General features: G+C 71.6%; 54 protein-coding genes (1 of these 54 running past the window's edge). 43 read left to right on the forward strand and 11 right to left on the reverse strand.

Features of this window, described 5'->3' with window-relative positions; all coding sequences use genetic code 11:
• From AB0447_RS19275 to AB0447_RS19300, 6 genes are all read left to right on the forward strand, one after another.
• Positions 1–224 (forward strand): 2-oxo acid dehydrogenase subunit E2 (locus AB0447_RS19275; RefSeq protein ID WP_366477887.1); only part of this gene is annotated, 224 nt, incomplete at its 5' end.
• 197 nt (positions 225–421) lie between these two features.
• Complete coding sequence (locus tag AB0447_RS19280; protein WP_366477888.1) at positions 422–1,000, forward strand: hypothetical protein; 579 nt, start codon at positions 422–424, stop codon at positions 998–1,000.
• Positions 1,000–5,580 carry a putative T7SS-secreted protein gene (locus tag AB0447_RS19285; RefSeq protein ID WP_366477889.1) on the forward strand — a complete coding sequence of 1,527 codons (4,581 nt, stop codon included), beginning with the start codon at positions 1,000–1,002 and terminating at the stop codon, positions 5,578–5,580. Before AB0447_RS19280 ends, AB0447_RS19285 begins: the two co-directional genes overlap by 1 nt.
• A gap of 6 nt (positions 5,581–5,586) precedes the next feature.
• A complete protein-coding gene (locus AB0447_RS19290) occupies positions 5,587–5,916 on the forward strand; it encodes a hypothetical protein (RefSeq protein ID WP_366477890.1) in 330 nt (109 codons plus the stop codon).
• 402 nt (positions 5,917–6,318) lie between these two features.
• Positions 6,319–7,161 carry a helix-turn-helix domain-containing protein gene (locus AB0447_RS19295; protein ID WP_366477891.1) on the forward strand — a complete coding sequence of 281 codons (843 nt, stop codon included), beginning with the start codon at positions 6,319–6,321 and terminating at the stop codon, positions 7,159–7,161.
• A gap of 49 nt (positions 7,162–7,210) precedes the next feature.
• Positions 7,211–7,978: a hypothetical protein gene (locus AB0447_RS19300; RefSeq protein WP_366477892.1), complete on the forward strand. Its 768-nt coding sequence runs from the start codon at positions 7,211–7,213 to the stop codon at positions 7,976–7,978.
• Here the strand turns inward: AB0447_RS19300 and AB0447_RS19305 are convergent.
• Positions 7,975–8,388, reverse strand: a complete 414-nt coding sequence (locus AB0447_RS19305; protein ID WP_366477893.1) for a PPOX class F420-dependent oxidoreductase — start codon at positions 8,386–8,388, stop codon at positions 7,975–7,977. The genes AB0447_RS19300 and AB0447_RS19305 overlap by 4 nt on opposite strands.
• A 229-nt stretch (positions 8,389–8,617) precedes the next feature.
• Between AB0447_RS19305 and AB0447_RS19310 the strand changes: the two genes are divergently transcribed.
• A complete protein-coding gene (locus tag AB0447_RS19310; RefSeq protein ID WP_366477894.1) occupies positions 8,618–10,639 on the forward strand; it encodes a C1 family peptidase in 2,022 nt (673 codons plus the stop codon).
• Between the two features lie 186 nt (positions 10,640–10,825).
• On the opposite strand, the gene AB0447_RS19315 is transcribed toward AB0447_RS19310, so the two are convergent.
• Positions 10,826–11,800, reverse strand: a complete 975-nt coding sequence (locus AB0447_RS19315) for a D-alanyl-D-alanine carboxypeptidase (RefSeq protein WP_366477895.1) — start codon at positions 11,798–11,800, stop codon at positions 10,826–10,828.
• A gap of 117 nt (positions 11,801–11,917) precedes the next feature.
• Positions 11,918–13,120 carry a DUF418 domain-containing protein gene (locus tag AB0447_RS19320; protein WP_366477896.1) on the reverse strand — a complete coding sequence of 401 codons (1,203 nt, stop codon included), beginning with the start codon at positions 13,118–13,120 and terminating at the stop codon, positions 11,918–11,920.
• A 253-nt stretch (positions 13,121–13,373) separates the two neighbouring features.
• Between AB0447_RS19320 and AB0447_RS19325 the strand changes: the two genes are divergently transcribed.
• From AB0447_RS19325 to nusB, 4 genes are all read left to right on the forward strand, one after another.
• A complete protein-coding gene (locus tag AB0447_RS19325) occupies positions 13,374–14,030 on the forward strand; it encodes a GntR family transcriptional regulator (RefSeq protein WP_366477897.1) in 657 nt (218 codons plus the stop codon).
• A 452-nt stretch (positions 14,031–14,482) separates the two neighbouring features.
• Positions 14,483–15,589 (forward strand): aminopeptidase P family protein, encoded by a 1,107-nt coding sequence (locus tag AB0447_RS19330; RefSeq protein WP_366477898.1) that lies wholly within the window; start codon positions 14,483–14,485, stop codon positions 15,587–15,589.
• A gap of 50 nt (positions 15,590–15,639) precedes the next feature.
• Positions 15,640–16,206, forward strand: a complete 567-nt coding sequence (efp, locus tag AB0447_RS19335) for an elongation factor P (RefSeq protein WP_366477899.1) — start codon at positions 15,640–15,642, stop codon at positions 16,204–16,206.
• A gap of 2 nt (positions 16,207–16,208) precedes the next feature.
• Positions 16,209–16,640 (forward strand): transcription antitermination factor NusB, encoded by a 432-nt coding sequence (gene nusB, locus AB0447_RS19340; protein ID WP_366477900.1) that lies wholly within the window; start codon positions 16,209–16,211, stop codon positions 16,638–16,640.
• An 81-nt stretch (positions 16,641–16,721) separates the two neighbouring features.
• On the opposite strand, the gene bldD is transcribed toward nusB, so the two are convergent.
• The gene (gene bldD / locus AB0447_RS19345; RefSeq protein ID WP_226733476.1) at positions 16,722–17,222 is read right to left on the reverse strand and encodes a transcriptional regulator BldD; all 501 of its coding nucleotides are present in this window, start codon (positions 17,220–17,222) and stop codon (positions 16,722–16,724) included.
• A 247-nt stretch (positions 17,223–17,469) separates the two neighbouring features.
• On the opposite strand from bldD, the gene pyrR reads away from it, so the two are divergent.
• The 16 genes from pyrR to AB0447_RS19425 all read left to right on the forward strand — a co-directional run bounded on the left by pyrR (position 17,470) and on the right by AB0447_RS19425 (position 38,239).
• Positions 17,470–18,057: a bifunctional pyr operon transcriptional regulator/uracil phosphoribosyltransferase PyrR gene (pyrR, locus tag AB0447_RS19350; protein ID WP_366477901.1), complete on the forward strand. Its 588-nt coding sequence runs from the start codon at positions 17,470–17,472 to the stop codon at positions 18,055–18,057.
• A 104-nt stretch (positions 18,058–18,161) separates the two neighbouring features.
• On the forward strand, positions 18,162–19,154 hold the full coding sequence (locus AB0447_RS19355; protein WP_366477902.1) for an aspartate carbamoyltransferase catalytic subunit: 993 nt from the start codon (positions 18,162–18,164) through the stop codon (positions 19,152–19,154).
• Between the two features lie 2 nt (positions 19,155–19,156).
• A complete protein-coding gene (locus AB0447_RS19360) occupies positions 19,157–20,443 on the forward strand; it encodes a dihydroorotase (RefSeq protein ID WP_366477903.1) in 1,287 nt (428 codons plus the stop codon).
• Positions 20,440–21,030, forward strand: coding sequence for a hypothetical protein (locus AB0447_RS19365; protein WP_366477904.1), 591 nt, complete (start codon positions 20,440–20,442; stop codon positions 21,028–21,030). Before AB0447_RS19360 ends, AB0447_RS19365 begins: the two co-directional genes overlap by 4 nt.
• Complete coding sequence (gene carA / locus AB0447_RS19370; protein WP_366477905.1) at positions 21,027–22,175, forward strand: glutamine-hydrolyzing carbamoyl-phosphate synthase small subunit; 1,149 nt, start codon at positions 21,027–21,029, stop codon at positions 22,173–22,175. Before AB0447_RS19365 ends, carA begins: the two co-directional genes overlap by 4 nt.
• Positions 22,168–25,476, forward strand: coding sequence for a carbamoyl-phosphate synthase large subunit (carB, locus tag AB0447_RS19375; protein ID WP_366477906.1), 3,309 nt, complete (start codon positions 22,168–22,170; stop codon positions 25,474–25,476). Before carA ends, carB begins: the two co-directional genes overlap by 8 nt.
• Before the next feature lie 88 nt (positions 25,477–25,564).
• A complete protein-coding gene (locus AB0447_RS19380) occupies positions 25,565–26,674 on the forward strand; it encodes a quinone-dependent dihydroorotate dehydrogenase (protein ID WP_366477907.1) in 1,110 nt (369 codons plus the stop codon).
• Between the two features lie 53 nt (positions 26,675–26,727).
• Positions 26,728–27,561, forward strand: coding sequence for an orotidine-5'-phosphate decarboxylase (pyrF, locus tag AB0447_RS19385; protein WP_366478000.1), 834 nt, complete (start codon positions 26,728–26,730; stop codon positions 27,559–27,561).
• Between the two features lie 280 nt (positions 27,562–27,841).
• Positions 27,842–28,165 (forward strand): integration host factor, encoded by a 324-nt coding sequence (locus AB0447_RS19390; RefSeq protein WP_016638838.1) that lies wholly within the window; start codon positions 27,842–27,844, stop codon positions 28,163–28,165.
• Between the two features lie 61 nt (positions 28,166–28,226).
• Positions 28,227–28,790: a guanylate kinase gene (gene gmk, locus AB0447_RS19395; protein WP_366477908.1), complete on the forward strand. Its 564-nt coding sequence runs from the start codon at positions 28,227–28,229 to the stop codon at positions 28,788–28,790.
• 40 nt (positions 28,791–28,830) lie between these two features.
• Positions 28,831–29,103, forward strand: a complete 273-nt coding sequence (gene rpoZ, locus AB0447_RS19400; RefSeq protein ID WP_004948662.1) for a DNA-directed RNA polymerase subunit omega — start codon at positions 28,831–28,833, stop codon at positions 29,101–29,103.
• Between the two features lie 58 nt (positions 29,104–29,161).
• On the forward strand, positions 29,162–30,406 hold the full coding sequence (gene coaBC, locus AB0447_RS19405; protein WP_366477909.1) for a bifunctional phosphopantothenoylcysteine decarboxylase/phosphopantothenate--cysteine ligase CoaBC: 1,245 nt from the start codon (positions 29,162–29,164) through the stop codon (positions 30,404–30,406).
• A gap of 205 nt (positions 30,407–30,611) precedes the next feature.
• Entirely contained in the window at positions 30,612–31,820 is a 1,209-nt protein-coding gene (gene metK, locus AB0447_RS19410) for a methionine adenosyltransferase (RefSeq protein WP_366477910.1), read from the forward strand.
• Positions 31,821–31,917: 97 nt separating this feature from the next.
• Positions 31,918–34,050, forward strand: a complete 2,133-nt coding sequence (locus AB0447_RS19415; protein ID WP_366477911.1) for a primosomal protein N' — start codon at positions 31,918–31,920, stop codon at positions 34,048–34,050.
• A 177-nt stretch (positions 34,051–34,227) separates the two neighbouring features.
• Positions 34,228–37,800, forward strand: coding sequence for a trypsin-like peptidase domain-containing protein (locus AB0447_RS19420; RefSeq protein WP_366477912.1), 3,573 nt, complete (start codon positions 34,228–34,230; stop codon positions 37,798–37,800).
• Positions 37,793–38,239, forward strand: a complete 447-nt coding sequence (locus tag AB0447_RS19425) for a CU044_2847 family protein (protein WP_366477913.1) — start codon at positions 37,793–37,795, stop codon at positions 38,237–38,239. Before AB0447_RS19420 ends, AB0447_RS19425 begins: the two co-directional genes overlap by 8 nt.
• Positions 38,240–38,308: 69 nt before the next feature.
• On the opposite strand, the gene AB0447_RS19430 is transcribed toward AB0447_RS19425, so the two are convergent.
• On the reverse strand, positions 38,309–38,815 hold the full coding sequence (locus AB0447_RS19430; protein ID WP_366477914.1) for a hypothetical protein: 507 nt from the start codon (positions 38,813–38,815) through the stop codon (positions 38,309–38,311).
• Between the two features lie 246 nt (positions 38,816–39,061).
• On the opposite strand from AB0447_RS19430, the gene fmt reads away from it, so the two are divergent.
• Positions 39,062–39,991, forward strand: coding sequence for a methionyl-tRNA formyltransferase (gene fmt / locus AB0447_RS19435; protein WP_366477915.1), 930 nt, complete (start codon positions 39,062–39,064; stop codon positions 39,989–39,991).
• A 119-nt stretch (positions 39,992–40,110) separates the two neighbouring features.
• Positions 40,111–41,556: a transcription antitermination factor NusB gene (locus tag AB0447_RS19440; protein WP_366477916.1), complete on the forward strand. Its 1,446-nt coding sequence runs from the start codon at positions 40,111–40,113 to the stop codon at positions 41,554–41,556.
• Between the two features lie 7 nt (positions 41,557–41,563).
• Here AB0447_RS19440 and AB0447_RS19445 read toward each other — a convergent pair whose 3' ends face one another.
• Positions 41,564–42,490, reverse strand: a complete 927-nt coding sequence (locus tag AB0447_RS19445; protein WP_366477917.1) for a DMT family transporter — start codon at positions 42,488–42,490, stop codon at positions 41,564–41,566.
• A gap of 132 nt (positions 42,491–42,622) precedes the next feature.
• Here AB0447_RS19445 and rpe point away from each other — a divergent pair, with 132 nt between their 5' ends.
• The 4 genes from rpe to AB0447_RS19465 all read left to right on the forward strand — a co-directional run bounded on the left by rpe (position 42,623) and on the right by AB0447_RS19465 (position 45,393).
• On the forward strand, positions 42,623–43,309 hold the full coding sequence (gene rpe, locus AB0447_RS19450) for a ribulose-phosphate 3-epimerase (protein WP_366477918.1): 687 nt from the start codon (positions 42,623–42,625) through the stop codon (positions 43,307–43,309).
• 200 nt (positions 43,310–43,509) lie between these two features.
• On the forward strand, positions 43,510–44,523 hold the full coding sequence (locus tag AB0447_RS19455) for a sugar-binding domain-containing protein (RefSeq protein ID WP_366478001.1): 1,014 nt from the start codon (positions 43,510–43,512) through the stop codon (positions 44,521–44,523).
• Between the two features lie 79 nt (positions 44,524–44,602).
• Entirely contained in the window at positions 44,603–45,025 is a 423-nt protein-coding gene (locus AB0447_RS19460; RefSeq protein WP_366477919.1) for a ribonuclease domain-containing protein, read from the forward strand.
• Positions 45,022–45,393 carry a barstar family protein gene (locus tag AB0447_RS19465; protein ID WP_366477920.1) on the forward strand — a complete coding sequence of 124 codons (372 nt, stop codon included), beginning with the start codon at positions 45,022–45,024 and terminating at the stop codon, positions 45,391–45,393. The genes AB0447_RS19460 and AB0447_RS19465 overlap by 4 nt, the downstream gene beginning before the upstream one ends.
• A 109-nt stretch (positions 45,394–45,502) precedes the next feature.
• Here AB0447_RS19465 and AB0447_RS19470 read toward each other — a convergent pair whose 3' ends face one another.
• From AB0447_RS19470 to AB0447_RS19490, 5 genes are all read right to left on the reverse strand, one after another.
• A complete protein-coding gene (locus AB0447_RS19470) occupies positions 45,503–45,967 on the reverse strand; it encodes a group II truncated hemoglobin (RefSeq protein ID WP_366477921.1) in 465 nt (154 codons plus the stop codon).
• Entirely contained in the window at positions 45,964–46,293 is a 330-nt protein-coding gene (locus AB0447_RS19475) for an antibiotic biosynthesis monooxygenase family protein (protein ID WP_366477922.1), read from the reverse strand. Before AB0447_RS19475 ends, AB0447_RS19470 begins: the two co-directional genes overlap by 4 nt.
• 86 nt (positions 46,294–46,379) lie before the next feature.
• On the reverse strand, positions 46,380–46,901 hold the full coding sequence (locus tag AB0447_RS19480) for a hypothetical protein (RefSeq protein ID WP_366477923.1): 522 nt from the start codon (positions 46,899–46,901) through the stop codon (positions 46,380–46,382).
• Positions 46,902–46,961: 60 nt separating this feature from the next.
• Positions 46,962–48,677, reverse strand: a complete 1,716-nt coding sequence (locus AB0447_RS19485) for an FAD-dependent oxidoreductase (RefSeq protein WP_366477924.1) — start codon at positions 48,675–48,677, stop codon at positions 46,962–46,964.
• The gene (locus tag AB0447_RS19490; protein ID WP_366477925.1) at positions 48,674–48,940 is read right to left on the reverse strand and encodes a UBP-type zinc finger domain-containing protein; all 267 of its coding nucleotides are present in this window, start codon (positions 48,938–48,940) and stop codon (positions 48,674–48,676) included. The genes AB0447_RS19485 and AB0447_RS19490 overlap by 4 nt, the downstream gene beginning before the upstream one ends.
• Before the next feature lie 269 nt (positions 48,941–49,209).
• On the opposite strand from AB0447_RS19490, the gene AB0447_RS19495 reads away from it, so the two are divergent.
• The 10 genes in view from AB0447_RS19495 to AB0447_RS19540 are tightly spaced (at most 36 nt apart) and all read left to right on the forward strand, a layout consistent with a single transcriptional unit that may run on beyond the window.
• On the forward strand, positions 49,210–50,034 hold the full coding sequence (locus AB0447_RS19495) for a type 1 glutamine amidotransferase domain-containing protein (protein ID WP_366478002.1): 825 nt from the start codon (positions 49,210–49,212) through the stop codon (positions 50,032–50,034).
• Positions 50,035–50,051: 17 nt separating this feature from the next.
• Positions 50,052–51,707, forward strand: coding sequence for a thiamine pyrophosphate-binding protein (locus AB0447_RS19500; protein WP_366477926.1), 1,656 nt, complete (start codon positions 50,052–50,054; stop codon positions 51,705–51,707).
• A gap of 29 nt (positions 51,708–51,736) precedes the next feature.
• Entirely contained in the window at positions 51,737–52,174 is a 438-nt protein-coding gene (locus AB0447_RS19505; protein WP_366477927.1) for a nuclear transport factor 2 family protein, read from the forward strand.
• A 19-nt stretch (positions 52,175–52,193) separates the two neighbouring features.
• Positions 52,194–52,649 carry a nuclear transport factor 2 family protein gene (locus AB0447_RS19510; protein WP_366477928.1) on the forward strand — a complete coding sequence of 152 codons (456 nt, stop codon included), beginning with the start codon at positions 52,194–52,196 and terminating at the stop codon, positions 52,647–52,649.
• Between the two features lie 11 nt (positions 52,650–52,660).
• A complete protein-coding gene (locus AB0447_RS19515; RefSeq protein WP_366477929.1) occupies positions 52,661–53,032 on the forward strand; it encodes a nuclear transport factor 2 family protein in 372 nt (123 codons plus the stop codon).
• A 15-nt stretch (positions 53,033–53,047) separates the two neighbouring features.
• Entirely contained in the window at positions 53,048–54,661 is a 1,614-nt protein-coding gene (locus tag AB0447_RS19520; protein WP_366477930.1) for a GMC oxidoreductase, read from the forward strand.
• Positions 54,654–55,265: a DJ-1/PfpI family protein gene (locus AB0447_RS19525; RefSeq protein WP_366477931.1), complete on the forward strand. Its 612-nt coding sequence runs from the start codon at positions 54,654–54,656 to the stop codon at positions 55,263–55,265. The genes AB0447_RS19520 and AB0447_RS19525 overlap by 8 nt, the downstream gene beginning before the upstream one ends.
• Entirely contained in the window at positions 55,265–55,702 is a 438-nt protein-coding gene (locus tag AB0447_RS19530; protein ID WP_366477932.1) for a VOC family protein, read from the forward strand. Before AB0447_RS19525 ends, AB0447_RS19530 begins: the two co-directional genes overlap by 1 nt.
• A 1-nt stretch (position 55,703) precedes the next feature.
• Positions 55,704–57,524 carry an AGE family epimerase/isomerase gene (locus tag AB0447_RS19535; protein ID WP_366477933.1) on the forward strand — a complete coding sequence of 607 codons (1,821 nt, stop codon included), beginning with the start codon at positions 55,704–55,706 and terminating at the stop codon, positions 57,522–57,524.
• 36 nt (positions 57,525–57,560) lie between these two features.
• Positions 57,561–57,671, forward strand: the 5' end (the start) of a protein-coding gene (locus AB0447_RS19540; protein ID WP_366477934.1) for an STAS domain-containing protein. It continues 264 nt past the right edge of the window; 111 of the gene's 375 nt are visible here — the first part of the coding sequence; the start codon lies at positions 57,561–57,563; its stop codon lies beyond the right edge, outside the window.

Below are 57,671 nucleotides of genomic sequence, written 5' to 3' on the forward strand. Positions count from 1 at the left end.
ACACCGGCACCCCCATCCTCAACCCCGGCGAATCCGCGATCCTCGCCGTCGGCGCGATCAAGCTCCAGCCCTGGGTCCACAAGGGCAAGGTCAAAGCCCGCCAGGTCACCACCCTCGCCCTCTCCTTCGACCACCGCCTCATCGACGGCGAACTCGGCTCCAAGTTCCTCGCCGACATCGCAGCCGTCCTGGAGAACCCCAAACGCCTCACCACCTGGGCGTAAAACCGCCACGTGAACGACCGGTTCCCGTAAGGGGACCGGTCGTTCGCTTGTTCGCCAACGCATCGCATGAGTACCGTGTCCGCCAGCGGGGGTGTCGACCGCCCCCGGGACGGGGGTCCACACATGCAACTTCCGTACGACACATACGCGTTACCGCACTGCGAGAGCGGGCGCGGCTGCGGCAGCGGTGACCGGGTATGAGCGGCGACGACGAGCTCCTCATCTCCCCGCAGGCGGTCAAGAGCATCCAGGACGGCCTGCGAGCGGCCATCGCCGAGCTGCGCGAAGCGGGCGCGGAACAAGGCGGTGCTTCCATGGGCGCCGGGTTCAGCGACCTCGCCATGACCGGCATGGAAGCCGGACATCCCGGCCTCGCCACCGATTTCGAGGACTTCTGCGAGCGGTGGGAGTGGGGCGTACGCGCCCTCGTCCAGGACGCCAGCGGTCTCGCCGCCCGCCTCGGCATCGCGGCCGGCACCCTCTGGGAGGAGGACCAGTACCGGCACGGCGCCATGAAGGTGCTCGTCAACTCCCTCTACGGCAACCCGCACGCGAGCGAAGACGACATCGAGAAGAAGCCGTGGGGCGAGTTCGCCCGGCCGCCGTGGGAGGTCTACCGCCCGGACTACAGCGGGGAGTCCTTCGACAAGGCGTGGGACGACATGGGGAAGACCTGGGAGGACGCCGGCGACAAACTGACGAGCTCCGGGAAGATCGGCTCCATCAACGACCTCATCGAGCAGATGGACCGGGCGAACGGGGACGGTGAGCGCTGATGGGCTGGGGCGACTTCATACCCGACTCCGTCGAGGACTGGGCCGAGGACCGTGCCGAGGACGTCGGCGATTTCGTCGAATGGGCCGGGAACAAGACTGCCGGCATTGCCGAGAAGGCCGGCCTGGACGACGCGGGCGACTGGATCCGCGACAAGAGCCGTTCGGCCGCCAACACCCTGGGCGCCGATGTCGCCGAGCTCGAACTCGGGCAGACCGAGGACCCGAAGAAGCTCGTCTACGGCAGCGTCTCCAAGATTCGCTCCCAGGCGTCCCACCTGAAGGACTTCCAGAAGTCCTTCACCAACGTCGGCAACGGGCTCAAGGCCCTTCAGGGCGACGGCCTGAAGGGCAAGTCCGCGGACTCCTTCCGGGAGGCGGTTGCCAAGGAACCGCCCAAGTGGTTCAAGGCCGCCGACGCCTTCGGCAAGGCGGCGGACGCGGTCACGCGGTTCGCGGAGACCGTGGAATGGGCGCAGGGCCAGGCCAAGGAGGCGCTCGCCGAGTACCAGGCGGCCCGGAAGGCCTCGCAGGACGCCGTCGACGCGCACAACAAGAACGTCGACACCTACAACGACGCCCTCAAGGCGAAGCAGGACCCACTGCCGCCCCGGCCCGGGACCTTCACCGACCCGGGCAAGGCCAAGGCCGCCGCCGCCCAGGACAAGCTCGACTCGGCGCGCAGGCAGCGCAACGACATGGCAGAGACGGCCCGTACGGCCATCCGCGCGGCCCGCGACGCGGCCCCTCCCAAGCCCTCGTACGGGGAGCAGCTCAAGGACGGGGCCCAGTACTTCGACATCGCCAAGGAGCACCTCGCCGGCGGCCTCATCAAGGGCACGGCCGGCCTGCTCAACTTCGCCCGCTCCATCAACCCGACGGACCCGTACAACCTCACGCACCCAGCCGAGTACCTGACCAACCTCAACTCGACGGTCTCCGGGCTGGTCACGGCGGTCAACGACCCCCTCGGCACGGGCAAGAACATGCTCGACCAGTTCATGAAGGACCCGAACGAGGGCATCGGGAAGCTTCTCCCGGAACTGATCGGAACCAAGGGCTTGGGAGCGGCCAAGAAGGCCGGGACGATCGCCAAGACCGTGGACGACTTACCGGGCGACGGCCGTACCTCGCTCGACAAGAACGGCCCGGATAAGTCGGACAAGACCGACGGGAACAAGACCAGCCAGGGCACCGACCCGGTCGACCTGGCCACCGGCCGGATGTACCTCCCGCAGACCGACATCGTCCTTCCCGGAACCCTCCCGCTGGTCTTCACCCGCCGCGCCGAATCGGGGTACACGGCGGGCCGCTGGTTCGGCCCGTCCTGGTCCTCCACGGTCGACCAGCACCTGGAGATCGACGCCGAAGGCATCGTGTTCGTGGCGGAGGACGGCCTCCTCCTCTCCTACCCCCACCCGGCCCCCGGCCTCCCCGTCCTCCCGGTGACCGGCCCGCGCCGCCCGCTCGCGCGCACCCCGGACGGCGACTACACCCTCACCGACCCGGACACCGGCCACACCCGCCGCTTCACCCCCGAGGGCCGCATCGAGTCCCTCACGGACCGCAACGGCAACAGCATCACCTTCGAGCACGACGAGCACGGCACCCCCCTCGCCCTCACCCACAGCGGCGGTTACCAGCTCCGCCTGGACACCGCGGACGGCCGTATCATCGCCCTCCACCTGACGGGCGGCCCGCGGATCCTCGCGTACGCCTACACGGACGGAAACCTGACCTCGGTCACCAACTCCTCCGGCCTCCCCCTCCGCCTCACGTACGACGACCGCTGCCGCATCACGTCCTGGACGGACACCAACGGCAGCCGCTACGACTACGCCTACGACGAGCGCGACCGCTGCATCGCGGAGGGCGGCGCTGCCGGTCACCTGGCCCTCACCATCGACTACGACGGCACCGACCCCGCCACGGGCCACCGCATCACCACGGTCACCACATCGGCAGGCCACATCCGTCGCTACCTGATCGACCGCCGCTACCGCGTCCTCGCGGAAACGGACCCCCTGGGCGCGACGACCCGCTTCACGTACGACCGCCACGGCCGCCTGCTCACCCGGACCGACCCGCTGGGCCACACCACCGCCTGCTCCTACGACGAGGAGGGCCGCCTGATCTCGGTGGTCCGCCCGGACGGGCGGACGACGAGGGCGGAGTACGACGACCTCGGCCTGCCGGTGAAAGTGACCGCGACGGACGGCACGGTCGTCCGCCAGACGTTCGACGAGCGCGGCAACCGCATCTCGCTGACCACGTCGGACGGCGCCACCACTCGGTTCGCCTACGACGACCGCGGACACCTGGCCTCGGTGACCGATCCGCTCGGCGCGGTCACGCGCATGGTGTGCGACGCGGCCGGACTCCGCCTATCGGTCACGAACCCGCTGGGGGCCGTTTCTTCCTGCACCCGGGACGCCTTCGGACGACCGGTCACCCTGACCGACGCACTGGGGCGCACCACCCACCTGACCTGGAGCGCGGAGGGCCGCCTGGTCGGCCGCGTCCACCCGGACGGTACGGGGGAATCCTGGACGTACGACGGCGAAGGCAACTGCATCACCCACACCGATCCGGTCGGCGGGGTCACCGTCTCCGAGTACGGCGACTTCGACCTCCCCACCGCCCGCACCACCCCGGACGGAACCCGCCACGAGTTCACCCACGACACCGAACTCCGGCTGACAGGGATCACCAACCCCCAGGGTCTGGCCTGGACCTACACCTACGATCCGGCGGGCCGCCTCATCGCCGAGACGGACTTCGACGCCCGTACCCGCACGTACGAGTACGACGCCGCAGGCCGCCTCACCGCACGCACCAACGCGCTCGGCCTGACCACCACGTACGAGCACAACTCCCTGGGCCAGGTCACGCGCAAGACCGCGGCCGAGGGCATCACCTCGTTCGAGTACGACACCACGGACCAACTCGCCCTCGCGCGGTCTCCGTTCGCGACGATCACGTGGCTTCGGGACCGCCACGGCCGTCTCCTTTCCGAAACGGTCGACGGCCGTAGGCTCACGTACACGTACGACGCCCTGGGCCGCCGTACGGGCCGCACCACTCCGTCCGGCGCGCACTCGGCCTGGACGTACGACGCGGCCGGCCACCGAGCCGCCCTCACCACCTCCGGCCGCACCCTCACCTTCGACCGCGATGCGGCAGGCCAGGAACTCACCCGTACGTTCACGGACGCCCTGACCCTCACCCACACATACGACGAGACGGGCCGCCTCACCACCCAGCACCTCACCGGCCAGGACGGCCGCACCCTTCAACGCCGCGGCTACGCCTACCGCGCGGACGGGGCCCTCACGGAGCTGGACGACCTGCTGTCCGGACACCGCACCTTCACCCTGGACGCCGCGGCGCGCGTCACGGCCGTCGAGGCACCGACCTGGTCGGAGCAGTACGCGTACGACTCGGCCGGCAACCAGACCGCCGCGGCGTGGCCCACTACCCACCCGGGCGCAGAGTCCCAGGGCCCCCGCACCTACGCCGGCACCCGACTCACCGCCGCCGGCTCGGTCCGTTACGAACACGACGCGCAGGGCCGTGTCACCCTCCGCCAGAAGACCCGCATCTCCCGGAAGCCGGACACGTGGCGTTATGCCTGGGACGCGGAAGACCGCCTCTCGGAGGTGGTGACGCCGGACGGCACGACCTGGCGCTACACCTACGACCCGCTGGGCCGCCGCACCGCGAAACAACGCCTCGCGACCGACGGCTCGGTCGTGGAAGCGGTCCACTTCACCTGGGACGGCACGACCCTCTGCGAACAGATCACGGACGGGGTCACGCTCACTTGGACCCACGACGGCCTGCACCCGCTCACCCAGACCGAGTCGAACGGCGTGGACGAGCGCTTCTTCGCCATCGTCACCGACCTGATCGGCACCCCGAAGGAACTGGTCGCCGAAGACGGCACGATCGCCTGGCACACGCGCTCCACCCTCTGGGGCACCACCACGTGGAACCGCGATGCGACGGCCTACACCCCGCTCCGCTTCCCGGGCCAGTACTACGACCCCGAAACGGGCCTCCACCACAACTACTTCCGCACCTACGACCCGGAAACGGCCCGCTACCTCACCCCGGACCCCCTGGGCCTCGCCCCGGCCCCCAATCCGGCGACATACGTCGGCAACCCCCACACCTGGTCCGACCCGCTCGGCCTGGCGCCGTATCCGCCGCGCCTCAAGGACGGTGGTTGGGACTTGAGGGGGCACGATCCCCTGAGCATCGTGCCCAAGCATGCCAATATGCGTATCCTCACGCCTGACCCGAATGGTGGGGCGCAGAAGGGCGTGGAATATCACTGGTACGACAAGCAAACCGGAAACGTTGTGCGCCTGAGGGTCCACGATGCCGACGGCACCGCTCCTCCTGGATCGAATGCCGCAAACGGGGATGTCTATCGAATATCCATAGGTGGTCGGTACCAGGATGAGGCGGGGAATCTCTACCACCGCAACGTGCACAAGGATCAAAGTCCGCACTTCGATCCCGAGGCCGCGAACCGGACGCACATTCCTTGGCCCAGTGCGTACCCCCTCCCGTACTGAATCGGAGTGTCGACCATGTCGTTGCAGCCCGCGCACCTTCTGCAGTTGCTCCGGAAACTGGTGGCGGATGATCCGTCGCAAAGGGCACTAGGTGCGGACGAGTCCACGGACTGGCCCAACAGCTATGCACCCGTTGACGGTCGAATTCTGGCCGGGGTGCTCGCGATCTGTGCCGCCTGCGAAAGCGATCCGACCGCACTTGAGGCTCAGCTCAACGCGATCATCCAGCTGGGTGGATTGGCCGACGAGGAATCCGTCTCCTATCTGAAGGTGCTGGAAGGCGCGGACCTTCCTGACGGCCTTGCGGATTACGTCCACGACATCCTGCATGAATAGGGATCGGGGTGGTGTCGCGCCGACCCCTGGATCGCTCCGTGTGGACGTAGGGCCGGGGCCGCGGTGTGGGTTTTCGCGGTTCGGTCGGCTGGGCGGTCAAGTAAGCCAAGGACGGGGGGAAATGACCTCCGCCAGACCCCTCCAGCCTCCCGGACGAGGCCGTCGCCCACATGGGTGAATTGGGCCAACTGGGCTGGATTCGGCAGGGGTTGGCTGGCATATGCTCGGCGCGACCGACCCCAGACATGCGTCGGCCCCCGGCGGGACTAGCGATCCCGGCGAGGGCCTGGCCAGCAAGGAAGTAGACGCTTCCCGATGGATGTTTCAAAGCCTAGCGTGCTCGCGCGCGCCTCGTCCCGTCTTCGCGACGAGACCCCCCGATCCGGTGTCATTCACGTCAAGGTGAGGCACACGAGTCGCTTCACCGTCGTCGGAAACCACCTCGCCCAGCACCCCGCACTGTCGCTCATGGCGGTGGGGCTCGCGCTCCACATCCAGTCGCTGCCCAGCGGGGCCCGCATCGGCATCAGGGATCTGGCCGCCCGGTTCCCCGACAGCGAGTACCGGATCGCCCGTGCGCTGCGGGAGCTGGAGGCGCACGGGTACCTGGAGCGGAGCCGGGTGCGGCTGGCCGACGGGCGGGTGGTGACCCGGACCGTGTCCTATAACCGGCCGGGGTCCTCGCCCGATCCGGATCGGGATCCCGATTCCGGCCTCGATTCCGGCTGCGGACCTGGGTCCAGCCCCGGTCACGGCCCCGGTCCCGAGGGCGAGCTGCCTCCGCCACCGCCGCCCAAGGGGACAGGAGCGGCAGTCGGAGGTGCCGGGCCGCGGTCGGCCGGCGGGCTGCCGCGGCCGGGCGGACCGCACAATCCGGCCCGGCGGCGGGCCGCCGAGGAGGTGTTGGCCAGGTTGCGGCGCAGTGATCCCCGGCTGTTGCTCGGCGCCCGGGACGTCGAGCGGCTCGCGCCCGGCGTCGAGGCCTGGTTCGAGCGGGGCGCCACCGCCGACGCCGTGACCGCGGCCCTCACCGCGAACTTGCCGCCCCAGCCCCGCAACCCCGCCGGCCTGATCGCCCACCGCCTCACCGCCCAGCTCCCGCCCGCCCTGGCCCCCACACCCCGCGCCGCACCCTTCGTACCGCCCGACCCCTTCCAGACCTGCGACCACTGCGACCGGGCCTTCCGCGGGCCCGCCCCAGGCCACTGCAACGACTGCCGCACCGACGAGGCCGAAGCCGCCTGAGGCGCGGCCCGGGCACCGTCTAGGCTGCCGCCCGGAAGGGGGGCGCGGTATGACGATCGCCGAGTTGCAGGTGTACTCCGTCGAGGAGGCCGACGTGTCCGGCGGGGTGTGCATCGTGCGCTGTGTCGGTGGGGTCGCGCGGACCGGGCAGGTGTATGCCGCCGCCGGTGCCAGGGCCGTGCTGCGGCGGATCGAGTGGTACGGGCGGGACGTGAAGGCCCTTGATGCCGCTCATTCCGCGAAGGTGCACCTGAGCGGTGCGATCGTGCCGCTGCTCGGCCGGTTCCAGGTGATCAGTTCCATTCCCGTGGGCGCGCTGAGCCTGGCGGACGCCGAGTTCTGGCTGGCAGACGGTGCCCCGCCGGCCGAGGAGCAGGACCTGCACACCCTTCGCGCCCTGGGCAGCGGAAGAATGCAGGACGAGCGGCTGCCGGAGGCCGAACGGATCCGCTGGGCCCGGATCCAGCTCGCCGCCATCGAGCGGATGGGCCTGGCCCCTTTGGTGGCGGCGATCGATTCGGCGCAGGTGCGGGCCTACCTGATCCGGTACCTCGGCCCCGGGACGGGCACCGGCGACGGGCTGCGGGACCCGGTCGGGCTGTGCCGCTTCGTGCTGGACCGGATCGGCATCGGCCCGGACGAGGCGCTCCGGGACGGACGGGTCTGGAGGGACCTGGAGCCGGAGCGGATCCTGCGCCTGCGGCGCCTGAAGCTCCTGACGGCCTCGCTGGACGCGGCCCGGCCGCACCTCGCCGACGGGGATCGGCTGGGTGCGGCCGTGGACGCGTGGCTCCGGGTCCGCAAGGAACTCCCTTAGGCGTGCGCCGCGTTGCCGAGGACCCGGCGCGGGGTGATCCGTACGACCACCCGGACCTGCTCCGGCGGCGCGTCCAGGTACTCCTTGCCGGCGCCCGGGCCCTCGTACTCCTCGGCGATCCGGACGGCGACGGCCCGCCCGATGTCCTCGGTGACCGTGGCCTCGCCGCGTATCTCCGTGTAGAGGAAGGGGTTGGTGAGGTCGAAGACGGTCAGGCTGACGCGCGGATCCCGGACGATGTTCCGTTCCTTGCGCCGGCCCTGCTCCGTGGAGACCAGGACGTCCTGGCCGTCCCGGCTGACCCAGACGACCGAAGTCTGCGGGCTGCCATCGGGGTTGAGGGTCGACAGTACGGCCGGGTGCGGGGCGTCCAGCAGCTTCCGTACGGCATCGTTCAGGGCAACGGTCATGTCTGCGACCCTAGGCGGCGCTCCCGGGGTGCGTCGACCGTCTTGATCCCGCTGCCGCCGACTACCCGAAGTCGCTCCACCCCGAAGGCCCCTGCCACAGCCCGCCGGTGACGTTGCACCACGCTCCCGGTCCGGCCCGCCCGGACGGCCGGATGCCCCCCTTGACGGACCGTCCGGGCGGATGGACGCTCACGGCTTGGCATCCGTACGGTTCAAGGGGGGAGCCGGTATGCCGGAGGAGTACGACAGGCCTGTCCAGCTCGCGGGGGAGCTGCGGGCACAGCTGCTGGAGCACGGGGCGACCTGGTCCGTCAGCGAGCGGCTGGGCGACGACGACCCGGTGCCGCGCGCACCGCTCGGACTGGACCCCGGCGGACCGCTCACCACGGCCGCCCGGGCCGGAGCCGTCGATCTGCGGGGGCTGATCGGACGGGAGAGCGGCAACCCGCACCTCACCCGGCGGCGGGCCGCCCACGGGCTGCTCCCGGACCGGAAGGCGCAGGCCACCGCACCCCGGCCCGCCACCGTCGACTGGCGGCAGCGCTGGGGGTGGCCGTGGATCACCCGGGTCAGGGACCAGGGCCCGTGCAAGTCCGGCTGGGCCTTCGCCGCGGCCGGGCTGGTCGAGTCGATGGCCCGGATCGAGCACCACGTGTGGGCGGAGCGCGCCGAGGGCGATCTGCACGACGGGATGCGGGCCACCTGCGGTCAGCTGGGCACCCCGGAGGAGGCCCTCGACTGGATCAGGGACAACGGCGGCATCGCCGACCCGGGCTGCCATCCGCCCGCGGCGCCCCCGGCCGGGCTGCCCGCCGAGCGGCTCGACGCCTGGCGGTTCGCGTACCCGCCCAGCTGGGACCGGTCCGGCCGGACCGTCCGGATCAACGGCTACGTCCGGCTCGGCGACGTGGAGCAGCAGAAGGTCTGGCTGGACACCGTCGGCCCGCTGACCGCCTGTTTCGACGTGTACGAGGACTTCTTCGGGCTCGGCGCCGGCGTGTACCGGCGGACCACCGACCGCCGGGTCGGCGGGCACAGCGTGCTGATCGTCGGCTACGACGACGCAGCCGGCTGCTGGATCTTCCGCAACTCCTGGGGGACCGGCCGGCACGTCGGCGGGTTCGGCCGGATCGGCTACGGGGAGGCCCGCATCGACCACTGGGCCAAGTGCGGCCTGTACGACACCAACATCGACCCGTGGAGCAAGCGGCGGCTGCACGCCGGCAACGTCTACGAGAGCGGCAACGGGCGCGCGCACCGCAACTTCGAGCTGCTCCTCACCGACGGGGACGGCCTCACCGGCGGGAGCGGTCCTATCGGTGGGGGCGGTCCTATCGGTGGGGGCGGCCTCACCGACGGGGGCGGTCTCGCTGGTGGGGGCGGTCTCGCCGACCGGGGCGGTCTCGCCGGCGGGGGTGGCCGGCTCCGGCACTGGTGGCGGAGCGGCGACCCGCCGCACCGCTGGTTCCGCGGCGAAGCCTTCGGCAGCGACGCCTCCGGCCGGCCCGCCTTCACCGGCACCACGTACAACCGGAACATGGAGTCCCTGCACGTGACGCCCGGCGGGCGGCTGCGGCACTGGTACTTCGAGCAGTCCGCCCGCACCTGGCGCGACGGCGGCCTCTTCGGGGCGGACGGGGACGCGGCGGCCGGGTCCACGCCCGCCTTCATCCAGAGCGACTACGGAAAGCCGGGCAACTTCGAGGTGGTGGTGCGGACCGCCGACGGACGGCTGCGCCACTGGTGGCGGATCAACGGATCGCCCTGGTCGTGGAACGACGGAGGCTGCTTCGCCTCCGGCATCGCGCACTACGGGCCCGCCCTGGTGCAGACCCGGGCCCGGCGGCTCGACGCGGTGGCCACGCGTACGGACGGCCGGATGCAGCGGTGGTGGCGGGACGACGCGGCGGGGTTCGTCTGGCGGCCGGGGGAGATCTTCGGCAGCGGGATCGGCTCGGCGCCCTGCCTGATCGAGGCGCAGTACGACGCCCGGGACGAGGACACGGCCGGGAACTACGAGCTGTGCGTGGTCGCCGAGGACGGGCGGATCGAGCACTGGTGGCGGGGGAACGCGAGCGGCTCGGCCTGGATCCGGAGCGCGGTGTTCGGCGCGGAGGCGCTGGCCGTGACCGGGATGCTGCAGGGCAGCTTCGGCTTCCGGCTGGAAGTGTTCGTGCTGCGCGCCGACCGGCGGGTGCAGCACTGGTGGCGCGACGAGAGCGGCTGGCAGGCGGGGCCGGTGATCGCCTGAGCGGAGGGGAGGGGAGGGGAGCGGAGCGGCTCGCGGGGCGCGGCGTGATCCGCCGGGCCTGGGCGAGCCCTTCGGGGAGCCCTTCCGCTGCGTGCGCCGGGACACCCGGTAGGCGAGCCGTGCCCGGTGTCCCGGCGGTGAGCCGTGCCCGGGGTGCCGGGCACGGCTCGCCGTGGGCGGCCGCGACTAGTCGCGGTTCGCGCCCGGCGGGAGCTCGCGGAGCTCGGGGCCGGAGCGCATGCTGCTCGGCACCGGGCCGAGGCTGTAGTTCATGATCTTCTTGGCGTCGTCGTACCGGGCGGTGGTCGAGGCCGAGCCCAGCACGGCGCCGATCACGGTCTTGCCGTTGCGGGTGGCCGCGAAGACCAGGCAGGGGCCGGCCGGGGTGTTGGTGCCGGTCTTGATGCCGATGGCGCCGGGGTAGGCGCCGATCAGCTGGTTGCTGTTCGGCCAGGTGTAGTAGCGCAGGCGGCCGGTGGCGGCGGTGGCGGTCGCCTTCATCTCCGACCGCGCCACGAGCTTGCGGAACTCGGTGTTGTTCATCGCGGCCCGGGCGAGCTTCGAGAGGTCGCGCGGGGTCGTGTAGTTGTTGGCGCTGTTGTTCGGCGAGTTGCCGTCGAACGAGTCGAACTTGGTGTTCGTCAGGCCCAGCGCCTTCGCCTTCAGGTTCATCTGGTTGATGAAGTCGGCCTTGCGGGCGGCCCGGGTGGTGCCCTTGCCGTAGGCGTCGGCGAGCGCGTAGGCGGCGTCGCAGCCCGACGGACCCATCATCGCGTTCAGCATGCCGTACGTCGTGAGCTTGTCGCCGACGTACAGGTACGCGCTGCTCGCGCCGACCTGGGCGACGTACTCCGGGTACGCCTTGTTGACCGTGAGCTTGCGGCTGAGGTCCAGGTTCGGCGTGCTGAGCACCACGTACGCCGACATGATCTTGGTGGTGCTGGCCATCGGGCGGCGCGTGTCGGCGGCCTTGGCGAACTGGCCGACGCCGCTCGCGTTGTCCAGCAGGAAAGCGCCCTTGGCGGTGACCGTCGGCCAGCCGGGCGGGTTGGCGGCGGACGCGGTGCTCACAAGCGGGGAGGCCGTCAGCAGGGCGCCGGTGACGCCGGCCACGAGCACGGCGCGGCGGGCCCGCGAGAAGCCTTGTGTGCCGAATTTCAAGAGGGATCCCCCGAGTTCGCGAAGAACGGATCTGTGTGGTGCCCGCGTGGAGATGCGGGTACCGGACAAGAGACGCTCGGCGGGGCCGTACGGATGTACGGGATCCGAGGATCGTTGCTATTCCGCAATCTGAGCGGCGGCGGATTCGTGCTCGCGCTGCGGTTCCGGCTCCCGTGAGTGCGGTCGGCGCCGCGGGGTGAGGATGCGGTGCTGTACGGATTCCAGCGGGCCGCGCGGGAAGCGGCGCAGCCAGAGCCAGGAGCCGGCCACGAGGACCGCGCAGACGGCCGCCCACAGTCCCATCACCCACCACGGCCCGGCGTCGGCCGGGATCCGGCTCGCCAGGCCCAGCCCGAGCCCGTAGCAGGCCAGCATGCAGAGCAGGTTCTGGAGCACGTAGGAGGAGAGGGCGGTGCGGCCCACGGAGGACAGCCCGGTGGTGAGCGCGGCCGGCACCGGCAGCCGGTCCAGGGCCCAGCCGATCAGCCCGAGGTAGCCGAGGGCGACCAGCGGGGCGGCGGCGTAGCGGCCCAGCACGAACCAGTCGGGCCCGCCGAGGGCGGTGGCCAGGTTGAGGGGCAGTCCGAGGCCGAGGCCCCAGCAGGCCAGCCGGGCCCGCAGCCGCCGGCCGCCGGCGTCCGGGGCGAAGGCACCCGCGCGGTAAAGGCGCACGCCGAGGAGGAAGAGGAACACCAGCAGGCCGAAGGAGAAGACCGGCTCGATGCGCAGGGCCAGGGCGTTGTCGATCCGGAAGCCGATCTGCTCGGCCCAGCTGCCCCCGGCGTAGAGGTCCACGGCTCGGGCGGAGACGGCCGGGGCGGCGTCCGGATCGGCGAGCTGGGCCAGGGTGAACAGGGCGACCAGCGTGAGGTGCCAGCCCGCCGCGATCCACAGGGCCACCCGGCGCACCCGCTCGGAGCGAGCCAGCAGCCAGGCCACCAGCAGGGCGGTGACGGCGTAGCCCATCAGCACGTCCCAGGCGAAGACCAGCAGGAAGTGGACGGTGCCTTCGAGGAAGAGGAAGGCGGCCCGCCGCCAGTACCCGCCGGGCCAGGGGCGGCCGCGGCGCGCGGCCGACTCGTACTGGATGGCCAGCCCGACGCCGAACAGCACGGTGAGCAGCGCCAGGAACTTGCCGTCGGCGAGGAAGCGGAAGAGGAACTCGGGGTTCACCCGGTCCGGCATGTCCAGGCCGCCCTGGAGGACCGCCCACTCCGATCCGGGGGTGGCGAAGATCCAGACGTTGGTCATCAGGGTGCCGAGGATGGCCGCCCCGCGCAGGACGTCGAGCAGCGGGATACGGCGTGCGGTGTCAGCCATGCCTTCAGCGTCCCGGCGGGGAGGGGCCGATACCTCGTGCGGTCGGAGGAAAGGGGGGTACATCCTTCGATGCAGTGGTGCGGGGTGCGGGGTGCGGGGTGCCGGTGCCGGGTGCGGGCGCGGGTGCGGGTCCGGGGCCGGTGCCGGGTCCGCGGCCGGGGTCGGGGTCGGGGGTCCTCGGTTCGGGCCGGGGCCGGCGTCCGCATGGTGGACGGGGCATCGGTTGCACGCCACATGTATCTATGCTGCGTCCATGCCGATGCCCGCAGCAGTGAAGCAGCCACCCGCCGCCGACCGTGTCTACCACCACGTCAAGCAGGGGGTACTGGACCGCCACTACGCGGGTGGCACCCTCCTCACCGAGGGCGAGCTCGCCGAGGCCGTCGGGGTCTCGCGGACCCCGGTGCGCGAGGCGCTGCTGCGGCTGGAGACCGAAGGGCTGATCAAGCTCTACCCGAAGAAGGGCGCGCTGGTGCTCGCCGTGTCCGCCCAGGAGATCGCGGACGTGGTCGAAACCCGGCGCCTGGTCGAGGAGTTCACGGTCCGCCGGGCCGTCCCGGCACCGCCCGCACTGCTGGCCCGGCTGGCGGAACTGCTGGAGGAGCAGCGCCGGCACGCGGAGGGCGGAGACCTCGGCGCGATGATGGCCGCCGACCGCTGCTTCCACGCGGAGATCGTCCGGCACGCGGGGAACCAGATCCTGGCCCGGCTCTACGACCAGCTGCGCGACCGGCAGTTGCGGATGGGCGTGGCCCTGCTGCACGCCCACCCCGACCGGATCGCCCGGTCCCTCGCCGAGCACGCGGAGATCCTGGACGCGCTGCAGTGCGGGGACGAGGAGGCTGCGGCGGGCGCCGTCCGCGGGCACATCGGGCGGGTCGAGGCGCTGGTCCGCGGGGCGGAGCGATGAGCGGGCCGCCGCCGCCCGCGGATCCCGCCGGCCCGGGCGACGCGCCGGGCGGGGCGTCCGGCTCCGCTGCCGCTGCCGCTGCCGCTGCCGACGGCGGGGCGTCCGGCTCCGCTGCGGGCGGGGCTGGAATCGGCGCCCCGGCCGGACCGGCCGGCGTCACAGCCGTGCCGCAGGTCGTGGCCGGGTGCGGCGCCGTTGCCGGGGGCCAGCCCCCGGACCCCCGCGCCTCAAACGCCGGCGGGGCTGGAATCGGCGCCACAGCGGGCCCGCGGCCGGGCGGGTTCGGCGCTGTTGCCGGGGGCCAGCCCCCGGACCCCCGCGCCTCAAACGCCGGCGGGGCTGGGTGGGCCTCAGACGTCGGTGGGGATGGGGGGTGGCGGGGCGGATTCGCGGGGGCCACGGGCGGACGCGCTCGGCGCGCCGAGCGGGCGGTGCGCTCATAGGCTCGAGGCATGTCAGACGTGTACGCCGCCCGCAGAGCCACGCTTCGCGACCGCTGCGCCGCCGCAGGCAATGGCGCCGCTCTGGTCACGCGTCCGGCCAATGTCCGCTACCTCGCCGGGGCCAGCCCGCGCGGGGCGGTGCTGCTGCTCGGGCCGGCCGAGGACGTGCTGTTCAGCGCCGACGCGCCCACCGGGGAGCCGGACGAGGGACGGCTCGACGACCGGCTGCGGGTCTCCGTGCTGCCCACCCCCGGCGGGGACCCCGCCGTGGCCGCGGCCGACCTCGCCGCGTCCGCCCGGGCGGAAACCCTGGCCGTCGAGGAACACCACCTCACCGTCGGCCGGCACCGCGCCCTCCGCTCCGTCGCGCCCGCCCTGCGCCTCACCGACCTCGGCACCGCCGTCGAGCAACAGCGCCTCGTCAAGGACGAGGAGGAGATCGCCTGCCTGCGGATCGCCGCCGAGATCGCCGATCAGGCCCTCGGGGAGCTGCTGGAGTCGATCCTGGTCGGCCGGACCGAACGGCACCTCGCCCTGGAGCTGGAGCGGCGGCTCGTCGACCACGGGGCCGACGGGCCCGCCTTCCCGACGTCCGTGGGCACCGGCCCGCACTCCGGCCGCTCCCGGCACCGGCCCTCGGACCGCCGGGTGGAGGAGGGCGACTTCCTCTCCGTCTGCCTCGGGGCGAACTACCGCGGCTACCGGTGCGAGATCGGCCGTACCTTCGTGATCGGCACCACTCCCGCCGACTGGCAGATCGAGCTGTACGACCTGGTGTTCGCCGCCCAGCGGGCCGGCCGCGAGGCCCTGCTGCCCGGTGCCGCCTACCGTGATGTCGATCATGCGGCGCGGTCCGTCCTGGACTCCGCGGGGCATGGAGAGGCCCTCTCGCCGCGGACGGGACACGGTGTGGGACTCGAAATCGACGAGGACCCGCAGCTTGCACCTACGGCCATGGGTAAACTGGACGCTTGCGTGCCGGTCACCGTCGAACCGGGGGTCCACCTCCCGGGCCGGGGCGGAGTCCGGATCGATGACACGCTCGTCGTACGCCCCGAGGCGGACGGCGGACCCGAGCTACTCACCATTACGACCAAGGAGCTGCTCGCGCTCTAGCTCTGCTGTGCGCGCGCCCGTGGTCAATCAGTCCAGGAGATTCCGCAACCGTGGCTTCCACGAACGACCTCAAGAACGGCATGGTGCTCAAGCTCGACGGGGGCCAGCTCTGGTCCGTCGTCGAGTTCCAGCACGTCAAGCCCGGCAAGGGCCCGGCCTTCGTGCGCACCAAGCTCAAGAACGTGCTCTCCGGCAAGGTCGTCGACAAGACCTTCAACGCGGGTGTGAAGGTCGACACGGCCACCATCGACCGCCGCGACATGCAGTTCTCCTACATGGACGGCGAGTACTTCGTCTTCATGGACATGGAGACCTACGACCAGCTGCACGTCGACAAGAAGGCCGTCGGCGACGCCGCCAACTTCCTGATCGAGGGCTTCACCGCCTCCGTGGCCCGCCACGAGGGCGCGGTGCTGTACGTCGAGCTCCCGGCCGCCGTCGAGCTGACCATCCAGCACACCGACCCGGGCGTCCAGGGCGACCGCTCCACCGGCGGCACCAAGCCGGCCACCCTGGAGACCGGCCACGAGATCCAGGTCCCGCTCTTCGTCACCACCGGCGAGAAGGTCAAGGTCGACACCCGCACCAGCGACTACCTCGGCCGGGTGAGCAGCTAACCGTGGCCGCTCGGAGCAACGCGCGCAAGCGCGCTTTCCAGATCCTCTTCGAGGCCGACCAGCGCGATGTTCCCGTGCGCGAGGTCCTCGCGGACTGGATCCGCCACTCGCGGAGCGACACCCGGCAGCCGCCCGTCACCGAGTTCACCATGACCCTCGTCGAGGGTTACGCCGAACGGGTGAACCGGATCGACGATCTGATCGCCACCTACGCCGTGGACTGGGATCTCGACCGGATGCCGGTCGCCGACCGCAACATCGTGCGGCTCGGCGCCTACGAGCTGATCTGGGTCGACGAGACCCCGGACGCCGTGGCCATCGACGAGGCCGTGCAGCTCGCCAAGGAGTTCTCCACGGACGACTCCCCGGCGTTCGTGAACGGCCTCCTGGGCCGGTTCAAGGACCTCAAGCCGAGTCTTCGCCGCAGCGAGTGACAGCAGGCAGCCGAAAGGGCCCGCAGCGCTGATGCGCTGCGGGCCCTTCCTGTACCGCGTATACGTTTCTGCAGGTCTGGCTCAGATCTCCTCGTGCGCCACCGCACGGCGGGCGTCCGCGTCCAGCACGCCCCAGCTGATCAGCTGCTCGGTCAGCACGGAGGGGGACTGGTCGTAGATGACCGCCAGCGTGCGCAGGTCGTCCTGGCGGATCGACAGCACCTTGCCGTTGTAGTCGCCGCGCTGGCTCTGGATGGTGGCCGCGTAGCGCTGCAGCGGGCCGGCCTTCTCGGCGGGCACGTGGGCCAGGCGCTCAAGGTCCAGACGCAGCTTCGGCGGCGGCTCGGCCGCACCGCCGGGAGTGGTGCCCGGCAGCAGTTCCTGCACCGGCACCCCGTAGAAGTCCGCCAGCTCGGCAAGGCGCTGGACGGTCACGGCGCGGTCCCCGCGCTCGTAGGAACCGACCACCACGGCCTTCCACCGGCCCTGGGACTTCTCCTCGACACCGTGGAGGGAGAGGCCCTGCTGGGTGCGGATGGCGCGGAGCTTGGCCCCGAGCTGTTTGGCGTATTCGCTGGACATAACGCTCCCGGACGCTGTGACGCTGTGACGACATGGACGCTGTGACGACATTGACCACGTGCGGCTCCGCCGCGCGGCTGGTAACTCACTGTGAGGTTACGCAGCGTTACTTGGCCGCGTCAAGCCGAATGGGTTCCCCAGCCCCCCGAGAGGGACCTCCCCCGAGCCCTGGTACCGTTGCTTCCGTACATCCGTACACGACGTCCTTTAAGAACCGTCCCGTGAGGCGGAGAAGGAGGTCCTTTTCATGGACGCTCAGGCTGCACAGATCCACCCCGATGCGGCGCGCCCCGTTCTGGAGGCGCAGGACATCGCGCGGGTTCTGACCCGCATCGCCCACGAGATCGTCGAACGCGCCAAGGGCGCCGACGACGTGGTGCTCCTCGGCATTCCGACCCGCGGTGTCTTCCTCGCCCGCCGGCTCGCCGCCAAGCTCGAAGAGATCACCGGCAGCAAGGTCCCGGTCGGCTCCCTCGACATCACCATGTACCGCGACGACCTGCGGATGAAGCCCGCCCGCGCGATCGGCCGCACCGAGATCCCCGGTGACGACATCGACGGCCGGCTCGTGGTCCTCGTCGACGACGTGCTCTTCTCCGGCCGCACCATCCGCGCCGCCCTGGACGCCCTCGGCGCCCTCGGCCGCCCCCGTGCCGTGCAGCTCGCGGTCCTGGTCGACCGCGGCCACCGCGAACTGCCGATCCGCGCCGACTACGTCGGCAAGAACCTCCCCACGTCGCTGCGGGAGGCCGTCAAGGTCCAGCTCCAGGAGGAGGACGGCCGCGATGCCGTACTGCTCGGCCAGCGGACCGACCGGGCAGCCGGGCAGCAGTAAGCCCGACCGAGTGACAGGCCCGGTGGACCGGGTCTGCCGCCGCGCCCTGCCCTGCCCGCATCTCCAGCCACCCGCTGAACCTCCACGACCTACGGAGCACCCAGATGAAGCGTCACCTCATCTCGGCCGCCGACCTCACCCGCGACGACGCCGTCCTCATCCTCGACACCGCCGAGGAGATGGCCCGGGTCGCGGACCGGCCGATCAAGAAGCTGCCCACCCTGCGCGGCCGCACGATCTGCAACCTCTTCTTCGAGGACTCGACCCGCACCCGGATCTCGTTCGAGGCCGCCGAGAAGCGTCTCTCCGCCGACGTCATCAACTTCGCCGCCAAGGGCTCCAGCGTCTCCAAGGGCGAATCCCTCAAGGACACCGCGCAGACCCTGGAGGCCATGGGCGTCGACGCCGTGGTCATCCGGCACGGCGCCTCCGGCGCCCCCTACCGGCTGGCGAACTCCGGCTGGATCGACGCCCCGGTGATCAACGCCGGCGACGGCACCCACCAGCACCCCACCCAGGCCCTGCTCGACGCCTTCACCATGCGCCGCCGCCTGGTCGGCCGGGACGCAGGCCTCGGCAAGGGCCTCGACGGCCGCCGCATCACCCTCGTCGGCGACGTCCTGCACAGCCGGGTCGCCCGCTCCAACGTGGACCTGCTGCACACCCTCGGCGCCGAGGTCACCCTGGTGGCCCCGCCCACCCTGGTCCCGGTCGGCGTCGAGACCTGGCCCTGCGAGGTCTCGTACAGCCTCGACGAGGTGCTGCCGAAGTCCGACGCGGTGATGATGCTGCGTGTGCAGCGCGAACGGATGAACGCCGCCTTCTTCCCGACCGAGCGGGAGTACTCCCGCCGGTACGGCCTGGACGCCGTGCGCATGGCGAAGATGCCGGAGCACGCCATCGTGATGCACCCCGGCCCCATGGTCCGCGGCATGGAGATCACCGCCGAGGTCGCCGACTCCGACCGCTGCACGGTCGTCGAGCAGGTCGCCAACGGCGTCTCCGTCCGGATGGCCGTCCTCTACCTGCTGCTCGGCGGCTCCGAGCCCGCCGTCACCACCACCCCCGCCGCCGCGCGCACCGAGGAGAACAAGTAACCATGAGCAAGATCCTTATCCGTGGCGCGAAGGTACTGGGCGGCGAGCCGCAGGACGTCCTGATCGACGGCGAGACCATCGCGGAGGTCGGCACCGGCCTGTCCGCCGAGGGCGCCACCGTCATCGAGGCCGAGGGCCAGGTCCTCCTCCCCGGCCTCGTCGACCTGCACACCCACCTCCGCGAGCCGGGCCGCGAGGACTCCGAGACCGTCCTCACCGGCACCCGCGCCGCCGCCACCGGCGGCTACACCGCCGTCTTCGCCATGGCGAACACCTTCCCCGTCGCCGACACCGCCGGCGTGGTCGAGCAGGTCTGGCGGCTCGGCAAGGAGTCCGGCTACTGCGACGTGCAGCCCATCGGCGCCGTCACCGTCGGGCTGGAGGGCAAGAAGCTCTCCGAGCTCGGCGCCATGCACGAGTCCGCCGCCAAGGTCACCGTCTTCTCCGACGACGGCAAGTGCGTCGACGACGCCGTGATCATGCGCCGCGCCCTGGAGTACGTGAAGGCCTTCGGCGGCGTCGTCGCCCAGCACGCCCAGGAGCCCCGCCTCACCGAGGGCGCCCAGATGAACGAGGGCATCGTCTCCGCCGAGCTCGGCCTCGGCGGCTGGCCGGCCGTCGCCGAGGAGTCGATCATCGCCCGCGACGTGCTCCTCGCCGAGCACGTCGGCTCCCGCGTGCACATCTGCCACCTCTCCACCGCCGGCTCCGTCGAGATCGTCCGCTGGGCCAAGTCCCGCGGCATCGACGTCACCGCCGAGGTCACCCCGCACCACCTCCTCCTCACCGACGAGCTGGTCCGCTCGTACAACCCGGTCTACAAGGTCAACCCGCCGCTGCGCACCGAGCGCGACGTCATGGCCCTGCGCGAGGCGCTCGCCGACGGCACCATCGACATCGTCGCCACCGACCACGCCCCGCACCCGCACGAGGACAAGGACTGCGAGTGGGCCGCCGCCGCCATGGGCATGGTGGGCCTGGAGACCGCGCTGTCCGTGGTCCAGCAGACGATGGTGGAGACCGGACTGCTCGACTGGGCGGGGGTCGCGGACCGCATGTCCGCCGCTCCCGCGCGCATCGGCAGCCTGCCGAACCACGGCCGACCCGTCTCGGCAGGTGAACCCGCGAACCTGACGCTGGTCGATACCTCGTACCGTGGTGTCGTGGACCCCGCACACTTCGCCTCCCGCAGCCGCAACACGCCTTACGAGGGCCGTGAGCTGCCGGGTCGCGTCACTCACACCTTCCTGCGGGGCCGGGCAACGGTCGTGGACGGGAAACTGGCGTGACACCTGCAGTAATCCATCTGGCCGCCGAGGCCGCCGAACGGAAGTCGGCGGAGGTGACGGACTGGGGCGCGCGGATCGCGTGGATCATCGGTCTGGTCGTCTTCATCGCATTCGTGTACTGGCTGATGCGGCAGGGCTGGAAATGGCGGGGGGCCCTGCAGAACGATCTGCCGGAGCTGCCCGCCGCCCCCGGCGGACTCCCCGAGCACCGGCTGGCCCTGACCGGCCGGTACCACGGGTCGACCACGGCCGGGCAGTGGCTCGACCGGATCGTCGCGCACGGTCTGGGCGTCCGCAGCCGGGTCGAACTGACGCTCACCGACGTCGGCCTCGATGTGGTCCGTCCGGGCGCCACCGATTTCTTCGTACCGGCCGCGCAGCTGCGCGGCGCCCGCCTCGACAAGGGAATCGCGGGCAAGGTACTCACCGAGGGCGGTCTGCTCGTCGTCACATGGGCGCACGGCGACAAGCTGATCGACTCCGGATTCCGCTCCGACCGCGCGGCCGAGCACGCCGCCTGGGTCGAAGCGGTCAACACCCTCACTCCACAGAACCAATCCATCACGACGGAAGGCGCCGAACGATGACGACCTCCACCAGGGGAGCCGCGAAAGCTCCCGCCGTACTCGTCCTGGAGGACGGCCGCATCTTCCGCGGACGCGCCTACGGGGCCGTGGGGGAGACCTTCGGCGAGGCCGTGTTCTCCACCGGCATGACCGGCTACCAGGAGACCCTCACCGACCCGTCGTACCACCGCCAGGTCGTGGTGATGACCGCCCCGCACGTCGGCAACACCGGCGTCAACGACGAGGACCCCGAGTCCTCCCGTATCTGGGTGAGCGGCTACGTCGTGCGCGACCCCGCCCGCATCCCGTCCAACTGGCGCTCGCAGCGCTCCCTGGACGAAGAGCTCGCCAAGCAGGGCGTCGTCGGCATCTGCGGCATCGACACCCGGGCCCTGACCCGCCACCTGCGCGAGCGCGGCGCCATGCGCGTCGGCATCTTCTCCGGCCAGGCCTGGACCGGCGTCCGCGACGAGGCCCTGCTCGCCAAGGTGCAGGCCTCCCCGCAGATGAAGGGCGCCAACCTGTCCGCCGAGGTCGCCACCAAGGAGGCGTACGTCGTCCCCGCGATCGGCGAGAAGAAGTTCACCGTCGCCGCCGTGGACCTCGGCATCAAGGGCATGACCCCGCACCGGATGGCCGAGCGCGGCATCGAGGTGCACGTGCTGCCCGCCACCGCAGGCGTCGAGGACATCCAGGCGGTCAACCCCGACGGCGTGTTCTTCTCCAACGGCCCGGGCGACCCGGCCACCGCCGACCACGCCGTCTCCGTCATGCAGGGCGTGCTGGAGCGCAAGATCCCGCTCTTCGGCATCTGCTTCGGCAACCAGATCCTCGGCCGCGCGCTCGGCTTCGGCACCTACAAGCTGAAGTACGGCCACCGCGGCATCAACCAGCCGGTCCAGGACCGCACCACCGGCAAGGTCGAGATCACCGCGCACAACCACGGCTTCGCCGTCGACGCGCCCCTCGACAAGGTCTCCGAGACCCCCTACGGCCGCGCCGAGGTCTCCCACGTCTGCCTCAACGACAACGTGGTGGAGGGCCTCCAGCTGCTCGACCAGCCGGCCTTCAGCGTCCAGTACCACCCCGAAGCAGCCGCGGGCCCGCACGACGCCGCGTACCTCTTCGACCGCTTCGTATCCCTGATGGAGGCCGAGCGTGCCTAAGCGCACCGATATCCAGTCCGTCCTGGTCATCGGCTCCGGCCCGATCGTCATCGGCCAGGCCGCCGAGTTCGACTACTCCGGCACCCAGGCCTGCCGCATCCTCAAGGCCGAGGGCCTGCGGGTCATCCTGGTGAACTCCAACCCGGCGACGATCATGACCGACCCGGAGATCGCCGACGCCACGTACGTCGAGCCGATCACCCCCGAGTTCGTCGAGAAGATCATCGCCAAGGAGCGCCCCGACGCGCTCCTGCCGACCCTCGGCGGCCAGACCGCCCTGAACACCGCCATCTCCATGCACGAGCAGGGTGTGCTGGAGAAGTACGGTGTCGAGCTCATCGGCGCCAACGTCGAGGCCATCAACAAGGGCGAGGACCGCGACCTCTTCAAGGGAGTCGTCGAAGCCGTCAAGGCCAAGATCGGTTACGGCGAGTCCGCCCGCTCGGTCATCTGCCACTCGATGGACGACGTCCTCGCGGGCGTCGACACCCTCGGCGGCTACCCCGTCGTCGTCCGCCCCTCCTTCACCATGGGCGGCGCCGGCTCCGGCTTCGCCCACGACGAGGAAGAGCTGCGCCGCATCGCCGGCCAGGGCCTGACGCTCTCCCCGACCACCGAGGTGCTCCTGGAGGAGTCCATCCTCGGCTGGAAGGAGTACGAGCTGGAGCTGATGCGCGACAAGGCCGACAACGTCGTGGTCGTCTGCTCCATCGAGAACTTCGACCCGATGGGCGTGCACACCGGTGACTCGATCACCGTCGCCCCGGCGATGACCCTCACCGACCGCGAGTACCAGCGGCTCCGCGACATCGGCATCGCGATCATCCGCGAGGTCGGCGTCGACACCGGCGGCTGCAACATCCAGTTCGCGATCAACCCGGACGACGGCCGCGTCATCGTCATCGAGATGAACCCGCGCGTCTCCCGTTCCTCGGCGCTCGCGTCGAAGGCCACCGGCTTCCCGATCGCCAAGATCGCCGCCAAGCTGGCCATCGGCTACACGCTCGACGAGGTCCCCAACGACATCACCGAGAAGACCCCGGCCTCCTTCGAGCCGACCCTCGATTACGTCGTCGTCAAGGCCCCGCGCTTCGCCTTCGAGAAGTTCCCGCTGGCCGACGCCACCCTCACCACCACCATGAAGTCGGTGGGCGAGGCCATGGCCATCGGCCGCAACTTCACCGAGGCGCTGCAGAAGGCCCTGCGCTCCCTGGAGAAGAAGGGCTCGCAGTTCACCTTCGTCGGCGAGCCCGGGGACAAGGACGAACTGCTGCGCACCGCGGTCCGCCCGACCGACGGCCGCATCAACACCGTCATGCAGGCCATCCGGGCCGGCGCCACCCAGGAGGAGGTGTTCGAGGCCACCAAGATCGACCCGTGGTTCGTCGACCAGCTCTTCCTGATCAAGGAGATCGCCGACGACCTGGCCGCCGCCGAGAAGCTCCAGCCCGAGCTGCTCGCCGAGGCCAAGCGCCACGGCTTCTCCGACGCCCAGATCGCCGAGATCCGCGGCCTGCGCGAGGACGTCGTCCGCGAGGTCCGGCACGCCCTCGGTGTCCGCCCGGTCTACAAGACGGTCGACACCTGCGCCGCCGAGTTCGCCGCCAAGACCCCGTACTTCTACTCGTCCTACGACGAGGAGAGCGAGGTCGCGCCGCGCGAGAAGCCGGCCGTCATCATCCTGGGCTCCGGCCCGAACCGCATCGGCCAGGGCATCGAGTTCGACTACTCCTGCGTCCACGCCTCCTTCGCGCTCAGCGAAGCCGGCTACGAGACCGTGATGGTCAACTGCAACCCGGAGACCGTCTCCACCGACTACGACACCTCCGACCGCCTGTACTTCGAGCCGCTGACGCTCGAGGACGTGCTGGAGATCGTCCACGCCGAGTCCCTGGCCGGCCCGATCGCCGGTGTGGTCGTCCAGCTCGGCGGCCAGACCCCGCTCGGCCTCGCCCAGGCCCTCAAGGACAACGGCGTACCCGTAGTCGGCACCCCGCCGGAGGCCATCCACGCCGCCGAGGACCGCGGTGCCTTCGGCCAGGTCCTGCTCGAGGCCGGCCTGCCCGCCCCCAAGCACGGCACCGCCACCACCTTCGCCGGAGCCAAGGCCATCGCCGACGAGATCGGCTACCCGGTTCTCGTCCGCCCGTCCTACGTGCTCGGCGGCCGCGGCATGGAGATCGTCTACGACGAGGCGCGCCTGGAGGCGTACATCGCCGAGTCCACCGAGATCTCCCCGACCCGCCCCGTGCTGGTCGACCGCTTCCTCGACGACGCCATCGAGATCGACGTCGACGCCCTCTACGACGGCACCGAGCTCTACCTCGGCGGCGTCATGGAGCACATCGAGGAAGCCGGCATCCACTCCGGCGACTCGGCCTGCGCACTGCCCCCGATCACCCTCGGCGGCTTCGACATCAAGCGGCTGCGCGCCTCCACCGAGGCCATCGCCAAGGGCGTCGGCGTACGCGGCCTGATCAACATCCAGTTCGCGATGGCCGGCGACATCCTCTACGTCCTGGAGGCCAACCCGCGCGCCTCCCGGACCGTGCCCTTCACCTCGAAGGCCACCGCCGTCCCGCTCGCGAAGGCCGCCGCCCGCATCTCGCTCGGCGCCACCGTCGCCGAGCTGCGCGCCGAGGGCCTGCTGCCGAAGACCGGCGACGGCGGCACCCTGCCGATCGACGCGCCGATCTCCGTCAAGGAGGCCGTCATGCCGTGGTCGCGGTTCCGCGACATCCACGGCCGCGGCGTGGACACCGTCCTCGGCCCGGAGATGCGCTCCACCGGCGAGGTCATGGGCATCGACGCGGTCTTCGGCACGGCGTACGCCAAGTCGCAGGCCGGCGCCTACGGACCGCTGCCCACCAAGGGCCGGGCGTTCATCTCCGTCGCCAACCGCGACAAGCGCACGATGATCTTCCCGGCGCGCGAGCTGGTCGCCCACGGCTTCGAGCTGATGGCGACCTCGGGCACCGCCGAGGTGCTGCGCCGCAACGGCATCAACGCCACCGTGGTGCGCAAGCTCAGCGAGGGCGAGGGCCCGAACGGCGAGAAGACCATCGTCCAGTTGATCCACGACGGCCAGGTCGACCTGATCGTCAACACCCCGTACGGCACGGGTGGCCGCCTCGACGGCTACGAGATCCGTACGGCGGCCGTGGCGCGCGGCGTCCCGTGCCTGACCACGGTCCAGGCGCTGGCCGCCGCCGTCCAGGGCATCGACGCGCTCAACCACGGCGACGTGGGCGTCCGCTCGCTCCAGGAGCACGCGGAGCGCCTGACCGCGGCCCGCGACTAGCAGCCCGTACGAGGCAGGGGGACACCGGTTACTCAACGGGTGTCCCCCTTCTCATGACCGCACGAGGGACGTAAGGGACTCAACGACGATGTACAAGCTCTTCTTCAACCTGGTCTTCAAGCGGATGGACCCGGAGCAGGCCCACTACCTGGCCTTCCGCTGGATCCGGCTCGCCGCCCGCACCCCGGTGCTCCGCACCTTCGTCGCGGCGGCGCTGGCCCCCCGCTACGAGACCCTCCGCACCGAGGCGCTGGGCCTGCGCATGCACGGCCCGTTCGGCCTCGCCGCCGGCTTCGACAAGAACGCGGTCGCCATCGACGGCATGTCCATGCTCGGCTTCGACCACATCGAGATCGGCACCGTCACCGGGCAGGCCCAGCCCGGCAACCCCAAGAAGCGGCTGTTCCGGCTCGTCCCGGACCGGGCGCTGATCAACCGGATGGGCTTCAACAACGAGGGCTCCGAGGCCGTCGCCGAGCGGCTGGCGACCCGCAAGCCCGTCTTCCGGACCGTCGTCGGCGTCAACATCGGCAAGACCAAGGTCGTGCCCGAGGCCGAGGCCGCCTCCGACTACGTGCTGTCCACCGAACGCCTCGCCCGCCACGCCGACTACCTCGTGGTGAACGTCTCCTCGCCCAACACCCCCGGCCTGCGCAACCTCCAGGCCACCGAATCCCTGCGGCCGCTGCTCACCGCGGTCCGCGAGGCCGCCGACCGCACGGTCACCGACCGCCGGGTCCCGCTGCTCGTCAAGATCGCCCCGGATCTGGCCGACGAGGACGTGGACGCGGTCGCCGACCTGGCGCTGGAGCTGGGCCTGGACGGCATCATCGCCACCAACACCACCATCGCCCGGGAGGGCCTGGGGCTGAAGTCCTCGCCCGCCCTCGTCAAGGAGACCGGCGGGTTGTCCGGCGCGCCCGTCAAGGAGCGGTCGCTGGAGGTCCTGCGCCGCCTCTACGCCCGCGTGGGCGACCGCCTGGTGCTGGTGGGCGTCGGCGGCATCGAGAACGCCGAGGACGCCTGGCAGCGGATCCTGGCCGGCGCCACCCTGGTCCAGGGCTACAGCGCCTTCATCTACGAGGGCCCCTTCTACGCCCGAGCCGTCCACAAGGGCCTGGCCGCGCGCCTGGCCGCCAGCCCGTACGCGACCCTCGCAGAAGCGGTGGGCGCCGAAACCCGAAAGGCCGCGAAGTGACCCTGTCCCACCCGTCGCCCGACCACCGCCCCCCATCGGCGCCCTCCGGGCGGCTGGTCCCTTTCGGCACCCGCCTGCGCTCCGCGATGGACGAGCGCGGCCCGCTGTGCGTCGGCATCGACCCGCACGCCGCCCTGCTCTCCTCCTGGGGCCTGAACGACGACATCGCCGGCCTGGAGCGGTTCTCCCGCACCGTGGTCGAGGCACTGGCCGACCAGGTCGCCGTCTTCAAGCCGCAGGCCGCCTTCTTCGAACGGTTCGGCTCGCGCGGGATCGCGGTGCTGGAGCGTACGGTGGCCGACGCGCGGGCCGCGGGCACGCTGGTCGTCATGGACGCCAAGCGCGGGGACATCGGCTCGACGATGGCCGCGTACGCGGAGACCTTCCTGCGGAAGGACTCCCCGCTGTTCTCGGACGCGCTGACGGTCTCCCCGTACCTGGGCTACGGCTCGCTGAAGCCCGCGGTGGACCTGGCGCGGGAATCGGGCGCCGGCCTGTTCGTGCTGGCCCTCACCTCCAACCCGGAGGGCGCGGAGGTCCAGCGGGCGGTCCGCGAGGACGGCCGGACGATCGGCGCGACCATGCTGGCGCACCTGGCGGCGGAGAACGCGGGCGCCTCGCCCCTGGGCTCCTTCGGAGCCGTCGTGGGCGCCACGCTCGGCGACCTGTCCTCCTTCGACCTGGACATCAACGGGCCGCTGCTGGCGCCCGGCATCGGGGCGCAGGGGGCGACGGCGGCGGACCTCCCGGCGGTCTTCGGCGCGGCCGTGCGCAACGTGGTCCCGAACGTCTCGCGGGGCGTCCTGAAGCACGGTCCGGACGTCGGGTCCCTGCGGGCCTCGGCCCGCGCCTTCGCGGACGAGATCCGCGCGGCGGTCGGGGCATAGTCGCTCGTCATGGGATGCAGTCGGGCTCGCACACTGCTTGACCTGACGAAATCAGAGGTCCACGACCGGACAAAACCGGGGTAGTTTGTCTGTGATGTACGGTTCAGTGGAGGCTGACCAGGACTTTTCGTCCGTTCTCGCTGACTGGAGCGGCCCTGGCCGCTAGTCTCCGACCAGAGCGAACGAGAGCAACAGCTGTTCGTTGCGCTCGCCTGGTGTGGCGCCACCGCGTTGCCCACCGGTCCGTATCCGACAGTTCGACATCCGAGGTGACGTAGGCGTGGCTCTTCCGCCCCTTACCCCTGAACAGCGCGCAGCCGCGCTCGAAAAGGCCGCCGCGGCTCGCCGGGAGCGGGCCGAGGTCAAGAATCGACTCAAGCACTCCGGCGCCTCCCTCCACGAGGTCATCAAGCAGGGACAGGAGAACGACGTCATCGGCAAGATGAAGGTCTCCGCCCTCCTGGAGTCCCTGCCCGGCGTGGGCAAGGTCCGCGCCAAGCAGATCATGGAGCGCCTCGGCATCTCCGAGTCCCGACGTGTTCGGGGTCTCGGTTCCAACCAGATCGCCTCTCTGGAGCGCGAGTTCGGCGGCAGCGGCGCCTGAGGCGTCGCCCGAAGTTCTCCCGGCGTTCTCAGGCAGTCCCTGGAACCTGGATAATCGCTTCATGGCAGCAGAGGTTCGTCCGCGGCTGACCGTGCTCTCCGGCCCCTCAGGGGTCGGTAAGAGCACGGTCGTCGCGCATATGCGCAAGGTCCACCCGGAGGTATGGCTCTCGGTGTCGGCCACCACCCGTAAGCCGCGACCCGGTGAGCGGCACGGCGTCCACTACTTTTTCGTCACCGACGACGAGTTCGACAAGCTGATCGCCAACGGCGAGCTGCTGGAGTGGGCGGAGTTCGCGGGCAACCGCTACGGCACCCCCCGGGCGGCGGTGCTCGAACGGCTCGACAACGGTGAGCCGGTGCTGCTGGAGATCGACCTGCAGGGCGCGCGGCTGGTCCGCGAGTCCATGCCCGAGGCGCTGCTGGTCTTCCTGGCCCCGCCGGGCTGGGAGGAGCTGGTCCGCCGGCTCACCGGCCGGGGCACCGAATCGGCGGAGGTGATCGCGCGCCGGCTCGCCGCCGCCAAGATCGAGCTCGCCGCCGAATCCGAGTTCGACACCACCCTGGTCAACACCTCCGTCGAGGACGTGGCGCGTGAGCTGCTAGCCTTGATGGAAGTTGTTTGATCGTTTGTTTGATCATTTATCCATCTTCGGAAGGTAGAGCGTGTCCTCTTCCATCACCGCGCCCGAGGGCATCATCAACCCGCCGATCGACGAGCTGCTCGAGGCTACTGACTCGAAGTACAGTCTCGTGATCTACGCGGCAAAGCGCGCGCGTCAGATCAACGCGTACTACTCGCAGCTCGGTGAGGGCCTGCTCGAGTACGTCGGCCCGCTGGTGGACACCCACGTCCACGAGAAGCCGCTTTCGATCGCGCTGCGCGAGATCAACGCGGGTCTGCTGACCTCCGAGGCCATCGAGGCCCCGGCCCAGTAAGGCACGACATTCCTTCACCACAGGCCCGGCAGTGCTTCTGCCGGGCCTGTGGTGTGTCATGGGTACCGACGACAACCGATCCACGGGAGAAGCAGTGGGCAGCAAGCCGAAGGTCGTGCTGGGGGTCAGCGGCGGGATCGCCGCCTACAAGGCCTGCGAGCTGCTGCGGCGGCTGACCGAGTCCGGGCACGACGTGCGCGTGGTGCCGACCGAGTCGGCGCTGCACTTCGTCGGCGAGGCCACCTGGGCCGCCCTCTCCGGCAACCCCGCCTCCACCGAGGTCTGGGAGACCGTCCACGAGGTGCCCCACGTCCGGATCGGCCAGGGCGCCGACCTCGTCGTCGTCGCCCCCGCCACCGCCGACATGCTGGCCAAGGCCGCCCACGGCCTCGCCGACGACCTGCTGACGAACACGCTGCTCACCGCCCGCTGCCCGGTGGTCTTCGCCCCCGCCATGCACACCGAGATGTGGGAGCACCCCGCCACCCAGGAGAACGTGGCCACCCTGCGCCGGCGCGGCGCGCTGGTCATCGAGCCCGCCGTCGGCCGGCTCACCGGCAAGGACACCGGCAAGGGCCGGCTGCCCGACCCCGAGGAGATCTTCGAGGTCTGCCGCAGGGTGCTCGCGCGCGGGATCACCGAACCCGACCTGGCCGGCCGCCACGTGGTGATCAGCGCCGGCGGAACCCGCGAACCCCTCGACCCGGTCCGCTACCTCGGCAACCGGTCCTCCGGCAAGCAGGGGTACGCCCTCGCCCGCACCGCCGTGGCCCGCGGCGCCCGCGTCACCCTGATCGCGGCCAACACCGCCCTGCCCGACCCGGCCGGGGCGGACGTGGTCCGCGTAGGGACGGCCGTACAGCTGCGCGAGGCGGTGCTCAAGGCGGCGACCGACGCGGACGCCGTGGTCATGGCCGCCGCCGTGGCCGATTTCCGGCCCGCCGACTACGCCTCGGGCAAGATCAAGAAGAAGGACGGGCAGGAGCCGGCGCCGGTCGCCCTCGTACGGAACCCCGACATCCTCGCGGAGATCTCCGCCCGCCGGGCCCGCCCCGGCCAGGTCGTGGTCGGCTTCGCCGCCGAGACCGACGAGGTCCTCGCCAACGGGCGCAGCAAGCTGCTCCGCAAGGGCTGCGACCTGCTGGTGGTCAACGAGGTCGGCGAACGCAAGACGTTCGGGTCCGAAGAGAACGAAGCGGTGATCCTTGCATCCGACGGCGCAGAGACCCCTGTGCCCTACGGTCCGAAGGAAATCCTCGCCGATGTGGTCTGGGACCACGTGACGCCGCGGCTGGCGACCTGACAGGCTTGATCAACGAACCTTGTTCCGGGGCTCCGTATCGGGTCAGAATGGAGTGCCGCAGGTCACAGAGCTCCCAGAAGGCGAGACAGGTGGTCTTGCGGGGGGTGTCGCCCGATAAGCTGAACCCGGAACGAGTCCGGGCGCAGCCCCCGGTACCGCACCGCCAAATGCTCAGCCAGCAGCCGCTGCAACCCCAGGGAGCGATGTGTCCCGCCGTCTCTTCACCTCGGAGTCCGTCACCGAGGGCCACCCCGACAAGATCGCTGACCAGATCAGCGACACCATTCTCGATGCCCTGCTGCGCGAGGACCCCACGTCCCGCGTCGCCGTGGAGACCCTGATCACCACCGGTCTGGTCCACATCGCGGGCGAGGTGACCACCAAGGCCTACGCGCCGATCGCCCAGCTGGTCCGCGAGAAGATCCTCGAGATCGGCTACGACTCCTCGAAGAAGGGCTTCGACGGCGCCTCCTGCGGCGTGTCGGTGTCCATCGGCGCGCAGTCCCCGGACATCGCACAGGGCGTCGACACCGCGTACGAGACCCGAGTCGAGGGCGACGAGGACGAGCTCGACAAGCAGGGCGCCGGCGACCAGGGCCTGATGTTCGGTTACGCGACCGACGAGACCCCCGAGCTGATGCCGCTGCCGATCCACATCGCGCACCGGCTCTCCCGCCGCCTGTCCGAGGTCCGCAAGAACGGGACCATCCCGTACCTGCGCCCCGACGGCAAGACCCAGGTCACCATCGAGTACGACGGCGACAAGGCCGTCCGCCTCGACACCGTCGTCGTCTCCTCGCAGCACGCCGCGGACATCGACCTCGACTCGCTGCTCGCGCCCGACATCCGCGAGTTCGTCGTCGAGCACGTGCTGAAGGAGCTCGTCGAGGACGGCATCAAGCTGGACACCGAGGGCTACCGCCTGCTGGTCAACCCGACCGGGCGCTTCGAGATCGGCGGCCCGATGGGCGACGCCGGCCTCACCGGCCGCAAGATCATCATCGACACCTACGGCGGCATGGCCCGCCACGGTGGCGGCGCCTTCTCCGGCAAGGACCCGTCCAAGGTCGACCGTTCCGCCGCCTACGCCATGCGCTGGGTCGCCAAGAACGTCGTGGCCGCCGGCCTCGCCTCGCGCTGCGAGGTCCAGGTCGCGTACGCGATCGGCAAGGCCGAGCCGGTCGGTCTCTTCGTCGAGACCTTCGGCACCGCCAAGGTGGACGTCGCGAAGATCGAGCACGCCATCGCCGAGGTCTTCGACCTCCGCCCGGCCGCGATCATCCGCGACCTCGACCTGCTGCGCCCGATCTACGCCCAGACCGCCGCGTACGGCCACTTCGGCCGTGAGCTGCCGGACTTCACCTGGGAGCGCACCGACCGCGTGGACGCGCTGCGCGCGGCCGCCGGCCTGTAAGCAGCCGGTCAGTAAGCAGGAAGCACGACGGAGGGCCCGGACCGGGAACGGTCCGGGCCCTCCGCCGTTGTCGGTGGCGTTTGGTAAGAATGCTGCTGTGAGCAGCGAGAACGAGTCGGAGGAGCGGGCCGCGGACGGGAGTCCGGGCGGGCCGCCGGAGCAGCTCGCGCTCATCCGCGACATGGTCGCCGAAGCCAGGGCCAAGGCACCCAAGGCCAAACCGCGGACCTGGCGGGGCGCCGCCGTCGCCGCCGACCTGCCGGTCGCCCGGATCCTGGTCAACAAGGGCGTGCTCCACCTCGACCAGCTCTGGGACTACGCCGTCCCCGAGGAGCTCTCCGAGGCCGCGCAGCCCGGCGTCCGGGTCCGGGTGCGGTTCGGCGCCGGCGCGCACCACGTGCACGGCGGGCGCCGCGAGGGCGGCGGCCTGATCGACGGCTTCATCGTGGAGCGCCGGGCCGACACCGACTACCACGGCCCGCTGGCCGCCCTCGCCCACGTGGTCTCGCCCGAGGTGGTCCTCACCCCGCGGATGCTCGCGCTGGCCCGGGCCGTCGCCGACCGGTACGCGGGCAGCCTGGCCGACGTACTGCAGCTGGCCCTGCCGCCGCGCAACGCCCGCGCCGAAGCCAAGCCATCCCCGGAGCCGCTGCCGCCGCCCGCCGCCCCCGACCCGGGCGGCTGGGCCCGCTACCCGGCCGGGCCCGGCTTCCTGCGCGCCCTCGCCGAGGGCGGCAGCCCACGGGCCGTCTGGACGGCGCTGCCCGGCCCCGGCTGGGCCGACGAACTGGCCCGCGCCATCGCCGCGACCCTCGCCTCGGGGCGGGGCGCGCTCGCGGTCCTGCCCGACGGCCGGACGGCCGGCCGGGTGGACGCGGCGCTCACCGCCCTGCTCGGCGAGGGCCGGCACGCCCTCCTCACCGCCGAATCCGGCCCGGAGAAGCGGTACCGGCAGTGGCTGGCCGTCCACCGGGGGTCGGTGCGCGCGGTCATCGGCACCCGGGCCGCCATGTTCGCGCCGGTCCGGGACCTGGGCCTGGTGGCGGTCTGGGACGACGGCGACTCCAGCCACAGCGACGACAACGCGCCCTTCCCGCACGTCCGGGAAGTCCTGGAACTACGGGCGGTCGGCGACGGCTGCGGCTTCCTGGCCGGCAGCACCGGCTGCACCGTGGAGGCCGCCCAGCTGGTCGAATCCGGCTGGGCGCGGCCGCTGGTCGCCGACCGGGAGACGGTACGGGCCGCCGCGCCGCGGATCAGGACCGTCGGCGACGAACTGCTGGCCCGGGACGAGGCGGCCCGCGCGGCCCGGCTGCCCAGCCTGGCGTGGGAGACCGTACGGGAGGGCCTCAAGACCGGGCCGGTACTGGTGCAGGTGCCGCGGCGCGGCTATGTGCCCCGGCTGGCGTGCGAGCGCTGCCGGACCCCGGCCCGGTGCCGGGCCTGCGCGGGACCGCTGGAGGCGCCCGACGAGCGGGATCTGACCTGCGGCTGGTGCGGGCGGCCGGAGCCGTCCTGGCACTGCGAGGAGTGCGGGTCGTTCCGGCTGCGCGCGCAGGTGGTGGGGGCGCGGCGGACGGCCGAGGAGCTGGGCCGGGCCTTTCCCGCCGTCCCGGTCCGCACCTCCGGCCGGGACCACATTCTGGACCTGGTGCCGGACCGTCCGGCGCTGGTGGTGTCCACGCCCGGCGCCGAACCGGTCGCGGCCGGGGAGGGCTATGCGGCCGGGCTGCTGCTGGACGGGTGGGCCATGCTCGGCCGGCCCGACCTGCGGGCCGGCGAGGAGGCACTGCGCCGCTGGCTCGCGGCGGCGTCGCTGGTCCGGGCGGACGGCACGGTCGTGGTGGTGGCCGAGCCGACGCTGCGGCCGGTCCAGGCGCTGGTGCGCTGGGATCCCGTGGGGCACGCGCTGCGGGAGCTGGCGGAGCGGGCGCAGCTGGGATTCCCGCCGGTGTCGCGGATGGCGTCGGTGGCGGGGCGGGCGGAAGCGGTCGAATCCTTCCTGGCGGCGGCGGAACTCCCGCCGGACGCGGAAATCCTGGGTCCGGTGCCGCTGCCGGGCCGGCGCGGTGCCCCCTCGCCCGGGGAGCGGGCCTTGATCCGGGTCCCGCCGGGGAGCGGGGCCGCGCTGGCGGCGGCCCTGAAGTCGGCGCAGGCGGCCAGAACCGCGCGGGGGCTGCCGGCCGCCGATGCGGTACGTGTCCGGGTAGACCCCCTGGACATCGGCTGACACCGCGTTAGCCTGCTGGGGTGCGTGAGGGGGAAGCGGGCTGCACGTGCGGGTCCGGTGCCGCGCCGTTGCCGGGGGCCGGCCCCCGGACCCCTGCGCCTGGAACGCCGGCGGGGCGGGACGTGCCCCTGCCGGGTGGGCTGGTGCGGCGCCGTTGTCGGGGGAAAGGGGGCCGCTGTGGACGCGGTCAGTGCAGCGCCGAGCGACGCGGCGGTCGCGCGGATCCTGGACGCGGGGGGCGTGCCCCACGGGGCGGGGTTCCGCGCGGGGCAGCGCGAGGTGATCACCTGCGCCCATGTCGTCGCCAAGGCGCTCGGCATGCCGGACGACACCCGGGAAGCCCCGGACGGCCGGCTGTGGATCGACTTCCCGCTCGCCGCGCGCGGCACCCGGGTAGAGGCCCGGATCGGCACCTGGACCCCGGTAGGGCCCGACGGCTCCGGCGACGTCGCCGTCCTGCGGCTGCTCACCGACCCGCCGGCCCGGGTGCCCATCGCCCGGCTGGTGGAGCACGGAGCGGCCGCCGACCGGCGGGTCCGTACGTTCGGCTTCCCGGCGGGCTACGACCTCGGCGCCTGGAGCGTGGGCTGGCTGCGCGGGGCCACCGGGACGGGCTGGCTCCAGTACGACGCGGATCCGGCCAGCGAGCACCGCGTGGTTCCCGGCTTCTCCGGCGCACCCGTCTGGGACGTCGCCGAGGGCGGCGTGGTCGGCATCGTGGTCGCCGCCGACGACCGGGCCGATGTGCGCACCGGCTATCTGATCCCGACCGAGGATCTGCGCGAGAGCTGGTCGGGGCTGCTCGAGACGGCCCTGCCCGCTTGCCCGTTCCGCTCCCTGGAGCCCTTCGAGGAGCGCGACGCCCCTTTCTTCCACGGCCGCGCGGAACCCGCCCGCCGGATCGCCGACCTGCTGGGCCACGCCCCGGTGACCAACCTCGTCGGGCCTTCCGGCTGCGGCAAGTCCTCCCTGCTGTTCGCGGGGGTGCTGCCGCTGCTGCGCGGGCGGCCGGGGCTGGAGGTCGTGGTCTTCCGCCCCGGGCGGCTGGGCCGCTCCCCGCTGGAGGCGCTCGCGCTGGCCCTGCTGCCGCTGCTGGAGCCCGACCTGACCGAGACCGCCCGGCTGGCCGAGTTACCGGCGCTGGCCGGGTTGTTGGCGGAGGGCCGGATCGCCGATGTCGTCGAGCGGCTGCTCGGCCGGCAGGGCAAGGACCGGCTCCTGGTGGTCGTCGACCAGTTCGAGGAGGCCCTCACCGGGACCGAGCGGGCCGATGTCGACGCGCTCGCCGCCGCGCTGGCGTACAGCCTGCACCCGGGCTCCCGGCTCAGGATCGTCACCACCCTGCGCGCCGACTTCCTCACCCCGGTCCTCGGCCACCCGGGGCTGGCCCCGCTGTTCGCCGGCGACCGGCTGTTCACGGTCGGAGCGATGTCGGACGAGGAACTGCGGGAGGCCGTGGTCCGCCCGCCGGAGGCCAGTGGGGTCTCCTACGAGCCCGGCCTGGTCGACCGCCTCCTGGACGACGTAGGGACCGATCCGGGCCGGCTGCCGCTGCTGGAGTTCACCCTGACCAGGCTGTGGGAGCGGCAGCGGCACGGCCGGATCGGCCACGCCGCGTACGAGTCCCTGGGCCGGGTCCACGACGCCCTGGTCACCCACGCCGAACAGATCTGGACGGGCGCCCTCAGCGAAACCGAACAGCGCGCCGCCCGGGCCCTGCTGGTCCAGCTCGTCCACCCGGGCGACGGCGGCACCGCCCCCACCCGGCGCACCCTGGCCCGCTCCGAACTCCGCCCCGAGCAGTGGCGGCTGGCCCAGCGTCTGATGACCACCCGCCTGGTCGTGCCGGGCGAGGACTACCACAGGGACGGGGGCCCGCCCGAGGAGACCGTGGAACTGGCCCACGAGACCCTGCTGACCCAGTGGGGCAGGCTGCGCGCGTACTTCGAGCAGGACCGGGAGTTCCGGACGTGGCAGGAGGGCATCCGGCGCGCCATCGCCGTGTGGTCCGCCGACGCGCGGCCCGCGCGACGCCTGCTGCGCGGCCAGGAACTGCGGGACGCGCGCAAGTGGCGCACCGGCCGGCCGGGCGAGCTGCGGCCCTCCGAGGAGGCGTTCATCGCGGCGAGCGAGCGGGGGCGGCGCCGGCGGGCGACCGTGGCCACCGCCCTGGTCGCGGTGCTGGCGCTGCTGGGCGGTGGGGGTTTCCTGGTGTGGCAGACCGGCGTCAACGAGGACAAGGCGGGGCAGGCGGCGGAGGTGCTGCTCCAGCAGTCGCGGGATGCGGAGGCCGACATGGGCGGCGACGGCGCGTACACGGCCCTGCTGCTGGCGCTCCGCGCCTACCGGACGGACGACAGCGGGCAGACCCGCGCCCGGCTCGGCGAGCTCCACGCACGCTACGGATTCGCCGACGTGCTCGCGCCGCGCCACGGCATCCAGGAGGGGGCGCTGCTGGGTCTGACGGGGCGGTCCGGGCAGTTCGCCACCGGTGCCGGCGGCCGGGTGACCGCCGCGCGGTCGGCCGCCGGCGAGGTGCTGGTGCTGCGCCGGGATGGCGCGGGGCTGCGCAGGACGGGCACCGGCCGCCAAGCGGACGTGGTGGCGGTCAGCCCGGACGGGACGGTGCTGGCCATGACCCGGTCCATGCTCGCGTCGTTGCCCACCGCGGCGCCCTCCGAGCCCGCGGACCTGCGCGGCCTTCCGGTGGAGCTGTATGACGTACAGGGCGGGACGTTCCGGGAACTGGAGCGGCCTGCGGAGGGCGACCTGGTCAGGGACACGGACCTCGACCTCGGGCTCTCGGAGGTCCCCGGGCTCGGTGTGGACCTGCCGGACATCGCGCTGCCGGACATCCCCGGCTTCGACCGGCTGCCGACGACGTACGAGCGCTTCGCCTTCACCCCCGACTCCACCGTGCTGGTGGCGAAGACGGGTCCGGCGAACAAGGTGGGGCGCCTGGTGTTGTGGAACGTGGCCGACGGACGGATCAGGAAGACCATGCCGGGCCTGCCCGAGCTGGTGGACGAGATGTGGCCGAGTGCCGGCGGCGACCAGCTCCTCACGCTGAAAGAGGGGATGGACCTGTCCATCACCCTGAAGGTGTGGGATCTGCGCGGCAAGGCTCCGGCGGTGAGCCGGGAGACGCGGTTCAAACCCCCGGCGTCCGGCATGACGACCGTGGACCTGAGTCCCGGCCTGACCCGGCTGGCGGTGGTCGAGGGCGGTGTCGAGGGCATGGTGCTGAAGCAGCGGCTGACCGTGCAGGAGCTGCCGGGCGGCAGGGTCGTACGGCAGGAGGCGATCACGCAGCAGGAGAACGTTTCCGGGGTGAGCGTGACCGACGAGGGCGACCGGACGCTGCTCTACAGCACCGCATTGCTTCCGTTGGCCGGTGCCCCCGAGCCCGGGCCGGTCGTGCGGATCGGCGGGACCTGGCAGGTCGACCTGGCGGGTACCGCTGCCGAGCCCGCGGCGGTGCTGTCGGACCGGGGGCTGGTGGCCGTCGTCGGGCCGGGCGGGGACGATCCGGTGGGCCGGCTGCCCGCTCCGGCCGGCAAGGACCAGGAGAAGGACAAGGACAAGGACAAGGGCCAGGCCCCGGTCAGCGCGGGTGAAGCCGCCCGGGCGATGGCCGCGTTCTGCCGGATCCTCGGGGACGAGACACTTCCGGCCTCCGTGGAGGGCAAGCTGCCCTACGGGGCCCATCGGGGGCCGCTGTGCGAGGGATTGGACGGAACGCGTGGCTGAGGAGACACAGCTCATCCGGGTGCCGCTGGAGGGCGGCGACCATGTGGTGTTGGAGGTCGGGCGGGCCGGTTCCGGGATCGTCCGGGCCGCGCGGCCGGGGGAGATCGCGGGGACCGCAGCCCGGACGCTGACGGAGAGCTTCGACCAGGTGGCGGCCGCCGCCGCGGCCCTGCTGGACCGGCTGGCCGGCCTGGCCACCCCGCCGAGCACCGTCGAGGTGGAACTCGGGGTGAAGATCAACGCGGAGGCCGGGGCCGTGATCGCCAAGACGGCGGCGGAAGGCAACTTCGCCGTGCGGCTGACCTGGGAACGGGGCGCGGAGCCCCGCACCGACTCCGCGCCCGGCGTGGATTCCGCGGGCTCCGTGGGCTCCGCCGGCTCCGAGCCCGGCGGCGATTCCGCGGGCTCCGCGGTGCCCGGAGCGCGGGCGTCCTCCTGAGCGGACGCCGAAGAACCGCCGGGCGCCGTGGTGCGGGCGCCGGGCGGTCCTCTGGGGGGCGGGGCGGAATCAGCCGTTGCGGGGGGCCGGGAAGGCCGAGCGGGCAGAGGCCGTGGCCTCCTCGCGGAGGGGCTGCGGGGGGACCGAGCGGGCCGCCGGGACGGTGGGGATGCCCAGCGTCCGCGTGGCCGCGGCCTCGGTCGGCTGCTCCGCCGACTCCGTCGTCTGGGCGCGCCGCGCCCCGTACCGCCGGTGCACGGCCTGCTTGGTGACTCCGAGCGCGGAGCCGACCGCGTCCCACGAGAAGCCGAGTGAGCGGTCGAAGTCGACCGCCGCGGTGACCAGCGTCTCGACGCTGTCCCGCAGTTCCTGCGCGAGGCGGACGGTGGGCGCGGGGGCCCGGCCGTAGACGACGAAGCCGGTGGAGGGACCGGAGCGGCGCGGGCGGTAGACGTTGCCGAGCTGGGCGGTGAGCGTGCGCAGAGCATCCACCTGCCGGCGGACCCGCTCGATGTCCCGCACCAGAAGGTGCAGACTGGCCCGCGCTTGGGCGTCGTGGGTGGCGTGGTCGGCCATGAACAAGCCTCTCGAACCGGTGCTGAAGAGCGGATCGGGCCGCACACACCGTTCAGAACGCGGCCCGTTTCGGTCAATCTCTCTTGACCAACGCTCCATGCGGCAAGGAAGTCACGCCCCGGGGGCGTGTCGGCATATGCGAGAGGCGCGCGTATGTGCGTACGCCCCCTCACCGGCCGCCCCATAGACTGGTGCGCTGCTGCCAGCCGCAGCCGCAACAGCGCCGAGATAGCGAGGTAGGACCCAGTGAAGCTCGTCTTCGCAGGCACCCCCGAGGTCGCCGTGCCCGCCCTGGACGCCCTGATCGCTTCCGGGCGGCACGAGGTGGCCGCGGTCGTCACCCGGCCCGACGCACCCGCCGGCCGCGGCCGCCGCCTGGTCGCGAGCCCCGTCGCCGAGCGCGCCGAAGAGGCCGGCATCGAGGTCCTCAAGCCGGTCCGGCCGAAGGACCCGGAGTTCCAGGCCCGGCTCCGCGAGATCGCCCCGGACTGCTGCCCGGTCGTCGCGTACGGGGCGCTGCTCCCCAAGAGCGCACTGGAGATTCCCAAGCGCGGCTGGGTCAACCTGCACTTCTCGCTGCTGCCGGCCTGGCGCGGCGCGGCGCCCGTACAGCACTCGATCATGGCGGGGGACACGGTGACCGGTGCCTCCACCTTCCAGATCGAGGAGGGGCTGGACTCCGGCCCGGTGTTCGGGGTGCTGACCGAGGAGGTCCGGCCGACCGACACCAGCGGTGACCTGCTGACCCGGCTGGCCTTCGCGGGCGCCGGGCTGCTCGCCGCCACCATGGACGGCATCGAGGACGGCACCCTGCGGGCCGTCCCGCAGCCGGCCGAGGGCATCTCGCTCGCGCCGAAGATCACCGTCGAGGACGCCCGGATCGACTGGGCCGCCCCCGCGCTGCGCGCCGACCGGGTCGTCCGCGGCTGCACCCCGGCGCCGGGCGCGTGGACGGTGTTCCGCGGCGAGCGGCTCAAACTGATCTCGGTGGCCCTGCTGCCGGACCGTGCCGACCTGGCGCCGGGCGCGCTGGCCGTGGCGAAGAACAACGTCTACGTCGGGACCGGCTCGCACGCCGTGGAACTGCTGTGGGTGCAGCCGCAGGGCAAGAAGCCGATGCGCGGCGCCGACTGGGCGCGCGGGGTTCGGATCGCCGCGGGCGAGCGCCTGGGCTGACCCGGCGTACGCTGAGCCGTAGCGCCCCGACCGTCGTTCGACCCCGTTCTTCGTACGTCCTTGCACTTCCTTTCACTTCCTTTCGTAGTTCTTCTCGTATTTCCGGAGCACCTTTCAACGTGAGCGATCAGCCCCGCAGCGCTGGGCGGCAGCCCAAGCCGTACCGCCGTCCGAAGAAGGACCCCGTCCGGATCCTCGCCTTCGAGGCGCTGCGGGCGGTGGACGAGCGGGACGCGTACGCCAACCTCGTGCTGCCGCCGCTGCTGCGCAAGGCCCGCCAGAACGCGGACTTCGACGCGCGGGACGCGGCGCTGGCCACCGAGCTGGTCTACGGGACGCTGCGCCGCCAGGGCACCTACGACGCGATCATCAAGGCCTGCATCGACCGGCCGCTGCGCGAGGTCGACCCGCCGGTGCTGGACGTGCTGTCGCTGGGCGCGCACCAGCTGCTCGGCACCCGGATCCCGACGCACGCCGCGGTCTCCGCCAGCGTGGAGCTGGCGCGGGTCGTGCTGGGCGACGGCCGGGCCAAGTTCGTGAACGCGGTGCTCCGGAAGATTTCCGCGCACGATCTGGACGGCTGGCTGGAGCAGGTCGCCCCGCCCTACGAGAAGGACGCCGAGGACCACCTCGCGGTCGTCCACTCGCACCCGCGCTGGGTCGTCTCCGCGCTGTGGGACTCGCTCGGCGGCGGCCGGGCCGGCATCGAGGACCTCCTCGAAGCCGACAACGAACGGCCCGAGGTCACCCTGGTGGCCAGGCCCGGCCGGTCCACCCCGGAGGAACTGCTCGCCGTCGTCGGCGAGGACTCGGCGCTGCCGGGCCGCTGGTCCCCGTACGCCGTCCGGCTCGCGGAAGGCGGCGAGCCGGGCGCGCTGGAGCCGGTCCGCGAGGGCCGCGCGGGCGTGCAGGACGAGGGCAGCCAGCTGGTCGCGATCGCCCTGGCGAACGCTCCCCTGGACGGCCCGGACCGGCGCTGGCTGGACGGCTGCGCGGGCCCCGGCGGCAAGGCAGCCCTGCTGGGCGCGCTGGCCGCGGAGCGGGGCGCCTTCCTGCTCGCCTCGGAGAAGCAGCCGCACCGGGCCCGGCTGGTGGAGCGGGCGCTGGCCGGCAACCCCGGCCCGTACCAGGTCATCACGGCGGACGGCACCCGGCCGCCGTGGCTGCCCGGCTCCTTCGACCGGGTCCTGATGGACGTGCCCTGCACCGGCCTGGGCGCGCTGCGGCGCCGCCCGGAGGCGCGCTGGCGCCGCCGCCCGGAGGACCTGGACAACTTCGGCCCGCTGCAGCGCGCGCTGCTGCGGGAGGCGCTGTCGGCGGTACGGGTGGGCGGCGTGGTCGGCTACGCCACCTGCTCCCCGCACCTGGCGGAGACCCGCATCGTGGTGGAGGACGTCCTCAAGGGCCGGGGCGCGGGCGCGCAGCCGGTGTCCGCCGAACTGATCGACGCCCGCCCCCTGCTCCCGGGCGTGCCCGCCCTGGGCGACGGCCCCGACATCCAGCTCTGGCCGCACCTGCACGGCACGGACGCGATGTACCTGGCCCTGCTGCGCCGCACCGCCTGACCCCCGGTCAGGGCGACGCGAGGCGGCCCGCACGGCTCGGTGTGCGGTCCGCCGGGCCCGCGGCCCCCTGGGGGCGGCGGGTCAGGGCGACGCCGGTGAGGACGATGGCCATTCCCGCCAGGGTGCGCGGGCCGATCTCCTCGCCGAGCACGAGGGCGCCGAGGGACACGGAGACCACGGGCAGCAGATAGCCCACGGTCGCGGCGCTGGTGGCGCCTTCGTCGGCGACGATCCGGTAGCTGAGGTAGAAGGTCAGGCCGGTGCTGAGGACGCCCAGGGCGGTCACCGCCAGCACGCCGGTCGCGGTGATCCCGGTCGCGGTGACCGGTGCGCCGCCGGCCGTGGGCAGGGCGAGCAGGCTCAGGCCGGTCGCCGTCATCAGCTGGGCCGCCGAGAGGGCGAGCGGGGCGCTGCCCCGGCCGGTGAGTTTGCGGGCCATGTACGCGAAGGCGACCGCGTAGCTGGCGGCCGCGCCCACCAGGGCCAGGGCGTTCCGGCTCAGCAGGCCCGAGGCCTGCCAGGGGGCGAAGATCAGCACGACTCCGGCGAAGCCGAGCACCAGCCCGGCCAGCCGGACCGGGCGCAGCGGCCGGTCGGTGCCCAGTGCGAAGCCGATGAGCAGGGACCACAGGGGTGTGGTGGCGTTGATGACCCCGGCGATTCCGGAGTCCACCGTGCGCTGGCCGAGGGCGAACAGGAGGAACGGGAGCGCGTTGCAGAAGAAGGCGGCCACCAGCAGCCGGAGCCAGGTGGCGCGGTCCCGGGGGAGCCGCTGGCCGGCCAGTGCGGCGAGGACCAGCAGCACCCCCGCGCCGAGCGCGGACCGGACGACGGTGATCTGGACGGGGGTCAGGCCGTTGTCCAGGGCGAGCCGGATCCAGAGGAAGGCCGAGCCCCAGAGAGCGGCAAGGAGAGTCATCCTCACGGCTGTCATGAACAGAACCGTGCCGCGAGCGATCTCTCAGCACAAGTAAATTGTTCTCCGCGTTTGATTAAGCAGTGCTACGCGGTTTCGGAGTTGCGGGGTGGCGGCGGGAAGCGGCGGTGGGCATGGCACGCTTGTCGCATGGCCGTTCAGATCAATCCCAGCATCCTGTCCGCGGACTTCTCCCGACTCGCCGAAGAGGCGAAGGCGGTGAAGGGGGCCGACTGGCTGCACGTCGACGTCATGGACAACCACTTCGTCCCGAACCTCACCCTCGGGATGCCCATCGTGGAGTCCCTCAGCCGCGCCACGGACATTCCGCTGGACCTGCATCTGATGATCGCGGACCCCGACCGCTGGGCCCCGCAGTACGTGGAGGCGGGCGCCGGCTCCGTCACCTTCCACGCCGAGGCCGCCGGGGCGCCCGTACGGCTGGCGCGGGAGATCCGGGCCAAGGGGGCGCGCGCGTCGATGGCGCTGAAGCCGGCCACCCCCATCGAGCAGTACGAGGACATCCTCCCCGAGCTCGACATGCTGCTGATCATGACCGTGGAGCCCGGGTTCGGCGGACAGCCGTTCCTGGACGTGATGCTGCCGAAGATCCGGCGGACCAGGGAGCTGATCGCCAAGCACGGCCTGGAGCTGTGGCTCCAGGTGGACGGCGGTGTCTCGGCCTCCACCATCGAGCGGTGTGCCGAGGCCGGAGCCGACGTGTTCGTCGCGGGCAGCGCGGTCTACGGGGCGGTCGACCCGGCCGCCGCCGTGCGCACCCTGCGCGAGCAGGCGGGCGCCGCGATCGCCGCGGCCCCTTGGGCGTGCGACCACTGACCGGGGGGTGCAGCACTGACTGGGCGTGCGACCACTGACCGGGCGTGCGAGCACGGACTGGGCGTGCGACCACTGAAACAAGCGTTGATGAACAGCTCGGTGAACGCTGGACGTCCGGGCTGATCGGCGGCCGCCGGATCTGACAGGATGAACGGCGAGTCGAGAGTGTGAACAGCAGTGAGGAGAACGCGGTGTCTGCAATGTCGGCGGGACGGTCAGCCCTGCGGATGGGACCCGCGGAGCTGGTGCAGGCGGCGGCCATGGCCCGCCGCTTCTACCTCGAGGGCAAATCCAAGATCCAGATCGCCGAGGAGTTCGGCGTGAGCCGCTTCAAGGTGGCCCGGGTCCTGGAGACCGCCCTGGAGCGGGATCTCGTACGCATCGAGATCCGGGTACCGGCCGAGCTGGACGCGGAGCGCTCGGACGCGCTGCGCGCCCGGTACGGGCTGCGGCACGCCGTGGTCGTCGAATCGCCCGCCGAGGTGACGGAAGACGCGCCCGACCCCGAGAACCTGGGGGCGGTGGCCGCGGACCTCCTCGGCGAGCTGGTCAACGAGGGCGACGTGCTGGGCCTGGCGTGGGGCCGGTCCACGATCCACATGGCCGCGGCCCTGCACCGGCTGCCCCAGTGCACCGTGGTGCAGCTGACCGGGGTGTACGACGCCGGGACGGCCGAGCGCGGGTCGGTGGAGGCGGTACGGCGGGCGGCCCAGGTGTCGGGCGGCGACGCCCACCCGATCTACGCGCCGATGCTGCTGCCCGACCCGGCGACGGCGGCGGCGCTGCGGAACCAGACCGGGATCGCCCGGGCCTTCGAGTACTTCGACAAGGTGACGGTCGCCGCGGTGTCCATCGGCTCCTGGGAGCCGGGCATCTCGACCGTGCACGACATGCTGTCCGACGAGGAGCGGGCGCACTACGCCTCGCTGGGCGTGGCGGCGGAGATGTCGGCGCACCTGTTCGACGCCGAGGGGCGGCGGGTCGGCCGGGACCTCGGGGAGCGGTGCATCACCGTCGAGGCGGACCGGCTGCGGCGGATCCCGGAGGTCGTGGCGATCGCGGGCGGGCTGCGGAAGGCGTCGGCGATCGGGGCGGTCCTGCGGTCCGGGCTGGTGACCAGCCTGGTCACGGACACGGCTGCGGCGGACTACCTGCTGACGGAGTCGGAGCCGGGTCTGCGGCCGGCGCTGGAGCGGGCCGACCCCGACAACTGAGGTGCCGTTCCCTGCCCGGCCCGGGTGCCGGCCCGGTGGCTGATTCGCGGACGAATCGGATATTTGGCACCATCGGCGCATGATCTTCCGGAACGTACCCCGAAGGCTGCTGCAAGCGCTGGGGGCCGTGTTCCTGTGCCTGGCCGTGGCCGCCTGCGGAGGCGGCGGTGGCGTCACCTCGGTGACATCGCCGAGCGTCGTCGCCACGCCCGCATGGGCCGAGGGGATGAAGACGGTCCGGGCGGACGCGCTGCCGCAGCAAGCCCGGGACACCCTCTCCCTGATCGACGAGGGCGGGCCCTACCCCTACCGGCAGGACGGGACGGTCTTCGGCAACTTCGAGCGGCAGCTGCCCCGGCAGAAGCGGGGCTACTACCACGAGTTCACCGTGCAGACGCCGGGGGAGCGGGACCGGGGCGCCCGGCGGATCGTGACGGGTCGGGGCGGGGAGTTCTACTACACGGACGACCACTACCAGACCTTCAAGGCGGTTCTCCGATGACCATGGACCCGCATCCGCTGGCCCCTGCCCTGGCGGCCGCCGAACAGGCGGGCTGGGCAGTCGTACGGCTCGACCTGGACGGCGTACGGACGAAGGCGCGGCTGATGGACGCCTGCGCGGAGGCGTTCGCACTGCCGGAGTGGTTCGGACGGAACTGGGACGCGCTGGCGGACTGCCTGACAGACCTGTCGTGGCTGCCGGAGGTTCCGGGGTGGCTGGTGGCGGTGACGCGCTGGGAGGGGTTGGCCGAGGCCCGGCCGCGCGACTGGGAGGTCTTGCGGGAGGTGCTGGAGGAGGCGGCCGCCTATTGGCGGGAGGCGGAGGTGGAGCCGGCGCTGGAGGTGGTGGTGGCCGCTGCGCGGCGCTAGTTCCCCCACCCCGCCCCTTCCCGAAACCGGGGCTGCGCCCCGGGCCCCCGGGGCTGCGCCCCGGCTCCGTATGTCGGCGGGGCCGGACGAGGCCGACCCCGCCGGGGTTTCAGGACTTCGGGATCCAGGGTGGGGTCTGGCCCCAGCCCCAGATGGGGATCTTGGCCGCGTCCACCGGGGGAGGCTTCTCGCCCGAGTAGATCAGGGCCATGCGGGTGCCCCACTCGATGTAGTAGACGAACACCGCGCGGAACTCGGGGTCCGTGGGCAGCCCGACCTCGTCGGCGGTGTCGAGGAGGAGGTCCACCCAGCGGCGGCGCTGCTTCTCGGTGATCGCGCGGCCCAGGTGCTTGGTGGCCATGTGCTGGTGGCCGCCGTGGTGGGCGGTGTAGTCCGCCGGGCCGCCGAAGACCTCGGAGAGCCAGACGGCCACGTGCCCGGGGTGCTCCTCGTCCATGCCCGCGAAGACCGGGGCCAGGATCTCGTCCTGCAGCGCGTGCCCGTAGAAGGCGTCCGTGAGGCGGTTCATCGCCTCCGCCCCGCCCATCCATTCGTAGATCGTGGGGGTGGTCATGACTGTCCGGAGGCCTTTCCCGTGCCGGCCACGTCCGTGGGGAGGTAGTGCTGCATCTCCTCGATGGCCGTCACGTAGGGGCGGATCGCGCTGAAGAAGGCCGGGAAGTGCTCACCCTTGCGGAAGCCCTGGAGGTGGTCCTCGACGGAGGTCCAGCGGATGCGCAGGATGTACCGCTCCCGCTCCTCCTGGCAGCGCGTCAGCTCGTAGTCGATGCACTCCGGCGCGGCGGCCAGCGATTGGGCGGCCTGCCGGTAGGCGTCCTCGAACGCCGGCTGGTCGTCTAACGCGATCCGGTAGCGGATGTACTCGACGGTCGTGGTCATGTCGTGCCTCTCCCTGTGTTCGGCCGGGCGGGTGCGCGCCGCCGCGCCCACCCTTCCGGATCATCGGTTCGCGGGGGCGGGATCCGTCATTCGGACCCGGACTTCTGGGAGTCGGAGTCCGGTACGTCCGCATCTGTCACGTCGGGTCCCTGTGCGCGGACCCGCTGGACCCGGTCGAGGGAGTCGCGCAGGTCGGCCAGCCAGGATTCGGTGTTGCGGCCCACCAGGCGGACGCACCAGGCGAGGGCGTCGGCCCGGCTGCGGGCTACTCCGCCTGCCACCAGGAGGTCCAGGACCTGGCGTTCCGACTGGCGGAGCCGGGTCATGACCGGTACGGCCAGGTGGGTGAACAGGATGCGCTCGTCACCCACCCGGACGCCCCAGGCGACCTTCCGGCGGTAGAGCTGTTCGGCCTCGCGGGCCACCTCGATGCGCTGCTCCCGGGTGCGCTCACGGAAGTCCGCCGCCGACTCGTCGGCCGGCGGGCGGCCGACCACGGTGATCTCCTCGCGGTCGACCACGACCTCGAGGACCTCCTCGTAGACGTCCACCGGAAGGCGGCCGGCGAACCAGCCGCGGAGCTCTTCTCGCTGTTCTGCTGTAATCATGTAATCAACGTTGCATCCGTTGTGGCCTTGATCACAACCCTCCGCGGCCCGCGTTCGCTCTCAGCCCATCGACCGGTAGCGGTGGATCAGGGAGACGGCCATCGCCCCCTCGCCCACGCCCGAGGCGACCCGCTTGACGGAATGCGCCCGTACGTCGCCCGCCGCGAAGACGCCGGGGACGCTCGTCTCGAGCGGATAGGGGGCGCGCTCCAGGCTCCATTCGGCCGGCAGTTCGCCGCCGTTGGCGATCAGGTCCGAGCCGGTCAGCACGAACCCGTGGTCGTCCCGCTCCACCACCCCGGCCAGCCAGTCCGTGTGCGGGCGGGCGCCGATGAACGTGAACATGAAGCGGGCCGGGATCGTGGTGTCCGTGCCGGTCTCGGAGTCGTGGAGGGTGATCTCCTCCAGGTGCTCGCCGCCTTCCAGGGCGGTGACCGTGGTGTGGACCCTGACCTCGATGTTGGGCGTGCGGTCGATCTCGTCGATCAGGTAGCGGGACATGCTCGCGTCCAGCGACTCGGCGCGGACCAGGATCGTCACCCGGGCCGCGTACTTGGCGAAGTGGATCGCCGCCTGCCCGGCCGAGTTCGCGCCGCCGACGATGAACACGTGCTGGGAGATGCAGGCCGAGCTCTCCGTGGTGGCCGCGCCGTAGTACAGGCCGGCACCCTCGAAACGCTCCGCCCCCGGCGCCTGCAGCCGGTTGTACGCCACCCCGGTGGCCAGCAGCACCGTTTCCGCGGAGATCTCGGTGCCGTCCGCCAGGGTGAGGATCTTCGCCGGGTCGTCCCGGGTCAGCGAGACCACCTCCACCGGGTGCAGGATCTCCGCGCCGAAGCGGGAGGCCTGGATGGTGGCCCGGCGGGTCAGGTCCCCGCCGGACAGGCCCGACGGGAAGCCCAGGTAGTTCTCGATCAGGCTGGAGGTGCCGGCCTGCCCGCCCGGGGCGCGGGAGTCCAGCATCAGGGTGGAGAGGCCCTCGGAGGCGGCGTACACCCCGGCGGCCAGGCCGGCCGGGCCGGCGCCGACGATCACGCACTCGTAGTGCGGGCGGGAGGCGGTGGTGGCCAGGCCCAGCCGCTGGGCGAGCTGGGTGTCGGTCGGCGCGGAGAGCACCGACCCGTCCGGGAAGCGGACCAGCGGGAGCGCCGCATCGGGCTGGGCGGCGATCAGGGTCAGCGCCTCGGGGTCCCGCTCCACGTTGAGGAAACGGAACGGCTGGCCGTTGCGGGTGAAGAAGTCCCGTACGGCGTGGGTGCCTGGGGACACCAGGTGGCCGGCGACGATGATCCCGTCGTACGCCGGCCGGTAGGTGGCCAGCCAGTCCGACAGCAGGTCGTCCAGGACCGGGAAGAGCCGCTCGTGCGGCGGGTCCCAGGGCTTGAGCAGGTAGTAGTCCAGCCGGACCCGGTTGATGGCGGTGATCGCCGCGTCCGTCTCCGCATAGGCCGTCAGCAGTACGCGCCGGGCGTCCGGGAAGCGGCTGACCGCCTCCAGCAGGAACTCGACGCCGGTCACGTCCGGCATGCGCTGGTCGACGAGGAACAGGGCCGGGTCGTGGCCGCGCTCGTCGAGGGAGTCCAGGATCTTCAGCGCGTCGGCGGCCGAGGAGGCGCCCAGCACCCGGTACCGGTCGCCGTAGGCGCTGCGCAGGTCGCGGCGGACGGCCCGCAGCACCTGTGGGTCGTCGTCCACCGCCAGGATGACGGGCTTGCGGTTCTCGGCGCGCGAGGCGGCGTCCGCGGCGCTCCCCGCGGTCTCCGGCGCGGCGCTCACGCCGCGTCCAGCATCAGCTTGTCGGGGTAGCACCAGGCCCAGTCCTCACCCGGCTCGTGGGAGGCGGCGATGGGGTGCCCGGTCGTCCGGAAGTGCTTCGTGGCGTGCCGGTTCTTCGAGGAGTCGCAGCAGCCGACGTGCCCGCAGCTCAGGCACATCCGCAGGTGCACCCAGCCGTCGCCGAGAGCCAGGCACTCCTCGCATCCCTCCGTGCCCGCCCGTACCGGACGTATCTGATCGATGTGCGTGCAGATGGTGTCCATCGCCCCGTCCCTTCCCGTGACGCGTCCCCGTGTTCCGTCCCCATGATTCGTTTCCAGAAGATAGGGCGGGGCCCCGCCGGTGGTTCACCGATTCGGCCGAAGTCAGGAAGTCCGGAACCGACTTCATGACCTCTGCCGACGACTTCCTGAAGTGCCCCGACGACCTGGCCTTCTACCTCACGAAGTCGCATACGGGCGCTTTGACGCAGGCCCGGGACGCCACCAGTGTGGAGCACGCCAACGACAACAGGCGGCGCCTGGAGGAATCCGTGAGCAGAAAGATTCTGGTCATTGTCTCCGAACACGGTTACTGGGCCGAAGAACTGATAGGCCCCGTATCGAAGTTCGATGAGCGGGGCTACGAAGTCGTATTCGCCACCCCGACCGGAAAGCGCGCGCACGCACTTCCGCCGAGTCTCGACGCGAACTACATCGACCCGCCGCTGGGCCGCTCGGTGACCACCGAGGAGAACGCCCGGCTGGGACGCGAGTTCGAGCAGTCGAGCCGGCTGGACTCGCCGCTCGACATCGAGGCCTGGGTGCCCGAGCGCCCGTACACGAGCGACGAGGGCTATCTGCGCAAGCTGGAGCAGTACCACCGCGATCTCGACAAACTCGACGCGGACATCGCCGACTACGACGCGATCCTCATCGTGGGCGGCAGCGGCCCGATCGCCGACCTCGCCAACAACGAGCGGGTCCACGCCCTGATCCTGGCCTTCGAGAAGGCCGGCAAGGTCGTGGCCGCCGAGTGCTACGGCGTGGCCTGCCTGGCCTTCGCCCGGGACTGGAGCGACCGCAAGAGCATCATCCGGGGCAAGCACGTCACCGGCCACTGCAAGGAGTACGACTACAAGGACGGCACCGGATTCCTCGGTACCGACTTCAACATGGGCCCGCCCCCCTACCCGCTGGAGTACATCCTGCGCGACGCCACCGGCCCGCGCGGCGCGTACCACGGCAATTTCGGAAAGCCCGTCTCGGTGATCGTGGACTTCCCGTTCGTCACGGGGCGTTCGACTCCCGACTCGTACCTCACGGGTCAGAAGATCGTGGAAGTCCTGGAGGACGGTCTCACCCGGTACGGGTGGTAACAATAGGGGGAAACGGCATGGGGTCCACGCCGAAAAAGCAGCCCACTCCCGGACGGGAAAGGCTGATCGAGCAGTTCAAGGCCGACGGCCTGAATGTGATGTTCGGGAATCCGGGAACCGTGGAACAGGGATTCCTCGACGCGGTGGACGCGGCGGAGGACTTCCGGTACATCCTCGCCCTCCAGGAGACCGTGGCCGCCGGCATCGCCGACGGCTACGCCCGGGCCACCGGCGGTGCCGCCCTGCTCCAGCTGCACTCCGGTGTGGGCCTGGGCAACGGCATCGGCATGCTCTACCAGTCGCTCCGCGGCCACACCCCGCTGGTCGTGGTCGCGGGCGACGCGGGGGTCCGGTACGACGCCATGGACGCCCAGATGGCCGCCGACCTGGTGGCCATGGCCCGCCCGGTCACCAAGTACGCGACCCGGGTCACCGACCCGAACTCGGTCCTGCGCACCATCCGGCGGGCCGTGAAGATCGCGCTCACCCCGCCGCGCGGACCGGTGTTCGTCGCCCTCCCGATGGACGTACTGGACGAGCTCAACTCCGAGCCGGTGCTGCCGGCCACCGTGCCGCTCACCGATGTGGCGCCCTCACCGGCCTCGGTGGGGCGGGCCGCCCAACTGCTCGCCCCGGCGGAGCGGCCGGTGGTCCTGATCGGTGACGGGGTGTCGCTCTCCGGCGCCCAGAACGAACTCGCCGCCGTCGCCGAGCTGCTGGGCGCCGACGTGTACGAGGTGGACTCCTCCGAGGTCAACATCGCGGCCTCGCACCCGCTGCGGCGCGGCCAGACCGGCCACATGTTCGGCCCGCACAGCAAGGCGCTCGTGCAGGACGCGGACGCGGTGCTGATCGTCGGCACCTATGTGTTCCCCGAGGTCTTCCCGGAACTGGCCAGCCCGTTCCGGGACGGTGCCCGGATCGTCCACATCGACCTCAACGCCTACGAGATCGCCAAGAACCACCCGGTGGACCTGGGCCTGGCCGCCGACCCCAAGCAGGCGCTGCGCGCCCTGGCCGGGGTGCTGGAACGGGAGATCAGCCCGCAGCGGCGGGCGGCCGCGGCCGCCCGGCTGGACGTCCGCACCCGGGAGCGGGCCCGCGAGACCGGGGCCGCAGCCGACGACGGCACGCCGATGGCCGTCTTCCTGCGCACCCTGGCCGAGCGGACCGGCGGCGACCTGATCGTCTTCGACGAGGCGCTCACCACCTCGCCGCTGGTCACCCGCCATCTGCCGGCGGAGCGGCCTGGGGACTACCACCTCACCCGGGGCGGCTCGCTCGGGGTCGGCTTCCCGGGCGCGGTCGGGGCCAAACTGGCCCGTCCGGACCGGCTGGTCGTCGGGTTCGCCGGCGACGGCGGGTCGATGTACACGTACCAGGCGCTGTGGACCGCCGCCCGGCACGGCATCGACGCGAAGTTCGTCGTCTGCAACAACCGCAAGTACCGGCTGCTCGACGACAACATCGCGCAGTACTGGCGGGAACGGGACATCGCCGCGCACGAGTTCCCCGGCTCCTTCGACCTCTCCCACCCCGAGATCGACTTCGCCGGGCTGGCCCGCGCGCTGGGGGCCGGCGGGATGCGGGTGGAGAAGCCGGACGAGGCCGTCGCGGCGGTGGGCCGGATGCTCGGCCACCCCGGCCCGTTCCTCGTCGACATCCAGATCTGAGACATCCCAGGCAGAGAGAGGGAGGACGCATGCCCGCCGAGCGGCTGACCGAGGACACGATCCGCAGCTTCGCCGAGAAGTGGTACGCGGCCCTGGACCAGCACATTCCGCTGGACCAGGTGCTGAAGTTCATCACCGCGGACCTGGAGTTCAAGGTCCCCGAGGACACCTTCACCGGCCACCAGGGCTTCGGACGGTGGTACGCGGCCGTCACCAACCGGTTCTTCGACGAGGTGCACACCGTCACCAAGGTCGAGCCGGTCATCGAGGACGCGGGCGGCCGCGCCACCGTGCGGGTGCTGGTCAACTGGCAGGCCAAGATCTGGGACGCGCCGGGCCCCCGCAGCCAGTGGCTCGGCTTCGACGCCGACCAGACCTGGATCCTCGTACCCGGTCCGGAGGGGCCGCAGATCAAGACGTACGTGGTCAACGAACTGGCGCCGATGCCCGGTTCGGGCAACCTGTGAGAGAGCTGCGAGGCAGACGATGACCGAGGTGACACGGGAGCGGGTGCAGGCCGCCTACCGGGCGCTGGGCTCCGGGGACCGCGACCGGATCCTGGAGTACTACGCGGAGGACCTGCGCTGGCTGGTCCCCGGCAACCACCCGCTGGCCGGCTGGTACGAGAGCCTGGACGCCTTCCTGGAACTGATGGGGCAGACCCACAAGCTGACCGGCGGCACCTTCCGGATGGACCTGGAGGCCGTGCTGATCGGCGAGGACTGTTCCGCCGACGTGTGCCGCAACGTCGCCCAGCGGGCGGGCGCGGCCGAGTCGGGAGCCTCCGGGTACGAGCGGATGGACTACCAGGTCTTCCACTTCATGCGCTGGCGCGACGGCCGGATCGTCGAGGGCCGCGACGGCCTGTTCGGCGACTCGGCCACGGCCTTCAGCCAGTTCTGGGCCCCGTTCGGCCCGGACGGCATCCGCAGGGACCGATGAGGGGGAGTGCGATGGACGCGCGTCAGATCCTGACGGAGTACTACCGGTACGCGAACGCCGGGGACTGGGACCGCTGGTGCGACCTGTTCGCCGAGGACCAGGTCATGGACGAGCAGCTGGCCGGGCACATCGAGGGCCTGGACACCCTGCGCTCGATGATGAAGGGCATGGGGGACATGTACCGGGTCTTCCAGAACAAGCCCGTCCACTTCCTCGTCGACGGCGAGAAGGCGGCGGCCGTCTCCCACCTGAGCGCGGTCAGCGCCTCCGGGGAGGCCATCGAGGCCGAGGTCATGAACTTCTTCCGGATCGTCGACGGAAAGATCGCCTACATGGCGAACTACCACGACACGGTCCCCTTCCAGGTCCTGAGCCAGGGCTGAGGGGGCGGTGATCCGATGGGCACCCGTGGAAGCACCGAGTACGACTACGTGATCGTGGGCTCCGGCACCGCCGGCAGCGTCCTGGCCAACCGGCTCTCCGAGGACCCGGACGTCTCGGTCCTCGTCCTGGAGGCCGGCGGCTCCCGCATCCCGCCCGAGGTGGACGACCCGTCGTCCTGGTACAAGCTGCTCGGCGGGCCCGTGGACTGGGGCTACACCAGCGTCCCGCAGCCCGGCCTGGACGGCCGCCGCACCTACGAACCGCGCGGGAAGGCACCCGGCGGCAGCAGCAACCTGTACATCATGATGCACATCCGGGGCCACGCCTCGGACTTCGACAACTGGGCCTACCAGGGCGCGGCCGGCTGGGCCTACGAGGACGTCCTGCCGTACTTCGCGCTGCTGGAGGCGCAGGAGGACGTCACCGCCGCCACCACCGGCACCCGGGGCCCGCAGCGGATCACGAACGCCGGCCGGCACAACCCCAACCCGGTCTCCCGCGCCTTCATCGACGCCGCCGTCGAGCTCGGCCACCAGGAGATCGCCGACTTCAACACCGGCGGCCCGCGCGGCGGACTGTTCGGCACCGGCTGGCACCACATCGACGTGGCCGACGGCCGCCGCCAGGGCACCCTGGCCTCCTACCTGGAACCGGCACTCACCCGGCCCAACCTCACCCTGCGGACCGGCGCCCACACCACCCGGCTGCTCTTCGACGGGGACACCTGCACCGGCGCCGAGTACGTCCAGACGACCCCGCCCGCCGATTTCGCCGGACGGACCGTGCAGGACGCGGGCGGCACCACCGGGGAGCCGGGCACCCACACCGTCCGGGCCCGCCGCGAGGTGATCGTGGCGGCCGGGGCCATCGAATCGCCCAAGCTGCTGCTGCTCTCCGGCATCGGCTCCCCGGACCGGCTGCGCGAGCACGACATCGCGGTCACCGCGGCCGTACCGGGCGTCGGCGAGAACTTCCACAACCACGTGCTGACCGGCCTGATGGCCGAGGTCACCCAGGAGCTCCCGGCACCGGCCCAGAACCTGTCCGAGAGCGCGCTGTTCCTGTCCTCGCAGCCAGGCCTGCCCGCCCCGGACCTGCAGATCGCCTTCGTCCACGTGCCCTTCGACGTGATCGTCGGCCAGGACCACCCCGACACGGTGTCCATCCTGCCCGGAGTGGTCCGGCCGGTGTCCCGCGGCTGGATCCGGCTGGCCGGCCCCGACCCGCTGGCACACCCGCTGATCCACCCCAACTACCTCGGGGACCGCTGGGACCTGGAGCGGATGGTGCAGGGCATCAAGCTCGCCCGGGAGATCTTCGCGACCTCCGCGTTCTCGCCCTGGTACAAGCAGGAACTCCAGCCGGGGCCCGGGTTCGTGAGCGACGAGGAGCTGCGGACCTTCGCCCGGCAGAAGTCCGAGAGCTACCACCACCAGGCCGGCTCCTGCCGGATGGGCATCGACGACCTCGCCGTCGTCGACCCCCGGCTGCGGGTGCACGGCGTACGGAACCTGCGGGTGGTGGACGCGAGCGTGATGCCCGCGGTGCCGTCCGGCAACTGCCACACCGCCATCGCGATGATCGCCGAACGCGCGGCGGACTTCCTCAAGGGGGAATCCCGTGCCTGACGCAGTGCTGCGCGAGGGAGCGCTGACCGGGACCCGGATCGCGGTCCTGGTCGAGAGCGACTTCTACGAGCCGGAGATCTTCTACTACCGGCACCGGTTCGCCGAGGAGGGTGCCGAGGTCGACTTCCTGACCCGGCTGTGGGGCAACGACTCCATCACCTTCTCCGGGCACGAGTACCGGGCGCCGTTCACCGCCGACCAGTCCCTGGAGGGGCTGAGCGACGAGGAGCTGCGCCGGTACGCGGCCGTCATCGTGCCCTCGGGCATGGTCGCCGACCGGCTGCGCTACACCGAGGACGTGGACGTGCTGGCGCCCGCCACGGAGCTGCTGCGCCGGGCCTTCGAGGAGCCGACGGTCCTCAAGGGGATCATCTGCCACGGCATGTGGCTGGCCTCCTCCATCCCCGGCAAGGTGCGCGGCCGCAAGGTGGTCTGCCACAACAACCTCATCGGCGACGTCCGCAACATGGGCGCCCAGTACGTGGACGAGGACGTGGTCGTCGACGGCGACCTGGTCACCGGCCGCACCGGCGCCCACCACCACCTCTTCGCGCGCCGGATCATCGAGCTGATCGCCGCCGGGCGGGGGCGGGGGGCCGGCTGATGCGCTGGTCCCACGTGGGCCTCAACTGCACCGACCAGAAGACCACCGAGGAGTTCTACAGCCGGTACTTCGGGTTCGCCCGGGCCCGCGTGGTGGACCTCGGCGACTCGCAGATCGTCTTCCTGCGCAAGGGGGACGCCTACCTGGAGCTGTTCCCCGCCGGCGGGCCCGCCGCCCGGCAGGCCCGGGACGACGGGCCGCAGGCCCCCGGCCGGATGCGCCACCTCGCCTTCCAGACCGACAGTGTCGACGCCTTCCTCGCGGAGATCGGGGACGCCGCCGACGTGACGCTCGGCCCGCTGGACTTCGACGACTTCATCTGCGGCTGGCGGACCGTCTGGGTCCGCGATCCCGACGGAGTGATCGTCGAGGTCAGTCAGGGATTCGAGGACGACGACCGCTCTCACGAGGGCTCTCACGACAAGGACGGTGCATGACATGGCGGACGCCGTGAGCTTCTCCTTCTCCGACACCATCGCGGGCTACGTCGGCCGCTTCGACTCCGAGTCCCGGCTGCTGCGGCTGAAGACCGCCGACGGCCGCGAGTTCGACCTCTCGCTCGCCTCCGGGCCCAGCGCCGAGCTGGTCCGCAACCTCGACGAGCCGTACATCGACGCGTCCGGCCACCTCGACGAGATGCTCTCGCCCGGGCGGTTCCTCTTCGCGTACGGCGTCCACTACCCGGAGAAGGGCGGCCGGTTCGAGGCCAAGCGGCTGGTGTTCCTGGGCCGCGGTGCCGAGGACTACCGGTTCGAGGAGGCCGGCTGGTGGGTCAAGCAGATCGAGTCCCTGGCCTCCTTCTACCGCAAGGCCCAGTTCGGCGACGGCCCGGTCGACTTCACCGAGTACCGGACCGAGATCCGGCTCGGCGGCGACAAGACCGCCAGCCACGTCCAGGAGACCGACACGATCTCCCGGCTGGTGTACGGCATGGCATCGGCCTACCTGCTGACCGGCAAGGACGAGTACCTGGAGGTCGCCGAGCGCGGCACCGAGTACCTGCGCAAGCACATGCGGGTCGTGGACAGCGAGGAGGACGTGGTCTTCTGGTACCACGGCGTCAGCGTGGACGGGGACACCGAACGCAAGCTGTTCACCTCGGAGTTCTCTGACGACTACGACGCGATCCCGATGTACGAGCAGATCTACGCGCTCGCCGGCCCGATCCAGACCTACCGGGTCACCGGTGACATCCGGATCAAGAACGACGCGGACGCCACCATCCGGCTGTTCGACAAGTTCTTCAAGGACGAGGAGCAGGGCGGCTACTACTCGCACATCGACCCGATCCTGTTCAGCGCGGACCACGAGTCGCTGGGCGAGAACGCCGAGCGGAAGAACTGGAACTCGGTCGGCGACCACGCGCCCGCCTACCTGATCAACCTGTACCTGGCGACCGGCGAGCAGCGCTACGCCGACTTCCTCGAGTACACCTTCGACACCATCGCCGACAAGTTCCCGGACTACAAGAACAGCCCGTTCGTCCAGGAGCGCTTCTTCCGCGACTGGTCGCACGACACCGCGCACAGCTGGCAGCAGAACCGTGCGGTGGTCGGCCACAACCTGAAGATCGCCTGGAACCTGCTGCGGATGAACTCCCTCAAGGCCAAGCCGGCCTACGAGGAGCTCGCCCGCAAGATCGGCGAGATCATGCCGGAGGTCGGCAGCGACCGGCAGCGCGGCGGCTGGTACGACGTGGTCGAGCGGATCAAGTCCGGCGACGAGGAGACGTATCGTTTCGCCTGGCACGACCGCAAGGCCTGGTGGCAGCAGGAGCAGGCGATCCTCGCCTACCTCATCCTGCACGGCACCCTCGGCGGCGAGGACTTCCGCAAGGAGGCCCGCCAGGCGGAGGCCTTCTACAACACCTTCTTCCTCGACCACGACGAGGGAGCCGTCTACTTCAACGTGCTCGCCAGCGGCACGCCGTACCTGCTCGGCACCGAGCGGCTCAAGGGCAGCCACTCGATGTCCATGTACCACTCGGCGGAGCTGTGCTACCTCGCCGCCGTCTACAACAACCTGCTCATCAACGGCCGGGAGATGGACTTCCACTTCAAGCCCGACCCGACCGACCTGCCCGACCGCGTCCTGCGCGTCTCGCCCGACCTGCTGCCCGCGGGCTCGGTGACGATCGCGTCCGTCGAGATCGACGAGAAGCCGTGGACGGAGTTCGACGCCGCCGGCCTCACCGTCCGGCTGCCCGACGTCCAGGGCCGGGTCAAGGTCAAGGTCCGGCTGCGGCCGGAGACCAAGTAGCGCCAACGGGGGCGCCCCGGAAAGAGGGGAAACAAGATGACTCTCAACGTCAAGGAACGCCGGAACAAGACGGGCACCGTGCTCGTCGCCACCGGTGAGATCAACAGCGAGACCTCCGGCTCCCTGCTGGAGGCCCTGCTGCCGCTG

Source organism: Streptomyces sp. NPDC051211 (assembly GCF_040689505.1).
Lineage (GTDB): Bacteria > Actinomycetota > Actinomycetes > Streptomycetales > Streptomycetaceae > Streptomyces.

Excerpts from the sequence above, each read along its gene's own strand:
- AB0447_RS19325 (WP_366477897.1), top strand. The coding sequence starts at position 13,374 with ATGCCGATGCCCGCAGCAGTGAAGCAGCCACCCGCCGCCGACCGTGTC.
- carA (WP_366477905.1), top strand. The coding sequence starts at position 21,027 with ATGACGACCTCCACCAGGGGAGCCGCGAAAGCTCCCGCCGTACTCGTC.
- AB0447_RS19475 (WP_366477922.1), bottom strand. The coding sequence starts at position 46,293 with ATGACCACGACCGTCGAGTACATCCGCTACCGGATCGCGTTAGACGAC.
- AB0447_RS19445 (WP_366477917.1), bottom strand. The coding sequence starts at position 42,490 with ATGACAGCCGTGAGGATGACTCTCCTTGCCGCTCTCTGGGGCTCGGCC.
- AB0447_RS19330 (WP_366477898.1), top strand. The coding sequence starts at position 14,483 with ATGTCAGACGTGTACGCCGCCCGCAGAGCCACGCTTCGCGACCGCTGC.
- AB0447_RS19490 (WP_366477925.1), bottom strand. The coding sequence starts at position 48,940 with ATGGACACCATCTGCACGCACATCGATCAGATACGTCCGGTACGGGCG.
- AB0447_RS19515 (WP_366477929.1), top strand. The coding sequence starts at position 52,661 with ATGGACGCGCGTCAGATCCTGACGGAGTACTACCGGTACGCGAACGCC.
- AB0447_RS19530 (WP_366477932.1), top strand. The coding sequence starts at position 55,265 with ATGCGCTGGTCCCACGTGGGCCTCAACTGCACCGACCAGAAGACCACC.
- pyrR (WP_366477901.1), top strand. The coding sequence starts at position 17,470 with ATGGACGCTCAGGCTGCACAGATCCACCCCGATGCGGCGCGCCCCGTT.
- AB0447_RS19480 (WP_366477923.1), bottom strand. The coding sequence starts at position 46,901 with ATGATTACAGCAGAACAGCGAGAAGAGCTCCGCGGCTGGTTCGCCGGC.
- AB0447_RS19465 (WP_366477920.1), top strand. The coding sequence starts at position 45,022 with ATGACCATGGACCCGCATCCGCTGGCCCCTGCCCTGGCGGCCGCCGAA.
- AB0447_RS19430 (WP_366477914.1), bottom strand. The coding sequence starts at position 38,815 with ATGGCCGACCACGCCACCCACGACGCCCAAGCGCGGGCCAGTCTGCAC.
- AB0447_RS19305 (WP_366477893.1), bottom strand. The coding sequence starts at position 8,388 with ATGACCGTTGCCCTGAACGATGCCGTACGGAAGCTGCTGGACGCCCCG.
- AB0447_RS19355 (WP_366477902.1), top strand. The coding sequence starts at position 18,162 with ATGAAGCGTCACCTCATCTCGGCCGCCGACCTCACCCGCGACGACGCC.
- bldD (WP_226733476.1), bottom strand. The coding sequence starts at position 17,222 with ATGTCCAGCGAATACGCCAAACAGCTCGGGGCCAAGCTCCGCGCCATC.
- AB0447_RS19460 (WP_366477919.1), top strand. The coding sequence starts at position 44,603 with ATGATCTTCCGGAACGTACCCCGAAGGCTGCTGCAAGCGCTGGGGGCC.
- AB0447_RS19470 (WP_366477921.1), bottom strand. The coding sequence starts at position 45,967 with ATGACCACCCCCACGATCTACGAATGGATGGGCGGGGCGGAGGCGATG.
- rpe (WP_366477918.1), top strand. The coding sequence starts at position 42,623 with ATGGCCGTTCAGATCAATCCCAGCATCCTGTCCGCGGACTTCTCCCGA.
- AB0447_RS19310 (WP_366477894.1), top strand. The coding sequence starts at position 8,618 with ATGCCGGAGGAGTACGACAGGCCTGTCCAGCTCGCGGGGGAGCTGCGG.
- gmk (WP_366477908.1), top strand. The coding sequence starts at position 28,227 with ATGGCAGCAGAGGTTCGTCCGCGGCTGACCGTGCTCTCCGGCCCCTCA.
- AB0447_RS19380 (WP_366477907.1), top strand. The coding sequence starts at position 25,565 with ATGTACAAGCTCTTCTTCAACCTGGTCTTCAAGCGGATGGACCCGGAG.
- AB0447_RS19320 (WP_366477896.1), bottom strand. The coding sequence starts at position 13,120 with ATGGCTGACACCGCACGCCGTATCCCGCTGCTCGACGTCCTGCGCGGG.
- AB0447_RS19510 (WP_366477928.1), top strand. The coding sequence starts at position 52,194 with ATGACCGAGGTGACACGGGAGCGGGTGCAGGCCGCCTACCGGGCGCTG.
- AB0447_RS19280 (WP_366477888.1), top strand. The coding sequence starts at position 422 with ATGAGCGGCGACGACGAGCTCCTCATCTCCCCGCAGGCGGTCAAGAGC.
- coaBC (WP_366477909.1), top strand. The coding sequence starts at position 29,162 with ATGGGTACCGACGACAACCGATCCACGGGAGAAGCAGTGGGCAGCAAG.
- AB0447_RS19500 (WP_366477926.1), top strand. The coding sequence starts at position 50,052 with ATGGGGTCCACGCCGAAAAAGCAGCCCACTCCCGGACGGGAAAGGCTG.
- AB0447_RS19360 (WP_366477903.1), top strand. The coding sequence starts at position 19,157 with ATGAGCAAGATCCTTATCCGTGGCGCGAAGGTACTGGGCGGCGAGCCG.
- AB0447_RS19285 (WP_366477889.1), top strand. The coding sequence starts at position 1,000 with ATGGGCTGGGGCGACTTCATACCCGACTCCGTCGAGGACTGGGCCGAG.
- AB0447_RS19505 (WP_366477927.1), top strand. The coding sequence starts at position 51,737 with ATGCCCGCCGAGCGGCTGACCGAGGACACGATCCGCAGCTTCGCCGAG.
- AB0447_RS19520 (WP_366477930.1), top strand. The coding sequence starts at position 53,048 with ATGGGCACCCGTGGAAGCACCGAGTACGACTACGTGATCGTGGGCTCC.
- AB0447_RS19300 (WP_366477892.1), top strand. The coding sequence starts at position 7,211 with ATGACGATCGCCGAGTTGCAGGTGTACTCCGTCGAGGAGGCCGACGTG.
- AB0447_RS19535 (WP_366477933.1), top strand. The coding sequence starts at position 55,704 with ATGGCGGACGCCGTGAGCTTCTCCTTCTCCGACACCATCGCGGGCTAC.
- AB0447_RS19455 (WP_366478001.1), top strand. The coding sequence starts at position 43,510 with ATGTCGGCGGGACGGTCAGCCCTGCGGATGGGACCCGCGGAGCTGGTG.